The following is a 57,671-nucleotide window of genomic DNA, read 5'->3' as shown; positions in this document are numbered from 1 at the left end:
GCTGCCGAGCGATGACAGCATGCCATCGTAAAATACGTTCCCTGAACTGTATGTAAATTTAGCAAATACAAACAGCAGTATCGTTAAAAATAAACCGTTCGGAATGCCGAATATCATTCCGGTATTCATGCCGCCGAAAAGCCCCATGAGTACAGAGGCCCCGACTGTCAGCAGTGTAAATATAATGATATATTTTTTTCGTTTACCTGACCTGTCCATCAGTACTCCGAATAAGGGCGAAAATAAGATCAGAAACAAAGCACTGGCAGCATTGGCATAGGCAATTACTGTTGAAGATATTTGCTCAAGCCGCGCATCTGTTCCAATTATTTCGGTTATGTACTGAGGAAAAAACAAGGTAACTATATTGGCGGAAAAAATCGTATTTGCAAAATCAAATAAGGCCCATGCAAAGATAGACAGCGATAAAAATAGAACGGCCGGTCTGCGGCTTTGTTGATGCATAAATTAACTTCCCTTCACTTTTTGTAAAAAAGACATGTAGAAACCTTCTACATGTCCAGAGTACTATACAATATTTAAGATTAAGTTAAGTTTAAATGTTCTTCAATTAAATACAGAACGTCTTCTGCACTGTCACATGACAATACACTTTCACTCAGCTGTTCCATATCAGTTTTTTTAATTTCGGAGATATATTCACGTATTCCAAGAATTTTTTTCGGGCTGACTGACAGTTCATCAATGCCGAATCCTGTCAGGAGCGCGATAGACTTATGATCGCATGCCATTTCACCGCAGATGCCCACCCATTTATTATTATTCCGGCCGCTGTCGATAACCTTTTTAATCAGACCGAGTACACTTGGATGATAAGTCTGATATAAATCACTCACCTGTTCATTCAAACGGTCCGCAGCCATCGTATACTGAATTAAATCATTTGATCCGATGCTGAAGAAATCAACGTGCTTAGCTAGCTGATCGCTGATCATTGCAGCAGAAGGAGTTTCGACCATAATACCCGCTGCAATTTCACTCAGTTCTTTGCCGATTTCAGCTTCATATTTTTCTTTTTCTTCTATCAGCAGTGCTTTTGCTCTATTAAACTCGTCGATTGTAGTGACCATCGGAAACATTACTTTTAAGTTTCCGTGTTCGCTCGCACGTATAAGCGCACGCAGCTGTGTTTTAAAAATTTCTTCATTTTTTAACAGAAAACGGATGGACCGCTCGCCTAAGAATGGATTACTTTCTTTAGGCAAGTTTAAATAAGATAACTCCTTGTCTCCGCCAATATCAAGTGTCCGGATAATTACCGGCTTATCATCCATATCCGAAAGTACAGCCTTATATGCTTCGAACTGTTCTTCTTCGGACGGCAAATTCATCCTGTTCATATAAAGAAATTCCGTACGGTAAAGTCCAATGCCCTCTGCATCGTTGCTGCTGACATCGTTAAGATCTTCCGGTCCTTTAATATTGGCATAGAGGCCGATATTAATGCCATCGAGCGTTTTTGTTTCTTTACCGATTAAATCTTTTAATTTTTCTTCCCGTTCTTCCTGTGCTTTCTGCTTTTCACTATAAGCCGCCATTTCAACCTCTGTCGGCGAAAGCACAATATCTCCTTCGAAACCGTCGATAATTATATCCTCTCCGTGCGTCACTTTAGAGAGAATATCCGGCACACCCGATATGGCCGGGATATTTAAGCTGCGGGCAATAATAGCCGAATGGCTGGTCATTCCCCCTGCTGCTGTAATGATACCTTTAATATACTTACTGTCTAATTGTGCTGAAGCAGATGGTGTCAATTCATCTGCAACGACTACTACAGGTTCGTCCACGTGCGTTAAATCCGTCAGCTGCACACCTTGAACATTTGCTACTAAACGCATACAAATGTCTTTAACATCCAGTGCCCGTGCTTTCATATACTCCGAATCGAGTGATTCGAATTTCGTAATATACACTTCACCGGCCAGCCGAATCGCTTTTTCAGCATTGTTAAAGTTATTGATGCTGTTAATAATATGCTCATTAAAACCCGGGTCATCCAGCATCATAATATGCGCATCGAAAATTGCTGCGCTGTCCTCATCGAGGTGTTCGCCGACATTTTCCCGAAGTTTCCGCAGCTGGATATGAGCTTCCTGAATACTTTCCTTGTATGCTGATATTTCTTCTTCAATTTGATCAGCATCGATTTCTCTGTCCGAGGCTTCGATATCTGTTCTTTTTGAAATAAATATGCTTCCAAAGCCGATTCCTTCACTCAATTTTAAACCTGTAATAATTTCTGGCATTATTCAGTCAGTCCTTCGCTAGATAAAGTTTCGGAAATTGCTTCAATTGCTTCTTCCTCGTCTTTGCCGTCCGCGTAAATGGTTACTTCTGCACCTTTGCCTACTCCTAATGACATTACACCCATAATTGATTTTAAGTTAACTTTTTTACTGTTATATTCGAGTTCGATATCCGATTCGAATTTTGTTGCTGTCTGCACCAGGATTGTTGCCGGGCGTGCATGAATACCCGTTTCGTCTATAATTAGAAATGACTTTGTTTCCATTATGTTTTCTCCTTTAAGTGTGGATTTCTCAATGATTACACTTATTTTACACCACTTTTAGGATTCATGCACAGAACTGTCTATATTTTTAGATTTTAAATACTCTACGCATTTATCAATGTGGTCATAGCCAAGCTTTTTCATCAGAAAATAACTGATTAATGCTGTTGAACCCTGAGTCACCAGAGGTACTACTCCGAAACGTCCCTCTGCTTTTTTGTTTTTCTTGCCTAGCTTATTCACTGCGTAACCGATAGTTTTCCGTGCGACAAATTCCCCGCCGGCACTGGACATCATTACAGCAGCTCTCGTTTTCATATCATCGGTGTATTTCGATACTTCATCATGTGTGATATCGAATATATCTTCAATGTCACCGGTAATCTCATTCATTAATTTCATATCTGTACCAATGTCGAGAAGCGGTATAGGCAAAGCTGCCGCTAAGGCAGATCTTCCTGCTTTTGATTTCACCAGCTCACGGGCTTCTTTTTCCAGTTCATCAATTTGTGTATTTGTTAATGGTCCGGTCATAGTTAAATACTCCTTTATTAAAAAGTTATATTATATGCTATACCCGTTTTTAAATTTTTAGAACTTAAAATGATGCTCTGACTGATAAAAACTTATGGATAATGCTTGCAGCCATAGCACTTGTCTGATCGTTAATATCGAGCGGCGGCGATACTTCCGACACATCAAAACTTTTAAGGTTTGGAAGAGTTGCGAACCTGCTTATCAATTTATGAATTTCTAAAGGAGTATAACCGTTCGGGCTCGGCGCACTCACACCCGGGGATGCCGACTGCTGGATTGAATCCATACATAAAGTCATCAGCACAGCGTCGTAATTCTCCAGCTGTTCTGCTACCTTATCAATGGCATCGGTTTCTCTGACTTCATCAATCGTATAATACCGGACGCCGAATTTATCAGCTGTATCATACAATTTTTTTGTATTTCCCTGCGGCTGCAGGCCGAGACAATAGTAATCCGCTTCCTGATCCGCAGATAAAATCTGATGGAACATGGTTCCAGATGATGGTATTTCGTCACGTAGATCTAAGTGAGCATCAAAGTTTAAAATGGCGATCTTGCCGCTGAATGCCTGTCTCCCACCTAAATAATGTCCATAAAACGTTTCATGACCTCCCCCGATAATAATCGGAAAACTGTCATTTTTGTAAATCTCATACACAGCATCTCCGAGACTCTGCTGTGACTGCTCCAAATTTTCTGTACCTATAATTGTCCCGAAATCGTATAAATCATTCATGAATGCATAGGAACTCATTTTTTCACGGACTTTAAACGGTCCTTCTGCTGCACCGACCGTGCCTTTATTGCGTTTTACACCTTCATCTGAACTGAAGCCTGTAATGACCGGCACGCCGGATTCTCCATTATAGTCTTTAATAACCTGATGAATTCTCTCGTGAACAGCTTCGTCATCGGTACGGCCGTTATAGTTATACTTTTCTATCCGGTTCATTTTTATCTTCCCCTTTAAATTCCTTAAATATGCTGATGAATAAAAGTGGTGTCAGCAGAAATACTAGTAATACATTGAACGGTAAAATAAACAGTGAAAGCTCGACATCTTTAAAGAGTGTGATATACAGACTGACTGTCACATTCAGCCAAAGTATGAAAATGACGATCATCTGTCTGTGATAGTATCGTTTTTTTACCAGATTCATAATGGTGAACACTAAATATAAAACTGCGAGCATCAGAGTAATAAACAAATTAACCCATTCGTAAATCGTCTGCATCTGATTCAATTTGAAGTAACCTTCGACGAATACACCGTTGCGGTTATTAAATTCTAAAAAGACGAAAATCAGTACGATAATCCCAAATAGTATTTCTAAATAGTTGACTTTAAACCAGGAAGGCAGATCCGTTTCAAAGAATTCTTTCAGCTTATCCAGAATCTTGTTGCGGAAATCATACAGTTTCTGTGAAAAGCCTAAATATTTGTCGGGAGCAAAGTTTTTTTTGCTGCTTTTCTTTTTATTTAAACGCGACAGTTTTTCGGGCTGCCCATCCGCCGGCTTTTTCAGGAGGTTGTTCGCCTTCAGCAGGAAAACTCCAACCCATAGAGCCATGAACGATGATATCCAGACAAGTGCAAAAAACAAGTTAATCGACAGCACATCTGTTGGAGATATTGTTGACTCTATATTTGAATAGACTGCATTCTGTGTAAAGAAATATGCAATACCATAGAACAGCAGAATAATCATATAATGTTCTTTGCGGTGGTCGGGATTTAAATATTCATTAAATACACTGAACAGTAAATGAATAATAAAAGCGACTAGAAACAGCAAGGCAAACAGACCGTAAACCTGCGTCATTAATATAGTCGTCACGACAAACAGTACCAGCGATAAACCGATAAAGAAAAAGGTCAGCGGCACGTCGTATTTAGTCGTTGTGTTAATCCACGAGCCAACCTTAAACATAAACAGGCCAAACAGAATAATCAGTATACCTGCAATAATCGGAAATCCTCCAATCATCATGGACAGTATATTCGATACCTCGACGAAGAAAGCATTAATTAAATCAAAAACAGTTTCGATTTTATCTTCTTCGACAGGTACTTCTTCATTTTTAATCTGACCGGTGTTAAACAAAATAAAAAGACCTAATACTATAAAAAATACACCGAGTATAAAACTTATAATTACTTCACTGCGATTTCTGAACTTACTTATCATCTTGTCACCTCAATCGTATTTATTATATAAAATCCAGGTATAAAAATCATTCTCCAGCATATTGATGTTTAAATTTAATTTTTCCGGTTATATATCTTATAACAGATAATAATTATAATATTGATATCAGCTAAAAACTTTCGAACAATATACTTAGATTTTCACGCACATAATCACGTATGATAAGGAATAATTATATCATTTAATTGTTCTATACTCATGTAAAAGAGGTCGGCTTTCAGCCGACCTCTTTTTTATTTTGATATTAACGCACGATGACCGATATCAGTCCTGTAAAAGATTTCTTTCTTATCGAATTGTATTTCTTCAACGCTGCTGTAGGCTGCTTTCAGAGCTTCTTCAATCGTCTTGCCGGTTCCTGTTACGAGCATAATCCGGCCGCCTGAAGAAATGTAGTCACCTTCTTCGGTCTGCGCCAGCCCGCTGATAAAACTCCGATCCATTATTTCATCTGTAAATGCAATTCCAATACCCCGCTTATACTCATAAGGATAACCTTCTGTCGCGAGCATCACACCGACAGTGTAACCGTCTTTCCATTCAATGCTGAGCGGTTCTTTCCTCTGCACTTTTTCGAGGATGCATGCAAAATCGCTTTCTATCATAGAAAGCAGCACCTGCGCTTCCGGATCACCGAATCTCGCATTGTATTCAAGTACTTTAACACCGTCATCAGTAATCATAGCGCCGAGGTACAGTACTCCAAAATAGCTGAGCCCCTCTTTAACCATCGCCTCTGCTGTCGGTCTTATAATTTTTTCAATGGCTTCCAGCCTGACTGCTTCACTGATATGGGTGACAGGTGCATAAGCCCCCATGCCGCCGGTATTAGGTCCTTCGCCTCTGCCAAAGGCGCTCTTATGATCCTGGGCAATCACTTCAAATGTGTGCGTATAATCTTCATTAACCATGACCATTAATGAAAATTCTTCACCTTGTAAATATTCTTCAATCAGCAGCGGTTCCATCACATCATCTTCATCAGACAGCACTGCGAGTTGCTCCAGCGCTTTTAAACCCTCTTCTGTGTTTTCTACAATGACGACTCCTTTGCCTTCCGACAAACCGTCTTTTTTTATAACATACGGCGGTACTGCCGATTCTATATATTTTTTTGCTTCGTCGTAACTTTCAAACACTTTGAAATCGGCTGTAGGAATATTATATTTTTTAAGCAAATTTTTTGTAAAAGATTTACTTGTTTCCATACGGGCTTCTTTTTTACGCGGCCCGAAAACAGTCAGTCCGTATTCATCAATTAAAAAATCTGCCAGCCCAAGTGATAGTGGCCCGGCATCCCCTATGACGACCCAATCCACTTGTTTTTCAATACAAATTCCCGCAATCGCATCAAAGTCATCTTCATTGACGCGGTACATTACTTCACATATTTCCCGCATACCTGCATTTCCCGGTATTGCGTAAATATTATTAACGCTTTTTGAATTTGCCAACATCTTGACAATGGCATGCTCTCTGCCGCCTTTGCCAATCACTGCAACGTTCATAATTATTCCCCTTTCATAATGTCACACTTATGTAATATGAACTTAACATTAGTATAACTTAAATAGGTAAACACTACTAATTTCTTGGGACGGATATCATATTATATCTATAGCTTTTTCTTATGATTTTCGAGATAATGAAATAGACAAAATTTTAGGGAGGAATTTTTAATGACTGCAGAATTGTTAAACGGGCGGGAAATCGCTAAAGATTACCGTGCAGGATTACAAAGCGAAGTTGAAAAGTTAAAATCACAGGGGATTGTACCAAATCTTACAGTAGTAATTGTAGGCAATGATGGCGCTTCTTTAAGTTACGTACGTTCTAAAAACAAAGCGGCTGAAAAAATAGGGATGGAGTCTTCTATCGTCCATCTCGATGAAGATACTTCAGAAGAAGATGTACTGGCGGAAGTTGAAAGACTGAATAACGATGATAAAGTAAATGGTATTCTTGTACAAGTTCCGCTGCCTTCGCAGGTAGACGAAAATAAAGTGCTGGAAACAATTGCTCCGCATAAAGATGTAGATGGTTTCAGTCCGATTAACATCGGCCGCCTTTATACCGGCCAGCGCACTTTCGTACCTTGTACACCGCTCGGTATTATGGAGCTGTTAAAGCACACAGGTTCGCTTGAAGGTAAAACTGTAGCTGTTGTCGGACGTTCTCATATTGTAGGACAGCCGGTCGCTAAATTATTAACTAATGAAAATGCAACAGTAACACTGATGCACTCGCGCACTAAAGATATGGTTTCGAGTCTTAAGAATTACGATATTGTCGTAAGTGCTGTAGGTAAACCGGGTCTGATTAAAGGCTCTGACTTAAAAGAAGGCGCAATCGTAATTGACGTGGGTAATACTGTAGTCGATGAGAAGTTAGTCGGAGATGTTGATTTTGACAGTGCCAAAGAAGTAGCAAGCTACATTACACCAGTACCTGGCGGGGTCGGTCCGTTAACAATCACAATGGTATTGAACAACACGCTGCTGGCTGCTAAATGGCATAACGAAAAATAATATCTATAATAAAATCCGTATATTCTACTCCTAGGAGTAGAATATACGGATTTTCTAATTTGCCAAGCTTTCTTCCCTGCAGCTTTCACGAATTTATCCTCTTAAAATAATGTAAACGAGGTAAACTAAATATAAAGCAGCAAGCACTCCGCCTCCAAGACGTGACAGCCTGCCTTTCCATAAAGCCAGAATCAGCAGAATAACGGATATGGCAATGAGTATCCATACGTCTGCAAATAGCGAATCACTGACACTTAATGGACTGATTACCGCGGATATCCCGAGTACAAATAATATATTAAAAATATTACTGCCTATGAGATTGCCAAGGGCCATCCCAGCCTCGCCTTTTCTGGCAGCAGAAATAGATGTTGTCAGCTCCGGCAGCGATGTACCTATTGCCACTATGGTCAGTCCGACAAGTGCCTGGCTCATACCGAGAGAAAGTGCAATCGTTGAGGCACTGTCAACGACCAGATTACCGCCGAATATAATGCCTGCGAGCCCAATTACAAAAAGGGCGATATTTTTAAACCAGCTTGAATCATTTCCCGATTTTTTTGCTTCATCATCTAAAGTTGCTTCTTTAGTCCGGCGGGCTTTTACAAATATATAATATAAAAATAAAACAATACCCGCTAAGAGCAGCACACCGTCTAATCGTCCGATTTCACTGGATTCAGCAGACAGTAAAAAACGGTCTGACATAAAAATAATCAGCAGCACTGCTGCTGCCAGTGAAAATGGAATTTCACGAGTTTGTGTTTCCCGTTCGATAATCATTGGAGAAATCAGCGCTGTCACACCGAGCATCAGAGAGATATTGATGATGTTGCTTCCCAGAACATTCCCGATGACCATATCACCGTTGTCTTCCAGAGCCGCAATAATACTGACGACTGCTTCCGGAGCACTCGTGCCGAGAGAAACAATTGTGAGACCCACAATGAGCGGAGACACATGTAATTTCCCCGCTATTGCCGATGCGCCGTCAACAAAATATCCTGCTCCTTTAATAAGTAATACGAAACCTGCTATTAATAATATGTAGGTCAAATATCTTCTCTCCCTATCCGAACTATTCTTGGTCGTTCTGTCTGCAATATGCTAAAATTAAAAAAAGTACTGTAAATTCAGAGGTGTAATAAATGAATGCAAATACGCTAGTAAAATTTATGATTGGTGCACTCCCGATTGCTCCGGTTATCAGTGATTTTATAGATACAAATGTCGAAGAAACTGAAAACAATACAGATCAGGCTTACGAAAACTATGATGGCCCCACAATGGAAGATGAAATCATCGCCCACTCCGGCAGTATACCTGCAATAAAAGGTGTCGGTAATATTAATGTTCAAACCGGCGATACTTTTGACCCTCTGGCCGGTGTATACGCAGTTGACAGCGAGGATGGAAATCTTACCAGCAGTATAAACGTGACAAACAATTCCGTAAATACTGAAAGTCCCGGTACATACAGTGTAACTTACCGCGTAGAAAATTCACGCGGCGGCTATTATGAGCATGTCCGCCAGGTTACCGTTTCCGCTTCCGAGAGTGACTCTGTACCACAGGTTCCTCCGACTGAAGAACAGCTTGGTAAATCCTCTTCAGACAAGAGCTCAAATACTTCTTCAGGGACCGGAAATTCTGTATCTTTCAGCGGTACTGAAGACTTAACTATAAACACCGGCGAATCATTTAATCCAAAAGACGGTGTTCGGGTTCTCGACGTCGATGGCACAGATATCAGCAACCAGCTGTATATTTCAGGAGAAGTTGATAATGAAACTCCCGGTGAGTATACTATAGCTTATGCTGTATTCGACAGTTTCGGCGACCCTTCTGCATCTGCACGTACAATCACAGTAGAACAATAATTAAATAACAGGCTGCAGCGGAATTCCGCTGCAGCCTTTACTTTTAACCTAATTGTCTTTTAATTTCAGCGTTAAACTGATCTAAATCATCAGGTGTCCGGCTCGTAGCAAGATTGCCGCAAACCGCAAGCGGGCTGTCTTCCCAGTTCGCTCCCGCATTAATCAAATCATTTTTAACATTTTTAACACTTGTAATTTTTCTGTCTTTTAATAAATCAGTATCTACCAGAAGCTGAGGCCCATGGCAAATTGCAAATACCGGTTTGTCTTCTTCCAGGAAATGTTTGGCGAACTTGCCAAATCGGTCTTCCTTGTCACCGCGTAAACCATCAGGTGAAAATCCTCCTGGGATTAACAGTGCATCATAATCAGATGGCGTTACCTCTCCGATAGATTTATCCGCTTCAAATTTCCCGCCTTTTTTACCTTCCACAGTTGAACCGTCCGGAGAAATGAGCACCGTTTCATGCCCTGCTTCCTCAATAGCTTCTTTAGGGCTAGTGTATTCAATATCTTCGACAAAATCCGTCATGATAACAGCTACTTTTTTGGTCATAAATTAATTCCTCCTGTAAAGTAAATATGATTCTAATGATTAATTTTCCCGCTTCACTGCATTTTAAACATAAAAAAACACTGATAATCAGTGTTTTTAATTATTTAACTGTAATCAGCTTTTCATTTTTAAGGACGAGTTCCGCATTAACTTCTTTAGCTTCGTTTAAGTAGCGGTTGCTGTTTGCGATGTGAATATCCATCAAGGCCTGATGAGACTTTTCGTCACTGCCGAGCATTGATTTAAATTCGATGACAGCGAGTGACCGGTTGGATATTGCAAGGAGCAGATCGTCTTTTATCTCCTGAACACGGTGGCGTACATTTTCCGGTAAATTATCAGGGATTGGAATAATCCGGACTTCTTCCTGAAGAGCTATATAGCTTTCATTTAAATTCGTAATTTCATCAGCTGCATATTCCACTTCCAGCTCATCAAACTGATACGCATTATAAAGCGGAAGGAAGTTATCATCCCATATATTAAATATGTCGTCATGAGTTTCGTTAATTTGCCGGAGAAGTAATTCAAACTCTGCGCTGTCTGACTGTTTAGAATCATTTATATTGTTTTTCAGTAAATTTTCAGTATCGTATCTGCTGTTATCAGCTGTACTGTTCGATGAATTATTTGCAGTATCTCCTGATGCCGTTATAACCAAGTTACTTGCAGTGAAATGTGTTTTAGCAACTGTCGATAAATCTTCCGCTTTAGAAAATTTATCGTTTTGATTACATCCGAATAGAAATAATACAAATATTGATAATAATATTTGTCTCAAGTTAGGACCTCACATACAATGACTTTTCATTTCGTTCATTAAGTATTGTAACACAGTTGTAATCTCGTTGAAATATAATATTTCATTTCCTGAAGTCAGCTAATACCAGACAAAGTAAATAATAAAACACGCGATAAACATCGTTATCAGAGCAAGCGGTGCACCGACCTTTATATAATCACTAAATTTGTAACCGCCGGGTCCGTAAACAATTAAGTTCGTCTGATAGCCGATCGGCGTCATAAAACTTGCTGATGCGGCAATTGCTACAGTAATTATCAAACCCATATACTCAATATTCATCGCATCTGCAACTTCAAGTGCTATCGGAAACATCAGTACTGCTGCTGCGCTGTTTGTAATGACTTCAGTAAAACAATTCGTGACGAGATACACAATGAAAAGCACACCGAGGATTCCGAACGGCGTTGCAAGTGCTGTCAGTCCGCCTGCTATATATTGTGCTAATCCCGATTCCGTCATTGCAGCACCGACGGCAAAGGCGCTCGCAATCAGCAGGATAACATCAAATTGTACAAATTTCTTCACTTCATTCGGTGAAATAAATCTAAAACCAATCAGGAGCACAACAAGAATCATCATAGCTTCAAGCATTGTGAACCAGCCCAAGGTCACTACAAGAATCATAGAAACCAGAGCGATTAAGCTGACCCAGCCTTTTCTCATATCCTGATTGAGATTTTCAGGCGGAGCAACATCATTGACCACGTAGAAATCTCCGGAATATTTGTGCATATTAATAAAATTATTATCCGCAAGGAGGAGCAGTGTATCCCCTGTTTTTAAAACGATATCTCCCACCCTGCTTTTAATACGCTGATTATTTCGGTGAATCGCAATAACACCGGCGTCGTAGCGCGTTTTAAAATTCGCCTCTTTAAGCGTTTTATTTAACAGCGATGAGTTATGCGAGACAACTGTTTCAATCAGATGACTGTCTTTATTAACGACATCATCAAGCGTAAGTTCTGTACCTGTTTTAATAGTGACACCTTTAAATTTTTGGATTTTCCCTATAGTATTCAGAGAACCGGAAAAAATGATATGGTCGCCGGCAAGCACTTTAGTCTCGCCTGTGACAGGATAGACTCTGCTGTTATTTCTTATAATTTCAATCACATAGATTCCATCCAGAACATCCCGGCCGAGCTTGGTAACAGTCTCTCCTTCGTGTTCAAATTTATCTTCTATTATGGCTTCTGCAAGAAATTCTTTTGTTTCCTGGCTAATCTGCTCCTTAGCTCCAAGATGTTCCGGCAGCAGTTTATAGCCTAATGTCAGCAAGTAAATTAAGCCCGCTGCGGTAATCGGCACACCTACTGCAGCTAAAGTAAAGAATGAGAAACCCTCGAGCCCCGCACCAACCAGCAGTCCGTGTACAACCAGAGTCGTCGACGTCCCTATCATGGTAATCGTTCCGCCTAAAATCGTCATATAAGATAAAGGAATCAGGAATTTAGATGGACTGTAGCCGTTATCGAACGCCCAATCTCTAATTATCGGTGTTAAGGCAACGACTATCGGAGTATTATTAAGAAAACCCGAAGAGAGACCGACCGGCAGCATTACTTTAATCATACTCTTCTTCACATTGGCAGCTTTGCCAAGCAGCCGGTAAACGACAAGTTCTATTATGCCGTGTTTTTGAATTGCACCGGCCACGATAAACAAGAGCAGTACAGTCAGCATCCCTTCGTTTGAAAAGCCGCTTAAAGCCTGCTCGCTGCTAATCACGCCGGTAATCAGAAAAATAACCAGAACTAAAAATATTAAGAAATCCGCACGGATTACTTCAAATGATAAGCCTATTAACATTAATACAATGACAAGTCCGACAAATATCATTTCTCCGGTCATTTGATCTCCCCCGCTTCATGATGTGTTGAAACTTAAAAATATCTTACCATAAAAGAGAGGCCGGACATAAATACTTTAGCGTATGCCGTCCCTGTTTGATCTCGGCTTGGACTTTGAGAATCCGAGCCACTTCATAATTGTTTTAATGACCGGGACGTGCAGCAGCATGAACTCCAGTACTTTTAGATCCCGTCTCATTCTGTGAGGTTCTTTAATTAAGCGGTAAAGCCATTCCAGCTGCAGCTTAATCCATATAGCCGGAGCCCGTTTGAGCTGTCCGCTCAGCACATCGAAACTGCCGCCGACACCGATAAATATACCTTTATCGAATTTCTCCAAATAATGGTGTATCCAGCCTTCCTGCCGCTTCGCGCCAAGCGCAACAAATATAATATCAGGTTTCGTTCCAGCAATGTAATCAGCAATATCGTCATTATATCTATTAAAATAGCCATTCTTCCTGCCCGCTATAATCAGGCCGGGATAATCTTTTTTAACAATTTCAGCCACTTTAATATTCACTTCTTCACTGGCACCTAAAAAGAATACGCGTTTTTTATTAATATCTGCATATTTCAGCAGATCGTACATCAGGTCAACACCAGTTACCCGTTCTTTTAGCGGATTGCCGATTAATTTCGATGCATTGACTACACCGATTCCGTCAGCAAGCACGTAGTCAGCACTTTTAACTATCGTTTTAAAGTCCGGATCATCCCGGGTTGCAATAACAACTTCCGGGTTTGCAGTGACGATAAAACATTTTTTCTGTTGTTCAATAGACGGATAGACGATATGTTTTAAAAATGAGTATCTGGATATATTGATAAAATCGATATCCATCAATTTAACAGTATTAAATTTTACTGTCACAGTGACCCTTCCTTTCTTATGTCATCTTAATAATTTCTTTACTTTGGAATGTTACACTACAAGTATTAAAGTTTAATTAAAATTGGAGTGAATTTTATGGTTATTGTGTTTGCCCACCGCGGTGCTGAGTCCATCGCCCCGGAAAACACGGAAGCCGCATTTAGAACAGCGGTTGAACACGGTGCACGTGCAATTGAACTGGATGTTCAGCTGACGAAAGACGAAGTGCCGGTCGTCGTGCATGACTATAAGCTGAAGCGCTATAATAAGGATGCGAAACTCGCTGTTAACCAGTATACTTTTGACGAGCTTCAGACTATAGATGTCGGTAAATATTTTAATGCTGAATTCGCCGGTGCCAAAATTCCGTCTTTACAAAAAATCCTTCAGTCTATGCCTGAAGATCTTCTCCTTAATATTGAAATTAAAAATTCTCCTGTCCCCCATGCCGGGATAGAAAAACAGGTCGCAGACCTTGCGAATCAATATTATAATCTCGAAAATATTATCGTTTCATCATTTGACCATACAGCTCTTCTGCGGATTGCCGAATGCAATCCGGATATTAGGCTTGGTTTTCTGATGCATTACCCGATGATTAATACCGGAAAGTATGTAAACATGACCGGTCTTAATGCTGTCAGTGTGCATCCTAATAAAAAAATTACCGATGCCGCTTTTATTGAAGAATGCCACAAGTACAATTTAAAAGTGTACCCGTATACTGTAAAAAGCCAAAAAGAAGCTGACAGACTGATAGAAATCGGCGCCGATGGATTTTTTACATCGCTGGAAACGTTATATGAAATAAATTAAGAGGTGCAGAGCACCTCTTAAACATCTTCATTATCATTAAGTTCTTCAGTATCCCTCACAACATTGTTGCTGTGTATCCATACCGGTTTATTTTCTCCTTCAATAACGCCTCTATACCAGATATTGTTGCCAACCAGAACGGTTTCGTCTGCATTAAAGGACAGGTCGCCATGATTTTCCAGTGATTCATGAATATACTGACGTTTTCCGCCCCACGGTTTACTTGATGCATAACCGCGCCCTTTTAAATAAAATGTTTTTTTGTCATTGTCCACCAATGTATGCACATGCGAAGATGTTTCAATTCCTCTGATCCAGCCTACAACACCTTCTTCACCACTTGGTTTTGTACTCAGCAGGTAATAGTTCTCAAACTGGTATGTCGCTTCTCTTTTAACGTAATATACTTTGTTCTTCAAATGCTGTGCATCTGTTTTACCTTCTTCTTCATTCGGAGAGCTGTATATATATGTCGTATATGCTTTTAAATGCGCCAGCCTGCTGACCGGACGGACTGAATAAGTGTGAGATGTTTCGAGTTCTTCATCATCATCCAGGACCATCAAATCCCCAAGCTTTTTATATTTGTTTTCAGCCGGGTCTTTCGACATTATCTTCGCCCTGTATGAGTCTCTTTCATCCTTCTGCATATTCTGCCATTTCAAAAGAAATGCTTCGTACAGCGGCAGTACATCTTTCACTTCGCCAAACGCTTTAACACGGCCGAATTCAAGCCACAGAATTTTATCACAGAAGGTTTTCATCTGCCCGATGGAGTGGCTGACGAAAATCATCGTCTTCCCCTGGTCTTTAAATTCGAGCATTTTCTTCAGGCTTTTGTCTGCAAAAGCTCTGTCGCCGACCGACAATGCTTCATCAATAATTAAAATATCTGGGTCGACTTTAACGCTGATAGCAAAGCCGAGCCTTGACTTCATCCCGCTCGAGTAGGACTTCACCGGCTGATCGATAAAGTTTTCAAGTTCTGCAAATTCAATGATTTCGGGCTCTAGTTCTTTGATTTCATCTTTAGAAAAACCGAGCATTAAACATTTCAGTTCAATATTATCGCGGCCTGTTAAATCATCATTCAGGCCTGCTGCAACTGCGATAAGCGCAGGCTGTCCGTTAACCTGGACTTCGCCGCTCGTTTCAGGAACGATGCCTGCAATAATATTAGACAGCGTTGATTTACCTGAGCCGTTAATACCGATAAATCCGACTACATCGCCTTTATCCGCTTCAAAGTTTACACCGTTCAGCGCAAAAAAATCATCTCCGTGCCCTTTCGGACTGATCAGATCAAGCATGCGCTCTTTTTGATTTTCGTACAGTTTATATTTTTTCACGACATTTTTAGTAATAATAGCTTTTGTCATTTTCAAACCCCATTATAAGTAATCGATAAAATTACGTCTGAATTTAATGTGCAGCACCGAGCCGATAAACAGCATCACGAGCATGAGGCCCCAGAAATATAAAGAATATTTCCATTCGGTAACGAGGAACCATTCTGTACCGAAAAATGCAGCGCGGTATCCTTCAATTAAATATACCAGCGGATTTAATTGCATAATTACTACGAGCTTCGGGAAGTCCGAGAGCATCGACAGCGGCCACAGCACACCCGATAAATACAGCAGCATGCGGAGCAATGAATTAAGTACCAGATGCACATCGCGGATCAGTGTTGACAGCGTCGATGTAATCAGCGCAAATGAATATACCAGCACGTAGGTTGCAAAAATAAAATAAGGAATTTGTATAAAGTACACGCTGACGTAATAACCCGCAAACTGAAACACAATAAAAGCAATGGTAAGCATGATTAAATGCGTATAAAACTTGGAAAATATCGGAATATTAGGTATTACACTTAAAGGGAAATTCATTTTTGACAGCATCTTAAGACGTGTATATATCGATTTGGATGCTTCTATACTGGCCTGATAAAAGAAAGTCCAAACGACAAAACCTATAAACAGCCAGAAGAAGAAAGGCACTTCCATGCCATCCATTTCAATCGGTGCGCGTGAGCGCAATGTACCGAATACAAACCAGTAGATAAGAATACTGATGACCGGCGTCAGAACTTCCCAGACTATCCCGAGATAGTTATTCTGGTTCTTACTTTTTATATCGTATATCGACAGACGCCTTACCAAATAAAAATGAGCAATCTGTTCTTGTAATACCTTCCACATGGATCTCATAAGTTACTCACAACCTCAAATTTTCATCAATGATGAATTATACAAGTTTACTTCCTAAATAACAAATAACTTCATCGGCTACACGCTGTGACGCTTTGCCATCTTCAAGTGCACCGAATCTGCTGCGGAATTCTTCAGTATTGTATATTTCGTTAAAGTTTTCAGTTTCCGTCTTTTTAATTGCTTGCAGAAGTTCATCTGTCGCAGTGACAAGCGGACCGGGCGCTTTTCTTTCAAAGTCAAAATAAAATCCCCGGAGCTTGTCGCGGTAATTATCAATATCATAAACATAAAAAATCATCGGACGTCCCAAGTTCGCATAATCGAAAAATACCGATGAGTAGTCTGTAATCAGCATGTCCGAAACAACATACAAATCTCTGATTTCCTCGTAGTTTGAATAATCATAAATAAAGCCTTCATATCCACTTATATCGAGGTTCTCGCTTACTAGATAATGCAGTCTTAATATAATAATGTATTCATCAGACAAATTTTCATACATTTGTTTCATATCGAATTCGAGATTGAATTTATATCTGCCTTTCGCGTGGTATGAATCATCGCGCCAAGTCGGAGCATACAAAATTATTTTTTTATCTTCCGGCAGATTCAAATCTTTTTTCAGATTATTAATGGCTTCCTCATCGCTGTTCGTAAAAAGAAAATCATTTCTCGGGTAACCTGTTTCCAGCATTTCCCCGTCAAATTGAAATGCTCTTTTAAATATTTCACTCGAATACTCATTCGGCGAGATTAGAAAATCCCATTTTGCCGATTCCCGGGTAAAGTTTTTTTTATAATTCTCAGTATCAGTACCGGGCATATGTACTTCATCCATATCTACAGCGAGCTTTTTCAAAGGTGTACCGTGCCAGGTCTGTAAATACGTCGTGCCTTTCGGCTTTGGAATCCAGAGAGGCATTCTGCTGTTTGAAATCCACAATGCTGCCTTATTCATATAGATCATCCAGCTGAACGAGAATCTTTTAATATAAGGCACATCATGGCGTTCAAACACTTCAGTATACCGCTTGTCCACACTCCATAAAAATCTGTATTCCGGATAATGAATCGTCATGTATTCATATAGGGCGCGCGGATTATCACTGAACTGTTTTCCGAGAAAACTTTCGAAAATAATCAGCGAATGATCTTTGTTAAAAGATTTTCCGCATAACCAGAATAATATTTTATATAATTTTAAAGCTAATATTTTAATGATTTTCATATCCACCACACCTGCGAAGTTTTTATAATTATTTTATGCTATAATTCATAATACTACAAAACAGTATAATAATGCTTTAACGGAGGCAAATTAACATGAAAAAAGTAATCACTTACGGTACATTCGATCTGCTGCACACAGGGCATATAAATATATTGAGACGCGCCAAGGCGCTCGGAGATTATTTAATCGTTGCAGTATCAACCGATGAGTTCAATATGCTCAAACATAAAGAGGCTTATCATTCATTCGAAGAAAGAAAACAAATACTGGAAGCTATCAGATATGTCGATGAAGTTATCGGCGAAGATACATGGGGCCAGAAGACCGGCGACGTACAAAAATATAACATCGATACTTTTGTTATGGGCAGCGACTGGGAAGGTGAATTTGATTTTCTGAAAGAATATTGCGAAGTTGTCTATCTGCCGAGAACAAGCGGCATATCAACTACAAAAATTAAAGATGAGCTGAAAAACAATAATGGCTAAAGAAGCAGTCATCCAGTTTTTTCTGCTTCTGTCGGGGACTGTTTTTAAGTTATTTAATCTCCTGCCCCTCCAAGATAAAACGGTAATGCTTGCATCCTTCGGCGACAATATCGAATATGTCATCGGGGAAGTTAAAAATCAGACCTCATCGGAAATTTTTATCTTAAAGGAACCCCGCTGCAAAAAACAATTTGAGGCCGTCAGCCAAAAAAACATTACAGATTTTACTCCCCGCAGTACCTTTTCTTTTATAAGGGGAATATATCATCTGGCAACAGCCCGGTATGTTTTTGTCGATAACTATCACATCGTGCTCGCTGCCTGTAATTTCCGTCCGTCAGTAAGATGCACTCAAGTCTGGCATGCTAACGGAGCTGTAAAGTATTTCGGATTCAGAGACAAAACAATTAAAAACCGGCCGGACAGCGCGCACAAACGTTTTAAAAAAGTATACAGCCGCTTTCACCATATAACGGTAAGTTCTGATGAAATGGCGTATATTTTCAAAGAAGCGTTCGGTGCTGATGACAGCCGGATACTCAAAACCGGTGTGCCGAGAACCGATTTCTTTTACAATATGGATAAAATTGAGGCCGAAGCCGAAGTAGTACGCAGTACCATGCCTGTACTTAAAGACAAAAAAGCGCTGCTCTATGCTCCTACATTTCGTGACAATCAGTTTGATACAGACAAAATTCATCTGAATATCGATCTGATGAGAAAAAAGCTCGGCGGAGAATATCATCTTTTGTTAAAACTTCATCCGGCAGTAAAGCTTTCAGGTTTTAATAATAGCGAATTCGTAACGGATGTTTCCGGAAAATACGAGATAAACTCACTGCTCGCAGCTGCGGATGTGCTCATTACAGATTATTCCTCGATACCTTTTGAATTTTCAATTTTAAACAAGCCGATGATATTTTTTCCATACGACTTAAAGAAATATGAAGAATCCCGCGGTATCTGGTTCAACTATGAAACCTATATGCCGGGACCGGTGGCTTATCAAACTGCAGATATTATTACAGCCCTCGAGGAAAACGATTTTGACTTAGAGAAAATCGCAAGTTTTAACAAGCAGTGGAACAAATACTCCAGCGGCCGGGCGAGCGAAAAATTGATAGAATATATATACAGTATTTAAAAGCAGCCGTCCGGACTTCCGGACGGCTGCTTTTAATAATCTATTCTTCCTTTTATTTTTTCTTTTACGCTGTTATATATCCGTTCTGAATTATGATGATCCTGATATTTAAATATACCTGAAATATCAGGCTGTTCCGATTTAAAGTTGAGCTTAATCTGACTTTCAATCAAATCGATTAAATCATCTTCAGTCCGTGCAATATCTCCGATGAATGTTTGGAATAATGGCCGGAGTTTTCCCTGTCTGAAAAACTTTCTGACATCAAAATGATAGTAGATGACCGGCTTATTCATCAGCGTAAAGTCAAAGCTGACACTGGAATAATCCGTAATTAACAGTGAGTGGTCAATCAGGAGCTCCTGTACTGTTCTCGTACCGAGCTGGATAAATTTAATATTGCTGCTCGGATTCAATATTTCATCGTTAAAATACATCTGTGCTCTGTAATGCGGGTAAAAGTTCAGCTGCACATCATTATCTTCCAGTATTTTAATCAGACGTTCGTTATGAATCAGTCCGTTATAATTATGGAAGTACTGGCTCGTCAGAAACGCTTCATCTGTATTTATCCAGTCCCGCCATGTCGGCATAAGCAGGATGTCTTTAGTTTTATTACCCCGGGGAAGCGAGTCGAAGCGTGCGAGTCCGGTGACCGCAACGTCTTCCTCGTCATAGCAGAGCTTTCTCATGACAACATCATATTTTTCAGGATCACTGCTGACGATAAATAAGTCGAAAGGCAGATCATAATACTTTTTATGATACTCTACTCTTTTACGGCCGAGTACACCATGCTGCAGAAATACTCTTACTGTATCCTCATAGTTGAAAAAGCCTCTCGCAGGTTTGTAAGGCAGCAGATTTTCAAGGTCGTGCGTGCCAAGCAGAACACCTGCTTTAAGTGCAACTTCAAAATGTTTATCTGAACCGAAAGGCAGTACATGCGGATCCGATTTTATCTTTTCATAATCGAGAGCACTGCTTTCAATTGCATAATAAGCATTGACATCGGTATTTTCTTTTAAATACTTATAGAAAGCGTAGCCGTTGTCCTGGGCAGTATCGTAACGTTCTCCGACCAGCCATGTATTATAATCTTTCTCCACAGCGTTATCAGGAATTGTTATTTCAGTCGGGATAGTAAATGTTTCTATTTTCAGGTTATCAAACGGAGTCGTCGTGATTAAATGATAATGGACATTTCTCTCACCGCTTTTTTCCGAATGGCTGCCGTAATAATTGTCTTTTTTATAATCGGAAAATTTATATTTTATTTTTTCTTTCCGTACCGTTTCCCCTTCTTCGCTAATCATTGCAATAAACACGTCTATTATAGTTTTATCTTTGCTCTTAATTGATTTTAAATCCAGCTTGGTTAAATCAATGACAAAATCTTCGTCAATCAGCAACTGGACAGCTTCTTTACTGTAGCGGTCTTCAAAAATCATATAAGTACTGCAGCCAGAAAAATTTTCGCGCCCTTTTATAAAGCCTTCGAGATTAAAACCTTCAATTCGGGTCACCTGTCTCCGAATGCGGGGCCGCGTCACCTTAAAACCAAGCGCTGTATCCTTTCTTCTATAGAACCACATCTTAATATTTTCGTGCTGGTAGTTAATAACGAGACGTTCGCCGAAACCTAATTCTTCCAGGTAACCCACATTTGGCTGAAGTGTAAGCGGTTCGTCACCAACAGTAATCAGTTTAAATTTCTTGCGCGAAAAACTGTCGACCAGTGTACTCAAAGGAATTTCCGTTTCAAACTCACCCGGCCGGGAGCTGTTCACCTTGAACAACGTTTCCTCCTCTGAAACAGTATCTGATACAACAAAATGTTTAATTTCGAAATTTTCACTGTAGGCCATTCTCATCGTTACATTGTCTTCGATGACTTCTGCCTTGACAGCGGTCATCTCAATTTCATGATTTTCTATATATGCATATAATTCATGACTTTCGCTTAAAAACTTCAGATTATGCTCCTGAGTGATTAAATTCATTTCATTGATGCTCAGTTTCACCGGTGTCATTTCAAAACCTTTAACAACATAAACTGCCGCTCTGCCCATCGTAACATTCTTGAAATCATTAGTCTTTAGTATTGTACCAGCCCTTGTACTATCAAGCGCAATGATTTTATTAGGATATAACAATGCCAAGCCGTATCCGTTTAAATTAAAATTATCATAGAAAGAAATTTCTAAACATTCATATGAAGTTTGGATTTCATCAGCATACATATATGATTCATTGAATGTATATTCTGAAAATAAACGTTCCAGTTGCAGTACTCCGTTTGCTGAAATATTATAATAATTTCCATCTTTTACGAAAGAAGTTTTTTCCTGTATATTTTCTTGTTGCTCGATAATCATATGCTTTTCTTCAACTGTGATATTAATTGAAGAATTACTTTCTAGTTGTGATAATATGTCAGGTGTTAACTTGATAGATAGAATATTTTTTTCCAAAGCAAAATCAAGGACTTCAGTATGTTCACTGCTTATTAAGATTACGTTTATTTTTTCTTTTAAGTTGATATGATAAAACCTTTTCAAAATTAAATTTATAGAGAAGTAAGTTTCATATTCTGTCACATCACGTAAATATACTTTACGAGTTAAAATTCTCATACTACGAGGGATCATTTTAATTAGTTTATTCCTTATTTCATTCATTTTTAATACCCCTAAGAATTATAAATATGTTTCCTTTATAATATACTAATTTTAAATCAAAATCGATTGTTATAAAATTAAAAAGAGCTTAAGCAATTCTAACATTACTTAAACTCTTCTTTAATTAGAAAATTTTCCAATTTCTCTATATTATTTTCCCATAAAAAATGGGAGTCAAGTAAGTTCCTCGAATTATTACGCATATTACTCTCTAACATTTTATCCTCTTTAATTCTTTTAATTGCATCTGCAAGATCATCAGCTGTTGCTTTTTCTTTAGCATAGCCAACATGGTATTCATTAATCAATTCACTTGTATAGCCGCCTAAGTTTGTTACAACCGGCACACCTGATGCGATGCCATCAATCACTTTACCGGGTAATACATTAAGAAATACCTCACTGTCTTTTAAAATAGAGAGCTGGATATTTGAATTCCGTATTTCAACCAGACATTCTTCCCTGGTTTTTTCTTCTTCAAAAGTTACATACTTAAAGTCTTTGTATTCAATATACGAATGGAATAAGTGAGCATTCATACCATAACCAATAATTTTAAAATTAATTTTATTCTCTTCAAGTTTATGAGCCATTTCTTGCAGTTTTTCATAACTTTGTGCAAAACCGATATTCCCGGTATAGATAACTTGGAATTCATCAGGAACATCTTCAAACCTAGTTTCTTTTTCAGTAAATGCATTCGGTAAAAATAAAACAGGTTTATTCTTGACCATTCGTTTTATGTATTCTCTAAACCCTTCATTGTTAATAACTATTTTATCGGATTGTTTATACATCATCTTTTCCATGAATTTTAAGATAGGGAAAAATAACTCGATATTCATCTTCTCAACATCACGGACACTGTCTGGCCATAAATCTCGCACTTCTAAAATACGCTGGACATCTTTCTTTCTCTTCTGAAAAAAAGCAGCCCATGGGAGAAATATATTTGGTGACGTAACATACACAACATCATACAGATGCTGATATTTTTTTACATACACGCGAACCTTGTAAGCAAGTTCAAAATAATATAATAAACGAAATACCATCGATTTACTCTGCTTATCCGCTCTCATTTTGAATCTCATTATATCTTTTGAATGATCTATTTGTTTATTGCTCCAGTATTTGTCCTCATCATACATTTTTGCATTAGGATACGACGGAGGTGTGGTTAGTACCTCGACATCGTGACTTTTAGATAATTGAATATACAAATTCTTTAATCTATTTGCCCCGGAACCTATTTCCGGATAAAAATTTTGTGTGATCAGTAATATTTTCATAAGTCACCTTAACTTACCTTCTTATATAGTACAATTTAAAATACTTATTAATTATATCAAAGTTGACATGGCAATGAAAATTAAAATTCTGTATATAATTCTTTCAATACTTTTTTTTCATTTTCCCAATTATACTTATATTTTGCTGACTCAGTATTCTTTCTTAAACTTAGTCTCAGCTGGTCATCATTAAGCAGCTTGTTTAACACACTTGTCAATTCTTCAGTATTACCTTCTTCGACCGTTAAGCCGACGTTTTCATTCTCAATAACCTGTTTTATTTCCGGCAGTTTCGAGCCTATTACCGGTACATGTGCCATAATATATTCGAACAGCTTATTAGAAGACGCAGAATAATGATTGAAATTGGTGTTTTCTAAAAATTGAATGCCTATGTCTGCGGCTTTAGTATACTTCCTTAAATCCCTATAAGGAACACGCTCTATAAAAATAACTTTATTTTCGAGTCCAAGTTCCTCATGGTAAGCAAGTAAGTTTTGTCTTTCTTTACCATCACCAATCATAAACAGAACTGCATTTTCTACATTTGAAAAAGCCTCCAGCAATTTAAACAGCCCTCTGCCTTCCTGCATACCGCCCTGATACAGTACAATTTTTGTATTCCTAGAAATATTATATGTTTCTCTCAAAGGAAAAGCGGTAACTTCCTCAATATTATACAGTTCAGAGTAGTTATGGATAGGCGTCGGACGTTTGCTGTATAAATCATTATGGTAATCTGCTCGTGTGTCATTCTCTACAATCACTTTATCAACAAATTTAAGCAGTAGCTTTTCTATTCTGTATATTTTTTCAAAGTTGTAATGCGTCCGGCTTGTCTGTACTTCATGAGAGTCATAAATTAATTTCTTTCTCTTAATGCGGAGTTTTGCGCTCACGATTCCCTGAATTAAAGTATTCAAGTCATGTGCATGATACACATCTGTATTATATTTCCTACCTAGCATTATCATTTTAAACATTAGCAGCATATTTGGTATATGCTTGGTAATAACAGACGATTTAATCTTGTCTGTTATCTTTTCAGGAAATTCTAATTTCAGAGGTCTGTTGACAACTACACCCTTTCTGATTTTCTCACTGGAAGGAAGATGCATTTCAGACAGTTCTTTCTTAGCAATTATTGTTACTGTATAATTTAAATCAGCTAACGCAGATGCTTCTCTCAGCACCCTTGCATCATTCACAAAATTATTCCACACGAACATCGTTACCTTTTTCATTTGCAACCCTCTGTATTTTAATATATTGTTTTAAATTATGTCTTATTAACATTATAATAGAAGTTAATGCATTTTAAAATCTAAACTAGAAATGGGTCTATGACATTGATGAAGAAAATAATATGGACAATTGTGATTGTCCTGGTGCTGATTTTAATTGGTGCCGGTATTTATATTTACAGTCTTTATAATACTTTTGATGAAGGGGTCAGCAGCTCCTACGAACCTACTGACAAAGAAAGATCGGACTTAAGAAAAGAAGACGCTACAGTGGAAGACAGCTTTACAGTTTTAATTCTCGGTACTGATGAGAACGAGTCACGTGCCGAAAAAGAACATTTAGGCGGCGATGATTTCCGCACCGACAGCATGATACTTGCAACCTTTGATAAGAACAATGATGATGTTAAATTAGTTAATATCCCAAGAGATACACTAGCCTACCTTAAAACTGAAGAATACTTTGATAAGATTAATCACGCTCATATGTACGGTGGTCCTTCAGCTTCCATGGATGCTGTCGAGAGACTACTAAATGTTCCTGTAGATTATTATGTTCGTATTAATATGGCAGGCTTAGTGGATATTGTAGATTCTGTAGGCGGAGTCGAATTCGATGTGCCTTTTGATATGAATGAGCCGAATCAGGATGACAACGGCCGAATCAAACTCTCTGAAGGTGTTCAGGAGCTGAGCGGTGCAGAAGCGCTTGCTGTCGTCAGAAGCAGACGGGTCGATTCAGATTTAGGACGCGGGAACAGACAGATGGAACTCGTGGAAGCTGTACTCAACAAAGTTAAATCATCCGGCGGTTTAAGTAAAATTGATGATTTAATTAAAGTTGTCGCGGATAACACCAGACATAACTTTACATCTAAAGATATCCGTCAGCTTGCTTCATATTACGCTTTTAACGATATCTCTTTTGATTCCACCCAGCTGCGCGGTACAGATTACTGGCACCAAGGAAACGGAGCTTATTTCTACAGAGCAGATGATGAGCATTTATTTGTTCTCTCAAATACGATACGCTCTATACTGGAAATAGAACCTTCTGAACCGTTCGATTTACTGCAGCTGAGATTAGGAGATTACCTTGTACCTTATGAATATATGGATGATTATATGCTCACTGAACACCAGCCTGAAGTAATGCCCTACTTCGCTGAAGAAGGTTATGAAAGCTCGTACGGTGACGGCTTTGAAACTGAAGAGTTTGATTACGAAGAATCTGATGTCGAAGGTGAAAACGATTTAGAAGATACGACAGAAGGTGACTTCAATCAGGGCAACCAGGCACCTCAGGGTGAAAGCACTGAAGAGCCGGCACAGGGGGAGAATTATAACAATGACGGTTCTGGTACCAACAATCAGAATGATGGCTACTATGATGATGGTACAGAAACAGAAGATGAATACTACGAGGGCAGCAATAGCAATTCACTGAATAATGGTTATTATTATTAATTAAGTGGAGGTGGCTGTTTTGAGAAAATCATATGACAAAGTGACAAATATCCATGAAATGATGGATAATCTGGAAGAACTGATTAAGAATAATAATCAGCCAAAAATTGAAAATGATTACTTTTATATGAATCACGAACATAAAGAATTATATTTATCCCTGAGAAGTTATTTTTCGGAATCACAGAACAACCCTTCTGTTGATGCTGCCTGTTATATCACTGCGATTCCTGAAATATATGAAGTTGTAAATATTTTTGATTATATTTTTCCGCTGGACTGGATTCAAAATGACGGCAGGTTATCAGATGAATTTAAAAAGCTAAAGCCGCATATCCAGTACATTGCACTGGCAGCGGCAGAAGCGAGCAATATTAAATTTAACACCCGTCCCGCCCTATCACTCGGTATGGATTACTGGAATATTGAACAGCTTAAAGTATTTTGGCAGTATACGATTATACGAAGAAAAAATGCGATGTAGGTGATGAAATGGAACTTAAAATAACTGATGATCCAAAGTATTACAACCAATGTCTGGAAATTAGAAAAGAAGTTTTTGTTGAAGAACAAAACGTGCCGCTGGAATTAGAAGTCGATGATTATGAAAAAGAATCTGTGAATATTCTCCTGACTCTTGATGACCGCCCACTCGGTACAGTCAGATACCGTGATATGGGTGACGGTCTAATCAAAGTAGAACGCATGGCTGTAAGAAAAATAGCAAGAGGTCTGCACCTCGGTCATACACTCATGAACTTCGTTCACATTCATGCAGAAGAAAACGGCTATACACGAGCCAAGCTAGGTGCGCAGGTACATGCGCTTAACTTTTATGAAAAGCTCGGTTACCATGTTTCATCTGATGAATTTGATGATGCAGGTATTCCTCATAAATATATGGAGAAAGAATTATAAAAAAATTGAGTCCTGATATCAGGACTCAATTTTTTTACTGTTATTAATTAATTCAAAGAGAGTTTTTTCTATTTCTTCAATATGTCCCAATTCACTGCCGAATACGTTATTATTATTATCTTTAACAATTTCACTTAGCACACTGCCTTCTTCATACAGTGACCATATATCTGTACCAGAAGATATATAATCACTGTACTTTGATGCTAAATAAGGATTCTTTTTCATATACTCTTTTGTATTCGCATCACTTAAAATTAAACAGTCAAATTCTTTTGAAGCATTAAGAAATTCAAAATATTTTAGGTATGTGCTAACTTGGACGATTTCAGAAACACCCTGAGTAATAACCTGACTTCTTACTTTCGAAGTATCGTTTGTAAATATATAAAGTTTGGCATTAATTTTATTCTCTTTTATTTTTTTGGCAATATTTATAATATCTGACGCGCTTCTTGTCTCATAAAAATTCCCAAAATAACCAATGTTATATTCTTTCTGATCCAGTGATACGTATTGTTTATCGATATCATAATAATATTTATCCAGTGAAGGATGCTGAGAAATAATTGATTTTTTATAAACCATATTTTTAAATTCATTATTAAAACGTGCCAGCATGACTTCCTGCTGATTAATATTAGTGAAGATAATCTTATCTGCAAAAATAAACGGAAGTACTTCACACATGTTAAATAAATTAGCATTAATGTATTCTTCGAAATTTTTAGGCACTTTTTTCTTCAGTTTTTTTACTTCTTTAACCGTAAAATAACCTGCTCTACGTTCCTGATTTTTAATATCATACAAGATAGGATCCGAAAACTCTGCAATCCACATTAGATTGCTATTATCCTGTTTAAATTCAAATGCTGCCATATGTGATCCCGGCCAAAGCGCACGACTGTAAATTTTATCGTACTTATAAAGTTCCACACGTTTTTTTACCTTATCCACAAATGACTGAATATAGTTAGCATTTGAAAAAGATGAAGCAGTATTAATCATGTATTTAGTATCAATATATGGGTTAGCAATGACTTCAAGAGATGGATCTATCCCTCTGACATCCGTCATATCGTTAAAAACAACATCCACTGGCTGCTTCCCTTGATTAATACGTTTTGCCATCACTACGCCACTTGTATCGACAAAAGGAGGGAAACAATAGCTGATATATAACGTTTTTGCCAAATCTTTATTGACCTGCTGATAGGGATAAAACTCATCCTGTTTGAATTTAATTAAGTCTGTCACTCTGCCGTAATCATCCATATTTAAATCCAAATATTTGTTTATAAACAATGCCTGTGAACGCATTCTGTCTATAATTAAATTCCTTACATCAAGATCATCTTCATATTTCAGTAAATCCTGCAAGGCGTCAATAACGTTAATTCTGTCCATCACATTAAATTGAAATGATATTTTAGCACGAGACAGGGTTCCCTGGCCTTTATATCTGTAGTAAATAGCTGCTTGCTGATTTATTTTGATAATCGGTTTATATTCTGTTATAAGCGCTGCATAGAGTACCACGTCTTCTCCATTATTAAGTTCTTCATTAAACTGTGTGTTCAGTAAAAAACTAGTAGGTACTACTTTGGCACCGTTTAAGGATAGATTCTTTCCTACATCAAAATAGCTGTTCGGATATTGAGTAAGTCTGAGCAGTTCTTTATTAATCACATTATTTCCATGATCATCCCTGGTTTCTACAATTTCATGCAGCTGGTTTAATAATATAGTATAGGGCTCTGCTTCTGACAGTGAATTTGATAAATAATCAGCAGATAATGTATCATCTACATCCAGAAAAGTTATATAAGAATATTGTGCATTGTTAATCCCCATATTGCGGGCAATCCCAACACCCTGATTCGAATATAAAGTCCTATGATTAAAAGTTATTTGCATCTTCTCAAGCAAAGACTTGCTCTTGTTATATTCACCATTAAAAACAAATATCACTTCAAAATATTTATTGTCGAGAGTCTGCTTTTTTAAAGAATCAATAAGGCTTTCGATAAATTTTTCTCCCCGATGAACAGGTATAATTACACTTATTCCATACTCTAAATTACTGACAGGAAAAAAGTTGGTCTCCTCTTGAACTTTTTCATCCGAAAGTATTGAGTTTTTAATTGTATTTATTTCTTTTAATCGCTCTCTAATTTTTAAATTAGACATACTCATACACTACTTTCTGACAAACTTTTTCATCTTCAAACCTACTTTAATAGGAAGAAAACTTTGATATTTTTTTATCTGCCTGTTTAATCTGTCGTTCTCATTTTTCAAAACTGATATTTGCCTGTCTATATTTTTAAGTTCATTTAAGGCTCTTTCTTCTTTCTCCAAAGATTCCAAAGCTATTTCTTTTAATTCTTCATAAGTTAATTTATTCATTTTATAAGCACCTTATAGATATTGTATTGCCTGCAAATATCCCATCATAACTACAATAACTGAAAAAATCATTAAAAGCATACTATTCCATATTCCAAATTTCGTTTCATTTTTATCCGGCAGATATATTGTAGTTCTCTGTCCTTCAATCATAGCTTTTTTATAACGTTTTTGAATGTGTTTCTCTTTTATATTATAACCTCTTACAAAACGGGCATACAGCCCTACTACAGGGATACAGTCTCCATATTCCCGCAGCTCGCCAAAGTGGATCCAAGCCGCTTTATTGCACATCTGCTGTATTTGGGGAATAGAATGACTGACAAAGAATATAGTTTTACCTTGTTCTCTGAATTCCTTCATCTTCGCGATACATTTACTCGCAAATGTATCGTCCCCGACAGATAAGGCTTCGTCCACTATCAGTACATCAGGATCTGTGTGAACAGCGATAGCAAAACCAAGCCTCGACATCATACCGCTTGAATAAGATTTAATCGGCTGATTAAGAAATTCTTCAAGTTCACTGAAAGCCACAATATCATCATAACGTTCCTCAATTTCTTTTTCGCTTAATCCGTGCATCAGACATTTCATATGAATGTTTTCTTCACCGGTCAACTCCATATTCAAACCTGCTGAAATAGCAATCAGTGATGGCTTGCCATCTACATATATTTCTCCTGAAGATGGTACAGTTACTCCGCCGAGCAGATTCGACAGAGTGGACTTGCCCGAACCGTTTAATCCTACAATACCAACAGAATCCCCTGGTTCCACTTCAAAAGAAACATTTTTTAGAGCATGGTAGTATTCCTGTTCTTTATTCATAAAAGGAAATAATATTTTCCATAACTTTTTTTTATTACTGGTTGTATTAAAAACTTTTGAAACATTATCAACTTTAACTTTATAAGTCATTTTCCCACTTCCAAGTCAGTGTTAATTTAAACATTTAATATTAGCCGCATTGTATACCGGTTTATCAATATGCTCTGAAATTTCCTTCATGGTTTCACCATATTTATAATAATCACGCTGCTGGACAGTATATATATTATCTTCTTCAGTTAAATCCAATACACTGTCTTTTTCTGTAAACGCCCAGATTTTACTTGTACTTCCCCTGTAGTCGCTCAATTTAGAAGGTACGTATGGATTATATGGTTTAATGCCAACAGTCTCAGCGTCAAATATAAGTAATATATCCATTAAATTAGTTAAGTTCAAAAACTCAAAATAAGGAGCGTACTGATTCATTTCAATATACTCTTTAAAATCGCTCTGTTTATAAAATCTCAGCGTTTTTTTATTAAGGTTAGTGAACACATGTATTTTAAAGTTATTTATATTTGCCTCATACAGCTGTTTGGCTACTAATTCAATCTGTCTGAATCCCCGTGTATCATAAAAGTTCCCAAAGTAAGCAATATTTATTTTTTCTTGGTTAATTTTGTAGAATGTTTTTACGATATTGTACATATCTTCCGGTAAGGTCGGATGCTGGCTGATAACTGCTTTACCAGTTACTAAAGTCTTAATTTTATCATCGAATCTTTCCAGCATGTAGTTCATCTGATAGTGATTTGTAAATATGAGTTCATCTGCATACAAAAATGGGATTACTTCACATACGTTAAATGAATTGTCGTTAATCAAATGACTGTACTCTTCTCCTGTATACTCTTTAAGCATCTCAATATAATCATCATCTTCTATTGGTGCATACCTTATATTCGAAGAAACATCTGTATACAGAGGATCTGAAAACTCCGCTACCCATTTAATATCCGGGTTTTCTTTTTTAATTTCGAATGCTGCAAAATGAGAATGCGGAAACATTACACGTGAATAAATTTCATCGTATTTATCTTCATAAAGTTTATACTTATGAAAAACACCATGCATATACTCTTCAATACTCGCCCAGCTGCTGAAAGCTTGCGGGCCGGTCAGTACGATTTGAGAATCAAGCAGATGTGACATAATATTAAGCAGTTTATTATCTTTTTTTCTAATACGACTCATGTCATTCGAAATCACATCAACAATATCCCCTGTTTCAAATATTCGCTTTGCCATCACGTTGCCGCTTGTGTCATTGAATGGCGGGAAACAATATGCTAAAACCAGTTTACGTGCATCGCCTTTGTTCAAAGCAGAATAATAGATATTTTTAATACCAATAGATTTCATTTCTTCAATAAGTTTTTCTTTGCTGATATTCCCTTTATCGATATAATTTTTAAGATTCGCTGTAAATATTTTATTAAAATACTGCAGCACTTCTGATACTTTTTCGTCATAACGTTTCGAAATTTTATTATCGATATACTTAACACATTTTATTGCTTCATTACAACTTTTCGGTATACCTCGCTCCAGTTCACCATACACACATATTGTGTCTGTTTTCTCAATTTCTCCATTTAAATTAATAATTGCCATTAAATTTGACATCCAGATATTGAAACGAAATGAAAAATTATCTGTAAAACTGTGATGAAAAATTAAATGCGAAGGAATAATACAGTTCGTTTCTCTGATTAATTTTTCAATTATCGGAGAATCAAAATTATACTTGTCTATATGATTATCTGATAAAAAGTTTTTATAAATTTTTGCATCTAAAGAATCGTTTCCATCTATGTCGGTAAGATAAATTTTGTCTTCGCTAAAATCCAGTTCGTCATGATGGAATTTAACCGTTAAGTTCTCATCAATGATGATGACATGTGAATATTTTATATAAACTTTTGCGTCTTCAACAGTACCGTACACCACAGTAGTATTATCATCAGAAGTCTTCTTCAGCTCATCGTATGCATATAAGTTATCCGTTACAAGTACAAAATTCATATTATTCAAGCTCTTTTCAGCCGGACTGTGTTCTGCTTTTGCAGCATGTTTTGAAATATACTTTATAACAGTCAGGCCCGCCGGATGTAACTCTGATAATGAAGATATTACACTGTTTATATACTGAGAGTTTGCATCTGCTGTATTGATTCTATTAACTACCTTCATTAATATCCTCTTTTCTTATTCCAGTATGCAACTTGCAGTTTACCAAGTTTTGAGCTGCGCAGCTGTTCCAGCCTGTTTAGAGACTGTTTATACTTTTCCATTAAATCTAAATACCTTGTTTCAAGATCATCATCGTCAGCTCTTCCGCCTGTAAACTGCAGTTGCTGGTTTTCTCTTTGGAGATTGCTGATTACTTCATTATTTTTGTCGTGCTCTCTCAGTAGACTTTCAACGATTTCCAGCTCATAGGTCTTACTTTTTTGCTTAACATTGATATTCAGCAGTCTGTACTTTTCTATTAAATCAATATTCCGGTCACCTGTCGTCAGATGATAAAGATCATTTTTAAAATCTATATTCTGAATATTGTCAGCAGTTTTAAGAAGGGTTTCATTAATCTGCATATCATTGAGAATAAAAGTAGCTTCTTCGCCGTTCTCGGGAAAGTCATTGATTATTTCCCATACACTCGCAACATCGATTTTTGTTAAATCGATTTGTTTAGCCATATCATAACTGCCTAGACGGGCAAATGCGTTCTGGATTCCTTCGTTCTTTTGAATAACAAGCGTTACTGACCGACCATTATTGTTTTCATCCAGTTCCATAAAAAATTTATTCATCTTTAAACACCCGTTTAAAATTTACAGTTGTTTTTTCGAATACTCTCGAGTTATCTTTCTGACTTTCTTTTGCATATGCTGTAATTGAATATCTTCCGTCAGGAATATCAAATGAAAATGTATTCGATTTTTGATACCCGGTCTTAACAGTATCCATTTTTCCCTTGCGATCGATAAGATCAATTGCATATTCCATTTTTTCTCCAGTAGCATCAATAATTACATCGAGCGTATTTGTTTTCGTTATATAAACTTCATTTAATTTCAATTTTGGGGACGCGTTGTTTACCAATTCACTGGTTTCCCGCATTATAGCTTCGATATGATTTTCCAGATCATGATACGCTTTTTCCCAATCAACTCCAGCCATTAGTAATCACCTCAATTTCCTTACTTATAACAGTATCGAGACCGGCTTGCTGTTTTATACTTTCAGCTGCGTTCTCGCTCATTTTTTTAAATTTGCGTGCATGCTTATATATAAATTCTATATGTTCTACCATTTCATTTACATTATCTCTTGATGCAAGCATTCCTGTTTCTTTATGGGTTATAAATTCCGGAATCCCGCCAATATTGTTTGTAACCGGCACTAGGCCACTGCTCATAGCTTCACCAAGCGAAACACCCTGAGAATCATGACGGGAAGGACCGAGATAAATGCCATGGTTTTTATGAATTTCAGGAATGTCATTTTGTTTAACAAATCCTTTGTGTAAATTCACATTGTCAAATTGTGTCAGAGGATTGGTAAGAACATTAAATAATTTCCCGTCACCGTATATATTAAATTCAAGCTTGTGGAAATATTTTTTCCTGCTTAATTGTTTGATGACATCAACAGTTATATCATTTGCATAGTTTTTAGCCGTGAATGGTCGTATAGTACAAATTTTTAATCTGTCATCGGCAGATTTTTTATGATATTGAAACAGTTCATCATCGATAATATTATGAATGATGTGATAATTATCCGGAACCACACCGACATAAGGATCTACGTACAATTCTTTGAATCTGCGCGAAACGTAAATAAATTTAATATTTACGTCCTTGCGTGTCATAATATCTTGCAGAAATTCTTTTTGCGGCTGAAAAACTGTGTCCTTTCTTTCCAGGGCATTATCGAGCTGACTGATACTTTCCAAAAAATTATAGTACCTTCTGTGCCACGCCTCAGCTTCAAAGCCGTGGAGCCAAACAACTATGTTGGGCCGCTCCTGTTCCTCCAGCTGATTGATACCGTAAAACATTTTTTGGTTGATAAAGTGAAACAGCACTGTAGAGTAATCATTTTCCTTAAGAAATGATGCAATCTGATACTCATCCATGTATTTAATGTGTACACCATCGTAATATTTATCTTTCAATACTTTTGTTGTAATAACAACAATATCAACGTCAAGACCTTTTTGCTGATAAGCTTTTACTCTTCTGTGCAAAAAACTGTTCGCATAAAGGTTTTCCAGTGTTGGATATGCATTACATATCATTAAATACTTATGCATTGTTTTACCACCCTTATAGATAATCAATTAATTTGTAGCGGAATTTAATATGCAGATAACTGCCGATAAGCAGAAAGACAATAGTAATTGCCCAGAAATATATGTGCTGCTCCATTGTTCCATAAAACAAACCATCACCGTATATCAGTGCATTACGGAAGTTCTGTACCAGATAAGCGAAAGGATTCAAATCGGATATCATCTGAAGTAATCCGCCGCGTTCTCCAGGCTGCCAAAATATTGGAGTCAGGAAAAAGCCCATGCGTATAACATTCTGCAGGACATTTCTAAAATCCCGTACGAGTATGATAAGTGTACTCATTATTAAATTTATCGCAAAAATTAATGCAAACGCAGCAATAATAAAATAAATAAGCATTAAAAAATACAACGGATTTACAAATCCGTTAAATAATGAAATAAGCATTATAATCATTGTCATAAATGACAGGTTTATTAAACTATTGGTAAATGAAATTGACAGCAGTACACTGGATGGAAACCTCATTTTTGTCACCAGACCCAACTGTGCATAAATAGCGTTCGATCCGATATTAATAGCCTGCGAAATAAACAGCCATGGGAATAGTCCTGAAATAAGATAAACAATAAATGGAATCTCAGAATCTGGTGCTGTTGCACCTCTCAAACCCAAACCAAAAATTAAATAATAAATTGCCGCCTGCATTAGAGGCTGCAGAATGTTCCAGAATAGGCCCAGATAATGATTGGAGTATTCACTTTTAACATTGTAGATTGACAGCTTCCATATTAAATGAAAGTTTTGAAATTGCTCTTTAAATAGAGTTATAACGTGATTCATGATATTCCCTCTTATATGTTCACTTTTTAAATATAAATTTGTATCTCATTTATTATAATAGTAATTCATACTGGTGTCATTTAAAAACCAATAATAAAAGAAAAGAGCAGACTCGTGTCTGCTCTTTGATTAACATATTACTTTAAGCCTAAAAATAATATTCTAGTAGGTTTTGTCAAACTGAATAAGTAACCGATAATGACTGGTATGATTACACCAAAAACTGTAAATTCAAACGGAGTTACGCTGTACTCAAGTACCGTTCTGAAAAATATATTTACCGGCAAATGGAGATACATTATTACTATTGAATACTTTCCTATAACCTTTAACATTTCTTTAATTGGAAACTTAGCAATAAAATTGCTGATATATATTACTGGCATAAAAAACAGTAAAGGAATAATCATATCCAAAATAAAATGGTTGTAAGAACTCATTTTTAAATTCAGATAAAAATCCATATAACCATTTATATTTACCAGTATAGCCAGCGAAGCAAACACTGCTGAAACTGCAGCCACAATGAATGAATCGTGATACTTTCTAATTATCTCCCTGCTGTAATGGCCCAGTGAATAATAAAATACTGCAATCATTACTACATTGGCATTCCAGGGCCAGTCAAATGAAATAATTATCTCACTGTGCCCGGCAACAAATAATGCTGCAACCACTAGAATCTGAATCCATTTATAAAAATTGCTGATTATACCAAGCAAAAGCTGTGTGAGCAGAAGCACAGTTATAAACCAGAAGACACCATATGGTCCCTGTAGTCTGCTTCCTCCGTACAAAAGATTGTACAGGTGATCCGGCAGCATTTCTAAATGCTGTATATTAAATACTGCAAAAATAGCAATACCATATATAAAATAAGGCAGTATCATCCTAAAAGTTTTATTCCAAGCCCATCCTGCGAAGTTTTTAAATAGTACAGGTTTAAATAAAATACCTGATAAAAAGAAAAACAGCGGCATTCTGAACCAGCCTAAATATATATCTAAAAATGCGTGACCGGCGTGACCAAGAACTACCAGTATAATACTGATTGCTTTGGCAATGTCCAGCCACTCAATTCTTTTTTTCTCCACGATATCACCATCTGATACTTTATAAGTTTAATGCCTCTGCAACATCTCTTTGCAGCAGCGGTTTAAAAGTTTTACTGAATGTTTCTGTCATGTGATCATGATCAAAGTAACCAATAACATTTCCTACAACCGGATCACAGTACTCCTCACCGCAGAAGTAGTCACTGTAATCAGCATAGAAAACGTTATCCGGTTTATTTTCCAAGCGTTCCCATGCTGAGGGAGTGTTATAAACATCAGCTTTTACAATTTTACACTCTGTGCTGTCATCACCATGCTGAGCTATACACTCAGGTACTGAACCTTTAAAATAAGGTGTATCTCTCAGTGCCAGAACATCTATATTTACTTCATCCAGCTTGTTAAATTGTTCAATAAATCCTGCCGGTACATCATACAGACTTGAATAAGCAATGTCTGCCAGAGTAATAACTAAATCGACATCTTCATTTACAATTTCATCGATAACATTCCGGTTCCACTCAATACATTGCTCAGTGTAGTTTTCCGTATCAGTTGTAAACCGGCAGCCTGCCTTGGTTATATTAATCAGACGCATGTTCTCTTCTTCTGCAATATCCTGCATAGGAGAAATCCAATGTGTAGACTTAGAACCGCCTACTACAGCCATCGTGTAATCATAACTTTTTGTTTTCCCGTAATCGCAAACCTCAATAGCCGATGACTGGGGGCTAACCTGACACTCGTAAGCTTCTGTTTTATCTTCCAATATAGTCGCCAGCGATGGAATAGGTTCTTTTATCTCAAAATTTTCAAAGTCGTATGACTCGGCATTTACCATTACACCAGGATAATCTTCATTATTTATACTGAGTGGAGAAGCTTGGCTGTTCGTATAGTAATACCAGCTGCCGAGACAGATAATGAGGATTGAAGCTAAACCGATTATTGGTCTGAATCCTCTAATACTGAAATTATTTTTATTTATATAATTAATAATTGGTTTCTCAACTGTATTAGTAGTGATATAACTTAGTAATATCGAAATTACTATAATGATAATACCATGCAGCAGTGACACTGAAGATGTATCGAATATTTCATAGTAAAATATAAGTATCGGCCAGTGCCATAAATAGATTCCATAACTTAAACCGCCTAAAAACTTCAGCGGACGAGTGCTCAGAAGTTTTTCAACTCCGAACTTGCTGGGATTTTGACCGGCAAGCAGTATCAGCACAGCAGCACTTATAGGAATCAGCGCTATAAGTCCAGGGAATGTCTCCTGAACATCCAGTAATATTCCTGTAAGCAGTAGAACTGCGAGACCAATCCACCCCAGTATAAAACTTACATACCTGTGAATGTTCAAATTAAAAATATAAATCATTAGTAATCCACCGACAGCAAATTCAAATACCCTTGCTCCCGTGTCAAAATATGCCCACGGCTGATTCATAGATGTTATATAAATGGAATAAATTAATGATATTGTAAATAAAATTAATAACACAGCTGTGAATACTTTCTTCAAACTGATGTTTAATTTTTTACTAATTAAAATTGCCAATGATACAATCACAAACCAGATAACATAAAATTGTCCCTGGATGGACATAGCCCAAAAATGCTGCACCGGGCTCTGAGGGTTATTCTGATCGAGATAATCTGTTCCGGTTATTGCCAGCTGCCAGTTTTCAAAATACAAAAGTGATGCAGCTATCTCTTTAATTGTCGCCGTAAACCTTATATCCGGCAAAATAAAAAAACTGCCTATCGTAATGAATATCATTACTGTTAAAGCGCTCGGAAGTAATCTTCTAAGTAAACCCAGTATGAATTTACCAAACTTTATGTAACCATTGCGTGCATATCCTGACAGTAACGATGTAGTGATTAAAAATCCTGAGACTACAAAAAATACATCTACTCCGCCGGAAACCCGCATCATCCAAATATGATAGACAGCTACGAGAAGCGCTGCTATTGCTCTCAGTCCCTCTATCTCTGGACGGTATTGCCTTTTTATTTCCATATGCTAATTTACCTCTTTCCAATATCATAAAAATTAAATCAGTACATAATTTTAGCATATTTAATATTGCTTGTCCCTAAGACTGTACTATCCGCGCAAGCTGCTCTATCTCTACAAACCCGATGGAGTTTTTCTCATTCAGCTGTACATATGACGGCAGTTTCCCTTCAGCTTCCAGAGGTTTTTTGCTTATCTGGAATTTACCGATAATGACCATTACTCTGTGGACAAGTGTTGACAGTTCATCTACGATATCCTGGTTAAGTTTTGATACTTCCAGATGAATGATCGGATTTTTACGTTCTTTAGACGGAAACATTATTGTCCGGATCCATTTCAGTTCACTAGTTGTCAGTTCTTTTTTGGTTTTTAATTCCAGTATCAGGAAAGGAAATCTGTCCTCATCTTTAAAAGCATTGTCATACTGCAGTTTAAAGTGATACAGTTCAAAGCCGTGTTCTTCATACCTGATTAAATACTGATGTTTTTCCTGCTGCACAAAAAACACAGTGCCGTATTCTATATTAGAGCCCTGCTCAAGTTCCTTGAATTTATCGACGACATTTACAAGCTGCGAGTAATCGAGCAGCACCTGTCCTGCCTTATGTCCATCTTCAGACTTTTTCTGTGTGACTGTAATCTCCACTTTATCTGATGACAGCACCGCTTTCTCTTTGCCGTGAAACAAGGTGGATGTTTTTAACCGGTGAAATTCCCCGTATGTATACCCATTGGTTTTTATAGCAGGTAAATATGAATTGAATATCAGATCTTCCTGCACCAGCTTTCCAAGCAGCAGATCGACCGTTGATTCAGCTGGCACATCTATTTTAGTAATTGAAATACCGCTATCATAATCTCTCACTTTAACTTTTAATTTCAAGTTGCTCTCTCCTTATCCAACTGAACCAATGATTTTAGTATATCCACTCGCAAGGCGACCAGTTCAGCGTCTTCATACATTGATTGTACTTTAACATCACGCAGTTGAGAACTGTTTGCCGGAATTTTTTCCGTGATAAATTTCATAAAAGTAATTGCATAATCTTCTTTGACATTCGTCGCCTGATATGGAACGTAAAAATCTGTCACATTATTATTGTAAAATCCTTCGAGCTGAAACTGGCTTTTATGAGAGTTTTCGAGCCAGGATTCATCATACTGGGACCAGAATCTGTCTGCATGCTTATCAATAATAGTATCTTCTTTGGCACAGGAAATATCCGTACTGTCACAGGCCTCGTCAAAGTCATCTATCGGCAGGGAATAGATATGCCCGAATTCATGAATCAGGTTGCGGTACTGAGTCGCTTTATGGAGATTGTCCCGCACATCTATGGCAAACACAGTTCCGTCTCTCGTTATTGATACATAGGCGGCTGTATTACCCTCACCATCTGAGAATAAACGGTATTCATTAATGTCCTCTAAATAACGATGGGGAAATACAGCTTGAAAAGTATTCCATATTGACATAAATGTTTCTTCATCACCTAAAGGGAGCGAATTTTCAACTTCTTTATCGGCGATTTTAAAATCTTTTATTTGGTAATCAATATAGGTTGTCCGTGTCCGGTTTTCAAAAAATATATGCGGTTCATCCTGCAGATCGACATACTCTTTCAGTTCTGAAAGATAACGGTCACCGAGCGCTGTACATGTTTCGACAGTATCACAGTCATCATGCTCTACTTCAAGTGACCAGTCGACTTCCGCTTCAAACGACACTCTGTCACTGCTGATAAACTCCAGCAGCTTGAACCCTCCTGTAAAAAGCAGCACCAATACAGCCGCTATCAGCAGCAGCTGGATTACTGTTCTGCCCGACTGCTGTGCTGCTGTTTCAGGTATATCCCGGTTTTTTGCAGGGGTACTGCTGATGATTCCCCGGCTAACGAGTGTTTCTTTTATTTCATTAATATGGTCATGGTAGTTCGGGATGCCGGTCTCTTCCAGCATAACGAGATTTTTATCATCTACAGACCAGGGAAGATATTCTCCGCATGTAAATACCAGTGTCTGAAGACCGTTCCTTCGTGCATAGTTCAGTATATATCTAAAATCACGTTCTCCGATATCGGTCGTCAGAATCACCGTATCGATGGCCTTTAAATATTTTGCTTTCTGATTAAACGTATCGTAAACATTTGAATTCACTGTAAATACTTCATCACCAATTATACCGTACGGTGCCGATACAGACTGCGCACTTCTGTGGCTGACCCCGGCATTTCTGAGTGAATCTTTTAAGGTTGCTGTCAGCTCTGTTTCCTCCGAACTGAAATTCGTGTGAAGATACACATCCTCGTATGTATGCCGTGCTGCGAGAGCGGATATTAAATGGCCTCCGGTAAGATGAGATTCTTTATTTTCATAAATACCGCCGGCTATAAGAATTGCCATTTTATCCCTCCCTGTCTTTAAAATACTTCCTCACTGCATTCTGATGTTTAACCGTTCTGTCCAGTATAAATAAAGTTTTCTCATACTGCTTCTTTGAAAAACTGTAATCATAATCGGTTTCCACTTCTCGGCCGTCTATAAATGTAATGACCAGTTTATTGTTCACCTTTTTAAAATCTATCAATTGGCGCAAATTCACAAAAAATGGATTCTTGTATTTGCAGCTGTGCAGCGGAAAAAGTACAAACTGATATTTCTCATCGATAATAATCGGCTGAAGCCTGTGTATATTATGTATCAGTTTAACATTTTGCCGCTTCACCTTAATACTGCTTGAATAAAAGTAAACCAGCGTATCATCAATCCATTTTTCAGCAGTCTTCCCACAGTATATTATACCATCAGTATGAACAGCACGGCATAAGTACTCAGGATGCACTACCGGCTCTATATAAAGCACCTGCGGAGTCAGCTCAGGAACAGTCAGCATATTCTCACCCCATCATCAATTTGATTAAACATATTTATTATAACCTTAAGTTAACTTATTTAATATAAATATAACTATTGTTAACAAAAAACATATCATAAGTTGTGTTAAGTACACTTTTTTTGTTATTACTATGTTTTATCCCCCGTTTAATTTTTCTTATATTAAGTATATCCGGAAAATCTTATGAATCGATTCATTTAAGGACAACTTAAATGGCAGCAGACAAAAAAATTATTTCTTATGAACCTATGATTCACAGTATCATACAGCAGCTGAATATTTTATATGATAAAGACGAATATATGCAGGTTGGCCGCATCGCTGTTTTTGAAGCTGTTAATAAATTTGACAGCAGCAAAACATCATGCAGCGAATCACAATTTGTTTATACACTCATCAGGCAGCGCCTGATTGATGAAATAAGGAAAGTTTCGCGCTATCAGGAACGGCAGTCACCGGCAGAAGAAAATATTATCGAAATACAGGCAGCAGATGATTCTTATAAGCTCGAAAATACAGCTCAAAAAGTATTAAATGAACGGGAATGCCAATGGTTTACGCTTACTTTATCAGGCTATTCTTTAAAGGAAACTGCTGAACTTCTTAAGGTCAGTGTCTCCACTGCCAAAAACATCAGGAAAAGTGCGCGGGATAAACTGCAAAAAGTTTTCTGCTATGAGTTCTAACGCTTGTAATTTCCTGTATTTATAGTATAATGTCAGTCATTATCGCTATTGTAGTGGGGGAATTTACATGGATGCAAAGAAGAAGGAAAAAGAAGAATTAGATGTTAAAGTAGGCAACATTGTTGAATTCGACGATCTGATTGGTAAAGTGGAAAAAATTAATGAAAACTCCGTTATCGTTGATATTACTATTAATGATCACTTTGACGAACATGAAATGTTTGAAAAAACTGTAGTTAATCATAAAAGGTACAAAATTATTGATGACTCCACAGATTAATATTTAAAACAGGCAAATGGTTTTGGCCATTTGCTTTTTTATACCTTTTATTGACAACAGCAGTGCAATAAATATATATTTACATTAACATTGAAAAATCTTCCAAAGTGGGTTATTAACTATGAAAAAAATTCTATGGACCATCTTTATTATTTTAGGTGTCGTGCTCCTCGCTGCAGTCATCTATATTCTTTATCTTTTTAATGCTTTTAACAGCGGGATATCAGATTCCTATGAAGAAATCGACCGGGATCGTTCAGAACTTCGGGTCGATGATGTCGATGCATCAAATGATAACTTCACAGTTCTTATTCTCGGTATCGATGCTGATACTGAAAGAACTCAGGATGGTCAGATTAACGCAGACCACTTCCGTTCGGATACTATGATTTTAGCAACATTCGACCGTGAAAATGACGACGTCAAAATGGTCAGCATTCCGCGTGATACGCTTGCCTATATCGATTCGATGAATTATTTCGATAAGATTAACCACGCCCACGCATTTAACGGACCTTCCGGGGCAATGGATGCAGTTGAATCATTACTGAACGTACCGGTCGACCATTTCGTCCGCGTTGATATGAACGCAGTTGTAGAAATAGTCGATGCAATCGGCGGTGTTGAATTCGATGTACCTTATGAAATGAACGGGCTCCAGCCGGGTCTTCAGCACCTGAGCGGTGAAGAAGCACTTGCAGTAATCCGCAACAGAAGCATCGATTCTGATTTAGGACGCGGTGTACGTCAGATGGACCTGATCGAAGCTGTATTTGAACAGGCTCAGTCATTCAGTACATTATCCCAAGTTGATGACTTGATTAAAATCTTCACAAGCAATACAAGTCATAACTTTGAGACAAGTAATATCCGCTCTCTCGCATCATATTACTTATTTAACGATGTAGCATTTGAAAATTCACAGCTGCAGGGTACAGGATTTACAAGCGAATCCAATGGTGTTTACTATGCATGGCCGGACGAGGAACACCTTTTCGCACTGTCCAACACGATTCGCGATATTCTTGGACTCGACCCTTCAACAGCCAATGATTTAATCAGCATCAGACTTGGAGAACAAATCCAGCCGGTAACAGAAGTCAGCACGGATTTACTTGAGAACTATACACTCGACAATCCGCCTGCTTACACTGAAGACGGCGCACAAAACCAATACGGTGACGGATTCGGAGTAGAATAATTTTAAAGCCATCTGCAGCTGCAGATGGCTTTTTATATTGCTGGCTGAATTTGAAGGGATGGATGGTGGGGATGGGGAAGCACACTTGGAGCTTGGGATAGATATGAGACCTGCTCATGCCTATGCAAGTTTCGGTGCATATACATGACACCCGCTTATGCCTATGCAAATTTCGGTGCGTATACATGACACCCGCTCATGCCAACCCCCCAAACAAAAAAGGAGCCACAGACAACTGTCTGATATGCTCCTCTTTTATCCAGAAAATTATAAATACCTGTAAACAAGGTCCAAATATTCAATATCCTCTGCAACTTTGGAAAATTCTTTGTCTCTTATTGCCATACTGTGTCCCAGATATTCAAAAGTGTTAACTCTTGTTTTAAATCTGATGTCAAGCTCCATTATTCGTCCATTATGGACATGGTGATACAGCGGCACCTTTTCGCCGTGCACGCGTGTTGTATTGAAAACGGGTGTCTGTTTATCATAATTTCCTTCATAGAATGAACCGGTAATTACGATGCCGACGCCTTCCAGACTGTTTTTCAAATTTTCTATACAGACCGAATCGTCGGTGAAATCCGATACAAAAACGATAACATAATCCGGCTCCTCTTGACTGTGCAGATAACGCAGCCATTTTTTAAAGGATGCTTCTAAATTCACCGATGAAATCTGTTCAGTTTTATCTTCTGACGGACCGCCGTATCCGCCGATGACTGCGAGCTTCATTCTGTTCATATTAAATATTCTGTACGGCTGGCCGTAAAATGGCTCAGCCGTAAATTTTTGAACGATATTTGTGCAGATCCATGGGAAATACGATGTTCTCATTGCCTTTCCTGTAGCCCCTATATTTTTTATATCACTCATATTGAGTGTCGCAAATTTGTAATGCAGATGATTCATGCTCATAATATACGGGTTTTGCGGTCCCTTAGTATTTACAGCATTGCCAATGGCACCCCCGAGGTCGCAAAATATCGGCCGTTCATATTCTTTCATGCTCATACTGTTGACCGCACTGGAAATTTTACCGAAGGTCACGCCTTCTTTTTTACCCAGACACCCGTTCATATGCTGTGTAATATACAGCTTGACATTAAAAAATTCAGATACCATTTCTTTCACTCCCTGCTGATTCTAGCCTACCATCAGGCGTTCTTCAGAGTATTTATAAGTCAGTTCCCGCTGTCTGCCGGCGATTGACAAGAGAAACGATACAAATCCAATTCTGCCGATAAACATAAAAATCATTATTACTGCTTTACTTAATCCTGATAACTGCTCGGTTATACCTGTAGATGTTCCAGTTGTACCGAAGGCAGAAGTTACTTCAAAGATAATCTGGGTCAGCGTAAATTGATGGCCATCCGCAATTAAGACGGTAAGAATTCCTGCGAAAACAAGAGCAACTGCAAGTGTAAAGACTGCAAAAGCCCGTTCTATATCTTTCTTCGCTAACCTTCTCTGGAATATATTGATATGCTGCCGTCCTCTTGAAAACGATATGAGGAAGAGTATCAATATAGCAAAGGTTGTCGTCCGTATTCCTCCGCCCGCACTGGATGGCGATGCTCCTATAAACATGAGCACGCTCATAATAAGCTGCGTAGTCTCAGTAAGCTGTTCCACAGCAACAGTTGTTATTCCGCCGCTTCTTGTACTTGCTGATAAAAACATGCTTGTCATTACAGACGACAGAATATTTTTACCTTCAAAATATTTTGCAGCTTCAAGCAGATAAATTAAAATTGTCCCGGCAAGAAGCAGTAGTCCGTATGTGGACGTTGTCACTTTCGTAAATAAGGAAAAACGGAAGCCCGGCGAATGTTTACTGAAGAAATGCTTCAGCTCTATTAAAACCGGATAGCCGATTGCCCCGAGTATAATCTGGCACATTACTGGTATTTCAATGAATAAATTTCCTTCCAGATGCGTTAAAGAATTACTGTACAAATCAAGTCCGCCATTTGTTGTTGCTGAAACGGACAAAAAAGTGCCGTGTAATATGGCGTGGGCCAAATCGCCCGACTGCATATAGAAATACGATATATAAATAAGTGCACCTGCGACTTCAACTGCGATAAGCAGCGTTATAATATCAAGCACGAGTTTTACTGCACCGGACATTTTATATTGTGCATTGTCTGTAATAATCTGCCTGCGTTCTTTAACACCGATACGGCGCCCGAGCAAAATCCACAGCAAAGTTCCGACAGCCATAATCCCGATGCCTCCGAGATTCATTAAAAACATCAGCAGTATATACCCCGATACATTAAATGTTTCCACTATTGTCACGGTACTTAAACCGGTAACGGATATCGAAGATGCTGCAACAAATAAAGTATCGATAAATGAGATTCCGTCAGTCTGGTAAAAAAACGGAAGACTGAGCAGTAAAGTTGCTGCTGCCAAGGCCAAAAAATAATACAGCAGTATGGCTCTTTGCGGACTTAAGTTCGTAAAGAGCCGGCGTAATTTTTTCAAAAAGACTATCCCCAATCTGTAAATCACATAATAAAATAATATAGACACATTATACAATAAAATAACCATTTCTGATTAAAAAAAACGGAATCCCTGTATCAGGATTCCGTTAAAATTTATTTTACTATTCCAGTACTACCGTTGCCGACTGCTGTTCGCCGTCGCGGTAAAAGTCAATTGTCATTTCTTCACCTGATGATTTTACATAATAGAGATGCTGTCGCAATTCAACCATATTGTTAATCGGCTCTCCATCCAGATGAGTAATCACATCAAGTTCCTGAAGCCCTGCCTCTGCAGCAGGAGAATTTTCCTGCACGCCGCTTATAATTACGCCGCCTTTAACATCTTCAGGAAGCTGCAGCTGGTCATAAACAGAAGATGACGCCACATTTAAAAGATCCTGCAGTGTAATGCCAAGGAATGGTCTTGTAACTTCTCCGTTTTCTTCCAGCTGTGAAGCAACTTGTTCCACTTCATTTACCGGAATTGCAAAGCCAATCCCTTCGACTGAAGCAATGCCGACCTTCATCGAGTTAATACCGATTAAACGCCCATTAGCATCGATTAGCGCTCCACCTGAGTTGCCCGGGTTGATTGCTGCATCTGTCTGAATAACGCTCGCTTCCCAGTCGTTTGAGCCGTCTCCGTCCAAGTCAACGGGAACGGAACGGTCGAGGCCTGAAATAATACCCTGCGACACTGAACCTGAGAATATTTCACCGAGCGGCGAGCCGATTGCGATGGCCGGTTCACCAACCAGTAAATCGCTGCTGTCGCCAAATTCAATCGTAGTCTCCACAACGTCAGATGGAATACTGAGCACTGCGAGATCTGTCCATATATCCGAACCGATGAGTTCTGCATCTACCGAATCGCCGCTTTCCAGATTTATTTTAATTTCTTCAGCACCGTCGACCACATGATGGTTCGTTATAACGTACGCAGTGTCGCCTTCAGTTTTATAAATTACACCTGAACCGCTGCCCGCTTCTTCAGCTTCTTCAGAAGTAGAATTAATACCCGGTATAATTGACTGGATACGCTGCATGTTAATAACCGACACAACTGCCGGCTTCGCTTTTTGTACTGCAGCTGTCGTATCTGTAATTACCTTATCAGTGTTTTCTTCTTCAAGCTGCTGCTTCACTTCCGATAAGTCCTGATTCGAATCTACTTCAGAAGCGGTTTCTTCACCGGCTGATTCTTCTGTTTCTCCGTTATCATCTGTACCGGTAAATAAAAGGTAGGCCCCGAGGACGAGAAGCGCGCCGATAATTCCTGCAAGAAGCGGCAGTAAAAATGATTTAAAACCGCCTCCGCCAGAATTTCGAGGCGGCTCTTCTGTACTCCGGAAGTTTGAAATGCTTTCCTGTTCTTCAGGTGGAGAATTTATCTCGCTGCCTGTATTAGGATCCGTACCGAATTCTCTTTCTTCTTCACGTGATCTAGTAAATTCAAATTGATTTTCAGCGTCTTCTGCTGATCGATTCTTATCCGTGAAGTTTCGTGCTGTCCGTCTGTATTTTTCTCTGTCAATCGGACGTTTTCTTTCATCACTCATAATAATCACTCCCTGTTATTACTTTACAAGTAATTATAAGGCCTTTTGAATTTTCTTGCCAATTATAACCGTCAGGATTTCGCTGCTGTTTTGCCTTTGTCTTTTTTACTGCCGCCAAACCAGCCGAGAAGTACGATGATAATCATCACGGCCCAGAAGATAATTTTCCAAATCGTTGAGTGCGGGAATTCTGCCGGAATAATACCAATCGCTTCATGAGCCAATGTCAGCACTGTCAGTTTAACCCCGACCCAGCCGACGATAACAAACGCCGCTACTTCCAGTGACGGGCGTTTTGCCAGCAGCTCAACAAAGTAATTTGCAAAGAATCTCATAATGATTACCCCGACAAGTCCGCCGACAAGCATTACAGTATACTGTCCTGCGTTAACTCCAAAAAAGTCTCCGCCGACTGCAGGCAAGGCAAGTGCAATTGCTGCAGCAGCTAAAATAGAGTCTACCGCAAAGGCTATGTCCGCGAGCTCCACTTTAAAAACAGTCATCCAGAATCCGGATTGTTTTTTGTCCTTCTGTTCCTCGATTAAATCATCAGCAGTTTTATCCTTATGCTTTTTGATAGCGATTAAGTGTGATATTGATACGTAGAATAAATACAAGGCGCCTAATGCCTGAACCCACCACCACTGAACGAGCCAGACGAGTAATAATATCGCAATAACCCGGAAGACAAATGCACCGAGCAGTCCGTAAAATAATGCTTTCTTTCTTCGTACAGGATCTAAATGACGCACCATGACTGCCAGTACAACAGCGTTGTCCGCTGCAAGTAAACCTTCCAGCCCAATTAACACAATGAGGACCCATGCATATTCCAATAATACAGCTGTATCCATCTTTATTCCCTCCTTTTCATATTAAACACAAAAAGAGACCAAAACAGCCAGTCCGCGCATATTTTTGCACAGCACTGTCTGTTAAGGTCTCACGATACAATAATATATATTGCTCGGTGCACCGGGATTTCTCCGTAATGACGATGCACCGATAGTTTCCTATACGTTACTCCCCTTAAAATACAGGTTCGTTATATGTGTTTTTTAATTCTTATTAAATATATGATAGTCAATGTAAAAAGTAAAGTGAAATTTACTTTACAGCAGACTGTATAATTTGATTTCCGGATATTTTTCCGAGAACCAGCGCATCGCAAATTCATTCTCAAACAGGAAAACCTGCTGATCAAAACGGTCATATACTAAATTCGCCCGGGGCGAGTTCATCGAATCTTTAATATCTTCTTCATTTTCTACCCAGCGCGCGATTTTTCTGCCGACGGGTTCCATAAAGATATCCGTATTGTATTCATTTTTCATACGGTGTTCGAACACTTCAAACTGAAGCTGGCCGACCGCGCCTAAAATTGGCTGGTTCGTATGCATCGATTTGTAATACTGAATTGCACCTTCCTGCACGAGCTGTTCGATACCTTTGTAGAAATGCTTCTGTTTCATTACATTTTTAGCAGAAACTTTCATAAACATTTCTGGTGTAAATTGCGGCAGGTCGATGAAATCACGCTTTTTTCCACTGTAAAGAGTATCGCCGATCTGATAGTTTCCTGTATCGTATAAGCCGATAATATCGCCGGCATATGCTTCGTTAACAGTTTCTTTGTCGTCAGCCATAAACATCGTCGCCCGTGTAATCTTCGATTTCTTTTTAGTGCGGGCAAGTACCGCATCCATACCACGGGTAAATTTCCCCGAAACGATTCTCATAAATGCCAGACGGTCGCGGTGCTTAGGATCCATATTGGCCTGGATTTTGAAGATAAACCCGGAAAATTCTTCATCTGTCGGGCTGACTTCTGTACCGTCTGTCGTCTCGCGTCCGGTCGGCTCTGGAGCAAAGTCAACGTAAGTGTCGAGAAATTCTTCAATACCAAAAGTTGATAAAGCTGAACCGAAGAATACCGGTGTCAGGTCACCCTTAGAAATTTTTTCTTTATCAAACTCGTCTCCCGCTTCTTCCACGAGCATAAATTCATCTATCGCATCTCTATAGGCAGCATCTTCTGTTATTTTATGCGGTTCAGTCAGCTGATAATCATCGTCGAGCGTTAATGTTTCTTCTTCTCTGAACGGATTAATCGTGCGCTCTCGGCGGTTAATTATTCCGAAAAAGCTCTGCCCCATGCCGATTGGCCATGTCATCGGGTAGGTTTCAATCTCAAGCGTCGATTCAATTTCTTCAAGCAGTTCAAACGGTTCTTTACCGACCCGGTCCAATTTATTAATAAAGGTAAAAATCGGAATACCGCGCATTTTACAAACTTTGAACAGTTTCAGCGTCTGAGGCTCGATTCCCTTGGCAGCATCGATTACCATGACCGCGGAATCCACCGCCATTAAGGTGCGGTAAGTGTCTTCTGAAAAATCTTCGTGTCCGGGCGTATCCAGAATATTTATCTTGTAGCCGTCAAAATCAAATTGCATTACTGAACTTGTTACACTGATTCCGCGTTCCTGCTCTACTTTCATCCAGTCACTCGTTGCAAATTTCCCGGTTTTCTTGCCTTTAACAGTTCCCGCTTCGCGGATTGCACCGCCGAATAACAGCAGTTTTTCTGTCAAAGTTGTTTTTCCGGCATCCGGATGGGAAATAATCGCAAACGTTTTGCGTTTCTGTATTTCATCTTTTATATCCATTATTTTCTCCTAGCTCAGTTCTTATTACTGATAGTATTGCTTCACTGGCCTCTTCACTTTCATCTTCATCGAGCACTGTGAAAAGATGTATAATCAGTTCTTCAGACATCTCTTCTTCTGTGAGGTCCGAGCTCATCTGCATACTGAAGCTGAGTTCCGGTATGCTGATAATATATGTTTCTTTATACTCTCCGATATAAGTTTCACAGGCCGTCCCGTTAAAATTTACTGTCGCTGACAACATATTCTTCACTCCGGTATTTTCGGTAAGCGGCATCCAGCGCAATTAAATCATCTCTGTGTGGTACTTTTACATAGTTTTCCATAATTTGATACGGTTCGCGCCCTTTACAGGCAAGAATAATTGTATCTCCGGGTTCAGCCTTGTTCACGGCGTGAATAATTCCTTCTTCCCGGTCTGTATACGATACATAATTATCGTGGGCTGCACCTTCTTCGAGCAGTTTTACAAGCATCTTCGGATCGTCGTTCGCAGGATTGTCAGGCGTAAAGACTGCGTAATCAGCCAGCGTCGCTATTTCGCCCATTTCCGCCCCTTTTGAAGAATCACGCTCTCCCGTCATGCCAATTAAGCAGATCAATCTGCCTTTAACGAATGGTTTTACAGTGTTAATTACTTTTCTGAGAGCATCAGGCGTGTGGGCAAAGTCTATTATAATATTAATCGGCAAGGTCGGATCGAGAACTTCCAATCTGCCGTCTATAACTTTCATCTCCGGAACTGCAGATAAAATATGTTCAATATCGTAACCCTGCAGCCATTCGCTGATAACTGCACACATTAAGTTCTGAATATTGTATTCCCCGACAAAAGGAGAGTTTACTTCAAAGCTGCCCTCCGGCGTATTCAAGGTAAAATTAAAACCTTCAAGACTGCCTTTTATATCAGATGGATAAAAATCCGCCGTGCTTTCCATACCGTAAGATATTGTTTCAAACGGTGTCATATCTTTGTACACAAGAGACCATTCATCATCATTATTCAACACGACGTATTTATGTTTTTTAACATCCTGGCCAAGCTGGGAAAACAGCAGACCTTTAATATGCCCGTATTCCTCCATACTGTTATGAAAATCAAGATGATCCTGCGTTAAGTTGGTAAAAATGGCAATATCAAAGTCGATACCGAAAGTCCGCCCGAGTTTCAGCCCGTGAGATGATACTTCCATTGTAAATACTTCAGTATCGTTTTCATGAGCTTCTTTAATACGTTTGTGCAGGCGTGTCGTTTCCGGCGTAGTATTGGCTGATACCATATGGATATCGTTAATCATAAAACCATTCGTTCCGAGATACGCACTTTTTTTGCCGAGTGCCATGCTCAGATTGTGAATCATCGTTGAAACTGTCGTTTTGCCGTTCGTTCCAGTCACGCCGATCATGGTCTGGGATTCATGAGGAAAATCATAAATATATTCGGCAAAAAGAGCCGCAGTTTTCGATGGATCTTTTACTACCATAAGACCGACATCAGAAGGCAAGTCTACATAGCGGTCAGCTATAATAAAGCGGCATCCGCGTTTAATGACGTCTTCTACAAAGTTTAGGCCGTCGGTCTGTTGTCCTTTTATTGCTGCGAACACAGCTTCCTCGTGCGTTTCCCGGGAATCCGCTGTAATATCCCTGACAGTTTCCGGGAAATTTCCGTACGTGGTTTTTATCTTCAAAAGAGATAGAAGCATCGTTGATTTCATCTCAGTTACCACCTTTCAACTTAAGTAATTATACATGAAAATACCCTTCTAAAGATAGAGATATGTTACTTTTCATTAAAAATGAGCGGACATGGCAATTTTGCCGTGTCCGCTCATTTAAAAATTATTTTATTTACGTTCTTTTTTTTCTGCTTTCTCCTGCGCTTTTTTCTCTTTTTCCGCTTTAGCTCTTTCTTTCCGTTCTCTCCGTTTAATCAGAATAATACTCAGTTCGTATAAAAGAATCATGGGAATAAGAGTAATCATGTGCGTAAACACATCCGGCGGTGCAATAAGCGCTGTAATGACCAGTAAAATAAAATATGCATATTTACGCATCGTCGTCATCACTTCAACAGTCAGCAGTTCAATATGATGCAGAAATAATGCGACGACCGGGAGCTGGAAGACCAGCCCAAACGGAATCGTTGTTATTAACAGAAACGACATGTATTCATCCGCAGTGACCAGTACATTAAAATTCTGTTCCCCCATTTCAATCAGGAAGAAGTAGCTGAGCGGGTGCACAACAAAATATCCAAATGCCAGACCTGTTATAAAAAGCAGCAGCATAACCGGCAGTGATCCTTTCAGGAACTGTGTTTCTTTATCCACAAGTCCCGGTCTCATAAACTGCCACAGGAACCAGCATATAAACGGGATGGAAAACCCGATACTGATTGCGCCAGATGTTCTTAAATAGAAACGGATAACTTCAAACGGTCCGAGAACAACGATGTCCGCCCCTTTTGAAACCGCCGGAAACCACCATCCGACTGTGGAGAAAATAATCAGGAACCATACCGTTATTACAACCGCAGACTTAATCAGGACGGACCTTAAATCCTCAAGATGATCAGTCAGGGGAGCATACGGATCTTCCCTGGTTACTTTCTTCCGCTTAGTTACCGTTTCCGGTTCATTATTTACATGTTTGTTATCAGGATTCCGATTTCCATTTTGCTTCGGCTCCATTTTACATCACCTTATTCTTCTTCTAGGCGTCCGCCATCTTCAGCATATTTAATAACACCTTCTGCACAGCGGTAGGCAAGCGCTCCGACAGTCGCCGTCGGGTTATAACCGCCGTTGTGCTGGAAGTTTCCTGCACCGACGACGAACAAGTTATCGCGGTCCCAGTGCTGCAGGTAATTATTGACTACACTTGTTTCAGGATCAGAGCCCATCGTCGTACCGCCAGTATTATGTGTTGACTGGTAAGGAGCGATATTATAATCAGTCAGCTCCGCCGCCAGGTCAACCTGGCTTGCGCCCATTTCTTCTAAAATTTCACCTGAACGTTCAGCAAGGTATTTCTGTCTCGCTCTGTCCTGATCAGTAAAATTATATGTGAGGCAGACAAGGGGCACACCATAAACATCTGTATATTCTTCATCCATACTTAAGTAATTTTCTTTGTGCGGACTTGTTGCCCCCTGACCTGATACAGAGAGTACACGGGTGTAGTTTGTAATTGATTCTTCTTTAAACTCTTCCCCCCATGAAGGTGTACCGCTCGGTACAGGGTTCGACAGAATCGGTCTTGCACCAGTTTGAGTAATAGATATATTACCGCCGTGCAGGAAGTCAAGATCTTCGTGATCAAAGTTATCGCCGTTGTAGTCATCGAGTGCCATGCCAAGTGCTCCGGCCCCCATGAAGGTATTGAACTGATCATCAAAGAATCCTGTTGCACCGCCGAAAATCTGGTAGCAGTAATTGCGGCCTAAAGTGCCTTTGCCTGTTTTCGGATCGTACTGTTCTCCGATATCTGAAACAGCCAGCAGCTTGTAGTTATTAAAGACGTAGCTTGTCAGCGCCACGACATCAGCAGGCTGAATGAATTCTTCACCTGTTATCGTATCAACAAATTTAACACCTGATACTTTAGAATCATCATCTTCATCAGTAATTACTTCCACAACATTAGCCTCTGTGCGCAGAGTAAAGTTATCACTTTTCTGAGCCGTTTTAATTACAGTAACTTCAGGCGTTGCTTTAGCGTCGTACTCACAGGCGAAACGTTCACAAAATGCACAGTACTGACATGCATTGATTTGTTCGCCGTCAGGATTTTCATATTGCTGGCTCAGGTTTGCGGATGGCATCATATGAGGATGAAGCTCCATATTCGTCGCAGCTTCTTCAAACATGCGGAGCATGCGTGATTTTAACATAGGCGGTGTCGGGTACGATTCTGAACGCTTTCCGCCAAGCGGATTCTCTTCACCGGAAATTCCGGCTGTTTTTTCAAACGTATTGAAATAAGGCTCCAGTTCATCGTAAGTAATACCCCAGTCTTCAAACTGATAGCCGTCATCCTCCTGCAGTTTCTTTTTACCGTAACGTTCTTCCGTCATCGATTTAATCTCGAAATCATACGGCAGGAATCTCCAAGTCTGGCCATTCCAGTGTGTACCGGCTCCACCTAAGTTTTCACCTAAAAGGAAGGAGCCCTGCTGACGCATCGGCAGTGCTTTTTCATCTTTATTATTTCTGAAGGTCAATGTTTCTTTAGAAGTATCCTGCATTAACTCGTAACGCACTGCGTACTTCAACTCATCATGCACGTGCTGATAGTCTTCGGTACCGCGTTTTCTGCCGCGCTCAAGACCCATAACGGTTAAGCCCGCTTTAGTTGCTTCCGCAGCAATAATACCGCCGGTCCAGCCTACTCCTACTGTTACTACATCTACTTTATCTAATGTTGTTGCCATAATTTTCCCCCTAAAATAAACTCAAAATTTATTGCCTGATTCCTGGCGATTGAATAATCAAATTCAGACTCCAAAAAATTTCACTGGAGTCTGGAAATGATAGACAACTAGATTAGTGAGCCATACCAAATACCGGTTCAGGCTCTAATTCATGGAACTCGTCATCTTCGATGTATTGAATGTATGACATCTGGTGACCTGGGAATTTTTTCATTTTCCATCCGGCCATATCACGGTTGCCGCGGTAAACCGGGTCTGCATATGCACCTTCGATTGTCGCTGAACGCAGCATTGTAAAGAAGTAGCTTGATGTTGCAGTGTACGCTGGCACACCGAAGTCAACTTCTCCAGCTTCAAAATCAGTCAGAATATCATCCATCTGTCCGTCTTCTAAATCTGCAAAGTTGGTATCGTGGCGATCGTTCGCTTCTTCGTTCAATTTTTTAATGCCGAGCATGAAATAATCCCGGCGATTTAAATTAGACTGATAACCTTGTGTCGGCAGCGGTTCGGCAAACGGTCCCTGCATATATTCTTTAGAGTTAAAGCCGTATTGGCCTGTAAGCTGACCATCAAGATAAAACGCACAGCCGAGTTCAATCGCTCCCGGACCTGATTCAGTTTCCGGGAAAATACGTTCCATTGCTGCTGATACTGTATTGAAATCCGTGTCGTTCGCAAAGAATACACGGGAATTGTCTGTTATTCCGCCGGTCTGGCTATCTGTTTCAGTTCCTTCTGAAGCTGTGTCTTCAGTTGTTGAAGTTTCTTCAGATGAGGATCCATCCAGATTGAAGCCGACAAGCCCGCCGAGTAAAGAACCTCCAATGATTCCGCCTGTTGCTACACCTGTAGTCTTTAAGAAGTCGCGTCTTGAAAACTGTTTTTCTTCTGGTGTTTTCGCCATTTTTAATTCCCCCTAATTAAATCTTATTTATCATACATTATAAACATATTATTTATAATAGAAATGATTAACTTACTTTTTACATCTTTTTTTAATCCACTCTGCTCAGTGGATACTCTATTATACTCCGATTTAACAATCTTTATTTTTATTAATATATTAATAAAAATAATGCAGCAGACCATTCCAAGAGTGGTACAATATGATTAAAGCTCTGGCTGCTCTCATATTTCCTTATCCGGCATGTGAAATGCGTTTGCGGCTTCATCTGCAGTCTGAGTATTTACACTGCAGAATTTTTAACAGGTGTGCCGTCAGACTTATTGACCACCCTTGTAAAGTATAATATGATTAATTATATATTAAATTTGACAATTTTAACATAGGTGGTGGAAATTTTATGTCATTCTTTAACTTGCTTACCTGGAATAACAGTCATATGGATTTGCGTTACGTCGAAGATGATCTGCATGGTCAGGTAAATATTACCAATGTGTATAATGATGACCGTTACGTAAATATGGAGAAAGTTAATCAGAAATATGATGCAGAACTTCAGAATGCACAGCGCAGCATCAATTCCAACAGAATTATTATGCTGGTTCTTTTTACTCTTGCAGTATTCCTTCCTGCTGTGCTTTTAAGTGTAGTTCAAAGTAATCTCCTCTTAATCGGCGGTATTATCGTTTATGCTATTATTGCTTACTTCTTAATGGAAGCAGTGAACCAGGTTCAGATTAACAGAGTCCTTTATGATATAACCAACGACAAAGAAATCCATGCGCAGCCTTAATCAGGTGCGCATGGATTTTTTATTCTTTTCCTTTTGATGTATTCAGCCTGCTGACTTTTCCATATAGCTTTGTTTCTTTAAATACCGTCCCCGGAATCTTTTTCCCGCACGCGATAAATACTGTTTTCCCCTGCTGCCTGCATCTAAGCCACCAGTATCCGTCATTATCATAGAGCTTATTAAAACTAAATTTCGAGTTTTTACCTGTAAAACCAATTTTCGAACCGGCCAGAGATGGAAAATCCCGGATATTAATTATGTGATTTGCAGTAAAATCCCCGCTCCACATCCAAGCTGCATTATACTTGCGTTTATCGACATTTAGAGCAAGCGGATTAATACCCGTACAAACAAAATTCCGTTCTCCGCTTATATAGCCGTATTTTTGAAATTGAATATGGAGATGGCTGCCCATCTGGACATTCTGATAATTTGTATTGCTCTGATAGCCGATAATATCCCCCTGCTTTACGTGCTGGCCGGGGCTAATAGAAAGCGGCCGTGCAAGATGACCGTAGATTACCTGCATACCAAGATTCTTATTCGCAAGCACGACAGTACCGCCAAAGTTTCCAAAACCTGCTGTTCCGGGAGCAGCAATGCCGTCAAAAACTGCCGGAACCGGTGCTCTGTCGTATTTCACGAGATCATATGCTCTGTGGTAGCCTCCGCAGTAATTATCATAATTATAACCGTTCACCGTATAATTTCTCAGCCCCCAGATGCCGCTTTTATACCTCGTCGGATCAGATGTAACCTTAAAACCATGATTAATTAAATACTCAATTGGATTCATTTTTCTCCCCCTTTTACCTTCTGACCTTTATATCGGCTGAAGACAGTAAAAAAGGCAATTTATTCTGCCGGCAGAAACAAACCCGGGCAGCCAATGAACTGCTCCCTGTCAAGTAGACAGGTAAAAAAACAAAATAGTATTTTGGTCGCACACGACGATTGTCGTGTGCGTTTTTTTATGCGGGTATCT

General features: G+C 38.7%; 54 protein-coding genes (1 of these 54 running past the window's edge). 12 read left to right on the top strand and 42 right to left on the bottom strand.

Annotation, left to right across the window (positions count from 1 at the left end):
- The 7 genes from DFR63_RS11490 to purD form a co-directional block, all read right to left on the bottom strand.
- A protein-coding gene (locus tag DFR63_RS11490) for an MFS transporter (RefSeq protein WP_115886089.1) crosses the window boundary here: on the bottom strand, nucleotides 1-465 show its start. It extends 834 nt beyond the left edge of the window; only the first 465 of its 1,299 coding nucleotides appear in the window; it begins with the start codon at nucleotides 463-465; the stop codon falls past the left edge of the window.
- 80 nt (nucleotides 466-545) lie between these two features.
- A complete protein-coding gene (gene ptsP, locus DFR63_RS11485) occupies nucleotides 546-2,270 on the bottom strand; it encodes a phosphoenolpyruvate--protein phosphotransferase (RefSeq protein ID WP_115886088.1) in 1,725 nt (574 codons plus the stop codon).
- Nucleotides 2,270-2,536, bottom strand: a complete 267-nt coding sequence (locus tag DFR63_RS11480; RefSeq protein ID WP_115886087.1) for a phosphocarrier protein HPr — start codon at nucleotides 2,534-2,536, stop codon at nucleotides 2,270-2,272. The genes ptsP and DFR63_RS11480 overlap by 1 nt, the downstream gene beginning before the upstream one ends.
- A 57-nt stretch (nucleotides 2,537-2,593) precedes the next feature.
- Nucleotides 2,594-3,070 (bottom strand): hypothetical protein, encoded by a 477-nt coding sequence (locus tag DFR63_RS11475; protein ID WP_115886086.1) that lies wholly within the window; start codon nucleotides 3,068-3,070, stop codon nucleotides 2,594-2,596.
- A 64-nt stretch (nucleotides 3,071-3,134) separates the two neighbouring features.
- Complete coding sequence (locus DFR63_RS11470; RefSeq protein ID WP_115886085.1) at nucleotides 3,135-4,028, bottom strand: formimidoylglutamase; 894 nt, start codon at nucleotides 4,026-4,028, stop codon at nucleotides 3,135-3,137.
- Nucleotides 4,006-5,265 (bottom strand): lipoteichoic acid stability factor AuxA, encoded by a 1,260-nt coding sequence (auxA, locus tag DFR63_RS11465; protein WP_245954186.1) that lies wholly within the window; start codon nucleotides 5,263-5,265, stop codon nucleotides 4,006-4,008. Before auxA ends, DFR63_RS11470 begins: the two co-directional genes overlap by 23 nt.
- A 254-nt stretch (nucleotides 5,266-5,519) precedes the next feature.
- A complete protein-coding gene (gene purD / locus DFR63_RS11460) occupies nucleotides 5,520-6,794 on the bottom strand; it encodes a phosphoribosylamine--glycine ligase (RefSeq protein ID WP_115886084.1) in 1,275 nt (424 codons plus the stop codon).
- Between the two features lie 171 nt (nucleotides 6,795-6,965).
- On the opposite strand from purD, the gene folD reads away from it, so the two are divergent.
- Nucleotides 6,966-7,814 carry a bifunctional methylenetetrahydrofolate dehydrogenase/methenyltetrahydrofolate cyclohydrolase FolD gene (gene folD, locus DFR63_RS11455; RefSeq protein ID WP_115886083.1) on the top strand — a complete coding sequence of 283 codons (849 nt, stop codon included), beginning with the start codon at nucleotides 6,966-6,968 and terminating at the stop codon, nucleotides 7,812-7,814.
- Nucleotides 7,815-7,907: 93 nt separating this feature from the next.
- Here the strand turns inward: folD and DFR63_RS11450 are convergent, their stop codons facing one another.
- A complete protein-coding gene (locus DFR63_RS11450; RefSeq protein WP_115886082.1) occupies nucleotides 7,908-8,870 on the bottom strand; it encodes a calcium/sodium antiporter in 963 nt (320 codons plus the stop codon).
- A 92-nt stretch (nucleotides 8,871-8,962) separates the two neighbouring features.
- On the opposite strand from DFR63_RS11450, the gene DFR63_RS11445 reads away from it, so the two are divergent.
- Nucleotides 8,963-9,694 (top strand): immunoglobulin-like domain-containing protein, encoded by a 732-nt coding sequence (locus DFR63_RS11445; protein ID WP_115886081.1) that lies wholly within the window; start codon nucleotides 8,963-8,965, stop codon nucleotides 9,692-9,694.
- A 43-nt stretch (nucleotides 9,695-9,737) separates the two neighbouring features.
- On the opposite strand, the gene DFR63_RS11440 is transcribed toward DFR63_RS11445, so the two are convergent.
- From DFR63_RS11440 to DFR63_RS11425, 4 genes are all read right to left on the bottom strand, one after another.
- Nucleotides 9,738-10,250, bottom strand: coding sequence for a type 1 glutamine amidotransferase domain-containing protein (locus DFR63_RS11440; protein WP_115886080.1), 513 nt, complete (start codon nucleotides 10,248-10,250; stop codon nucleotides 9,738-9,740).
- A gap of 100 nt (nucleotides 10,251-10,350) precedes the next feature.
- Nucleotides 10,351-11,031 (bottom strand): hypothetical protein, encoded by a 681-nt coding sequence (locus DFR63_RS11435; RefSeq protein WP_115886079.1) that lies wholly within the window; start codon nucleotides 11,029-11,031, stop codon nucleotides 10,351-10,353.
- Between the two features lie 99 nt (nucleotides 11,032-11,130).
- Nucleotides 11,131-12,909 (bottom strand): SLC13 family permease, encoded by a 1,779-nt coding sequence (locus tag DFR63_RS11430; protein ID WP_115886078.1) that lies wholly within the window; start codon nucleotides 12,907-12,909, stop codon nucleotides 11,131-11,133.
- Nucleotides 12,910-12,984: 75 nt separating this feature from the next.
- Nucleotides 12,985-13,782 carry a WecB/TagA/CpsF family glycosyltransferase gene (locus DFR63_RS11425; protein WP_245954185.1) on the bottom strand — a complete coding sequence of 266 codons (798 nt, stop codon included), beginning with the start codon at nucleotides 13,780-13,782 and terminating at the stop codon, nucleotides 12,985-12,987.
- 96 nt (nucleotides 13,783-13,878) lie between these two features.
- Here DFR63_RS11425 and DFR63_RS11420 point away from each other — a divergent pair, with 96 nt between their 5' ends.
- Entirely contained in the window at nucleotides 13,879-14,598 is a 720-nt protein-coding gene (locus DFR63_RS11420) for a glycerophosphodiester phosphodiesterase (RefSeq protein WP_115886077.1), read from the top strand.
- 17 nt (nucleotides 14,599-14,615) lie between these two features.
- Here the strand turns inward: DFR63_RS11420 and tagH are convergent, their stop codons facing one another.
- Genes tagH through DFR63_RS11405 form a run of 3 tightly spaced genes read right to left on the bottom strand, consistent with a single transcriptional unit; the run spans nucleotide 14,616 to nucleotide 18,042 of the window.
- Entirely contained in the window at nucleotides 14,616-15,977 is a 1,362-nt protein-coding gene (tagH, locus tag DFR63_RS12035; protein WP_115886076.1) for a teichoic acids export ABC transporter ATP-binding subunit TagH, read from the bottom strand.
- A gap of 12 nt (nucleotides 15,978-15,989) precedes the next feature.
- Nucleotides 15,990-16,811 carry an ABC transporter permease gene (locus DFR63_RS11410; RefSeq protein ID WP_115886075.1) on the bottom strand — a complete coding sequence of 274 codons (822 nt, stop codon included), beginning with the start codon at nucleotides 16,809-16,811 and terminating at the stop codon, nucleotides 15,990-15,992.
- 37 nt (nucleotides 16,812-16,848) lie between these two features.
- A complete protein-coding gene (locus DFR63_RS11405; RefSeq protein ID WP_115886074.1) occupies nucleotides 16,849-18,042 on the bottom strand; it encodes a CDP-glycerol glycerophosphotransferase family protein in 1,194 nt (397 codons plus the stop codon).
- 95 nt (nucleotides 18,043-18,137) lie between these two features.
- On the opposite strand from DFR63_RS11405, the gene tagD reads away from it, so the two are divergent.
- Together tagD and DFR63_RS11395 are read left to right on the top strand one after the other, a co-directional pair.
- Nucleotides 18,138-18,533 (top strand): glycerol-3-phosphate cytidylyltransferase, encoded by a 396-nt coding sequence (tagD, locus tag DFR63_RS11400; protein ID WP_115886073.1) that lies wholly within the window; start codon nucleotides 18,138-18,140, stop codon nucleotides 18,531-18,533.
- Nucleotides 18,526-19,677, top strand: a complete 1,152-nt coding sequence (locus tag DFR63_RS11395; protein WP_115886072.1) for a CDP-glycerol glycerophosphotransferase family protein — start codon at nucleotides 18,526-18,528, stop codon at nucleotides 19,675-19,677. Before tagD ends, DFR63_RS11395 begins: the two co-directional genes overlap by 8 nt.
- A 32-nt stretch (nucleotides 19,678-19,709) precedes the next feature.
- Here the strand turns inward: DFR63_RS11395 and DFR63_RS11390 are convergent, their stop codons facing one another.
- The 3 genes from DFR63_RS11390 to DFR63_RS11380 form a co-directional block, all read right to left on the bottom strand.
- Nucleotides 19,710-22,358: a CDP-glycerol glycerophosphotransferase family protein gene (locus DFR63_RS11390; RefSeq protein WP_115886071.1), complete on the bottom strand. Its 2,649-nt coding sequence runs from the start codon at nucleotides 22,356-22,358 to the stop codon at nucleotides 19,710-19,712.
- 104 nt (nucleotides 22,359-22,462) lie between these two features.
- Nucleotides 22,463-23,650, bottom strand: coding sequence for a glycosyltransferase family 4 protein (locus DFR63_RS11385; RefSeq protein ID WP_115886070.1), 1,188 nt, complete (start codon nucleotides 23,648-23,650; stop codon nucleotides 22,463-22,465).
- An 80-nt stretch (nucleotides 23,651-23,730) separates the two neighbouring features.
- Nucleotides 23,731-24,894 carry a glycosyltransferase gene (locus DFR63_RS11380; protein ID WP_115886069.1) on the bottom strand — a complete coding sequence of 388 codons (1,164 nt, stop codon included), beginning with the start codon at nucleotides 24,892-24,894 and terminating at the stop codon, nucleotides 23,731-23,733.
- Nucleotides 24,895-25,002: 108 nt separating this feature from the next.
- Between DFR63_RS11380 and DFR63_RS11375 the strand changes: the two genes are divergently transcribed.
- Genes DFR63_RS11375 through DFR63_RS11365 form a run of 3 tightly spaced genes read left to right on the top strand, consistent with a single transcriptional unit; the run spans nucleotide 25,003 to nucleotide 27,279 of the window.
- Nucleotides 25,003-26,361 carry an LCP family protein gene (locus DFR63_RS11375; RefSeq protein ID WP_115886068.1) on the top strand — a complete coding sequence of 453 codons (1,359 nt, stop codon included), beginning with the start codon at nucleotides 25,003-25,005 and terminating at the stop codon, nucleotides 26,359-26,361.
- A 10-nt stretch (nucleotides 26,362-26,371) separates the two neighbouring features.
- Complete coding sequence (locus DFR63_RS11370; RefSeq protein ID WP_245954184.1) at nucleotides 26,372-26,845, top strand: DUF2538 family protein; 474 nt, start codon at nucleotides 26,372-26,374, stop codon at nucleotides 26,843-26,845.
- A gap of 8 nt (nucleotides 26,846-26,853) precedes the next feature.
- Nucleotides 26,854-27,279: a GNAT family N-acetyltransferase gene (locus DFR63_RS11365; protein WP_115886066.1), complete on the top strand. Its 426-nt coding sequence runs from the start codon at nucleotides 26,854-26,856 to the stop codon at nucleotides 27,277-27,279.
- Between the two features lie 18 nt (nucleotides 27,280-27,297).
- Here the strand turns inward: DFR63_RS11365 and DFR63_RS11360 are convergent, their stop codons facing one another.
- From DFR63_RS11360 to DFR63_RS11300, 13 genes are all read right to left on the bottom strand, one after another.
- Complete coding sequence (locus tag DFR63_RS11360; protein ID WP_162842352.1) at nucleotides 27,298-29,469, bottom strand: glycosyltransferase; 2,172 nt, start codon at nucleotides 29,467-29,469, stop codon at nucleotides 27,298-27,300.
- 9 nt (nucleotides 29,470-29,478) lie between these two features.
- Nucleotides 29,479-29,688, bottom strand: a complete 210-nt coding sequence (locus DFR63_RS11355; RefSeq protein WP_035807796.1) for a hypothetical protein — start codon at nucleotides 29,686-29,688, stop codon at nucleotides 29,479-29,481.
- Between the two features lie 12 nt (nucleotides 29,689-29,700).
- Nucleotides 29,701-30,609: an ABC transporter ATP-binding protein gene (locus DFR63_RS11350; protein WP_115886064.1), complete on the bottom strand. Its 909-nt coding sequence runs from the start codon at nucleotides 30,607-30,609 to the stop codon at nucleotides 29,701-29,703.
- Nucleotides 30,610-30,630: 21 nt separating this feature from the next.
- The gene (locus tag DFR63_RS11345; RefSeq protein ID WP_115886063.1) at nucleotides 30,631-32,715 is read right to left on the bottom strand and encodes a hypothetical protein; all 2,085 of its coding nucleotides are present in this window, start codon (nucleotides 32,713-32,715) and stop codon (nucleotides 30,631-30,633) included.
- On the bottom strand, nucleotides 32,715-33,338 hold the full coding sequence (locus tag DFR63_RS11340) for a hypothetical protein (protein ID WP_115886062.1): 624 nt from the start codon (nucleotides 33,336-33,338) through the stop codon (nucleotides 32,715-32,717). Before DFR63_RS11340 ends, DFR63_RS11345 begins: the two co-directional genes overlap by 1 nt.
- A complete protein-coding gene (locus DFR63_RS11335; RefSeq protein ID WP_115886061.1) occupies nucleotides 33,331-33,708 on the bottom strand; it encodes a hypothetical protein in 378 nt (125 codons plus the stop codon). Before DFR63_RS11335 ends, DFR63_RS11340 begins: the two co-directional genes overlap by 8 nt.
- Nucleotides 33,695-34,846, bottom strand: a complete 1,152-nt coding sequence (locus DFR63_RS11330) for a glycosyltransferase family 4 protein (protein ID WP_115886060.1) — start codon at nucleotides 34,844-34,846, stop codon at nucleotides 33,695-33,697. Before DFR63_RS11330 ends, DFR63_RS11335 begins: the two co-directional genes overlap by 14 nt.
- A gap of 13 nt (nucleotides 34,847-34,859) precedes the next feature.
- Nucleotides 34,860-35,669 carry an ABC transporter permease gene (locus DFR63_RS11325; RefSeq protein WP_115886059.1) on the bottom strand — a complete coding sequence of 270 codons (810 nt, stop codon included), beginning with the start codon at nucleotides 35,667-35,669 and terminating at the stop codon, nucleotides 34,860-34,862.
- A 137-nt stretch (nucleotides 35,670-35,806) separates the two neighbouring features.
- Nucleotides 35,807-36,763, bottom strand: a complete 957-nt coding sequence (locus tag DFR63_RS11320) for an acyltransferase family protein (RefSeq protein WP_162842351.1) — start codon at nucleotides 36,761-36,763, stop codon at nucleotides 35,807-35,809.
- 19 nt (nucleotides 36,764-36,782) lie between these two features.
- The gene (locus tag DFR63_RS11315; RefSeq protein ID WP_115886057.1) at nucleotides 36,783-38,759 is read right to left on the bottom strand and encodes an acyltransferase family protein; all 1,977 of its coding nucleotides are present in this window, start codon (nucleotides 38,757-38,759) and stop codon (nucleotides 36,783-36,785) included.
- Nucleotides 38,760-38,835: 76 nt separating this feature from the next.
- Nucleotides 38,836-39,642: a hypothetical protein gene (locus DFR63_RS11310; protein WP_115886056.1), complete on the bottom strand. Its 807-nt coding sequence runs from the start codon at nucleotides 39,640-39,642 to the stop codon at nucleotides 38,836-38,838.
- Nucleotides 39,639-41,162 (bottom strand): hypothetical protein, encoded by a 1,524-nt coding sequence (locus DFR63_RS11305; protein WP_115886055.1) that lies wholly within the window; start codon nucleotides 41,160-41,162, stop codon nucleotides 39,639-39,641. The genes DFR63_RS11310 and DFR63_RS11305 overlap by 4 nt, the downstream gene beginning before the upstream one ends.
- 1 nt (nucleotide 41,163) lies before the next feature.
- Nucleotides 41,164-41,652: a competence protein ComK gene (locus DFR63_RS11300; RefSeq protein ID WP_115886054.1), complete on the bottom strand. Its 489-nt coding sequence runs from the start codon at nucleotides 41,650-41,652 to the stop codon at nucleotides 41,164-41,166.
- A 215-nt stretch (nucleotides 41,653-41,867) separates the two neighbouring features.
- Here DFR63_RS11300 and DFR63_RS11295 point away from each other — a divergent pair, with 215 nt between their 5' ends.
- The 3 genes from DFR63_RS11295 to DFR63_RS11285 all read left to right on the top strand — a co-directional run bounded on the left by DFR63_RS11295 (nucleotide 41,868) and on the right by DFR63_RS11285 (nucleotide 43,822).
- Nucleotides 41,868-42,341, top strand: a complete 474-nt coding sequence (locus DFR63_RS11295; RefSeq protein WP_115886053.1) for a sigma-70 family RNA polymerase sigma factor — start codon at nucleotides 41,868-41,870, stop codon at nucleotides 42,339-42,341.
- Between the two features lie 67 nt (nucleotides 42,342-42,408).
- On the top strand, nucleotides 42,409-42,621 hold the full coding sequence (locus DFR63_RS11290; protein WP_115886052.1) for a DUF2187 family protein: 213 nt from the start codon (nucleotides 42,409-42,411) through the stop codon (nucleotides 42,619-42,621).
- A 121-nt stretch (nucleotides 42,622-42,742) separates the two neighbouring features.
- Nucleotides 42,743-43,822 carry an LCP family protein gene (locus tag DFR63_RS11285; RefSeq protein WP_115886051.1) on the top strand — a complete coding sequence of 360 codons (1,080 nt, stop codon included), beginning with the start codon at nucleotides 42,743-42,745 and terminating at the stop codon, nucleotides 43,820-43,822.
- A 267-nt stretch (nucleotides 43,823-44,089) separates the two neighbouring features.
- Here the strand turns inward: DFR63_RS11285 and DFR63_RS11280 are convergent, their stop codons facing one another.
- The 10 genes from DFR63_RS11280 to DFR63_RS11235 form a co-directional block, all read right to left on the bottom strand.
- A complete protein-coding gene (locus DFR63_RS11280) occupies nucleotides 44,090-44,947 on the bottom strand; it encodes a metallophosphoesterase family protein (protein WP_115886050.1) in 858 nt (285 codons plus the stop codon).
- Between the two features lie 21 nt (nucleotides 44,948-44,968).
- Nucleotides 44,969-46,318, bottom strand: coding sequence for a TrkH family potassium uptake protein (locus DFR63_RS11275; protein ID WP_245954183.1), 1,350 nt, complete (start codon nucleotides 46,316-46,318; stop codon nucleotides 44,969-44,971).
- 124 nt (nucleotides 46,319-46,442) lie between these two features.
- A complete protein-coding gene (locus DFR63_RS11270; RefSeq protein WP_115886048.1) occupies nucleotides 46,443-47,882 on the bottom strand; it encodes a S1C family serine protease in 1,440 nt (479 codons plus the stop codon).
- 71 nt (nucleotides 47,883-47,953) lie between these two features.
- On the bottom strand, nucleotides 47,954-48,736 hold the full coding sequence (locus tag DFR63_RS11265; protein WP_115886047.1) for a TerC family protein: 783 nt from the start codon (nucleotides 48,734-48,736) through the stop codon (nucleotides 47,954-47,956).
- 258 nt (nucleotides 48,737-48,994) lie between these two features.
- Nucleotides 48,995-50,551 carry a peptide chain release factor 3 gene (locus DFR63_RS11260; RefSeq protein WP_115886046.1) on the bottom strand — a complete coding sequence of 519 codons (1,557 nt, stop codon included), beginning with the start codon at nucleotides 50,549-50,551 and terminating at the stop codon, nucleotides 48,995-48,997.
- The gene (locus DFR63_RS11255; RefSeq protein WP_162842350.1) at nucleotides 50,535-50,795 is read right to left on the bottom strand and encodes a YueH family protein; all 261 of its coding nucleotides are present in this window, start codon (nucleotides 50,793-50,795) and stop codon (nucleotides 50,535-50,537) included. The genes DFR63_RS11260 and DFR63_RS11255 overlap by 17 nt, the downstream gene beginning before the upstream one ends.
- Nucleotides 50,770-52,269, bottom strand: a complete 1,500-nt coding sequence (locus DFR63_RS11250) for a UDP-N-acetylmuramoyl-L-alanyl-D-glutamate--2,6-diaminopimelate ligase (RefSeq protein ID WP_115886044.1) — start codon at nucleotides 52,267-52,269, stop codon at nucleotides 50,770-50,772. The genes DFR63_RS11255 and DFR63_RS11250 overlap by 26 nt, the downstream gene beginning before the upstream one ends.
- 129 nt (nucleotides 52,270-52,398) lie before the next feature.
- A complete protein-coding gene (gene tatC, locus DFR63_RS11245) occupies nucleotides 52,399-53,244 on the bottom strand; it encodes a twin-arginine translocase subunit TatC (protein ID WP_115886043.1) in 846 nt (281 codons plus the stop codon).
- 11 nt (nucleotides 53,245-53,255) lie between these two features.
- A complete protein-coding gene (locus DFR63_RS11240; protein WP_115886042.1) occupies nucleotides 53,256-54,986 on the bottom strand; it encodes a GMC family oxidoreductase in 1,731 nt (576 codons plus the stop codon).
- 112 nt (nucleotides 54,987-55,098) lie between these two features.
- The gene (locus DFR63_RS11235) at nucleotides 55,099-55,893 is read right to left on the bottom strand and encodes a gluconate 2-dehydrogenase subunit 3 family protein (RefSeq protein ID WP_115886041.1); all 795 of its coding nucleotides are present in this window, start codon (nucleotides 55,891-55,893) and stop codon (nucleotides 55,099-55,101) included.
- Between the two features lie 400 nt (nucleotides 55,894-56,293).
- On the opposite strand from DFR63_RS11235, the gene DFR63_RS11230 reads away from it, so the two are divergent.
- Nucleotides 56,294-56,686 carry a hypothetical protein gene (locus DFR63_RS11230; RefSeq protein ID WP_115886040.1) on the top strand — a complete coding sequence of 131 codons (393 nt, stop codon included), beginning with the start codon at nucleotides 56,294-56,296 and terminating at the stop codon, nucleotides 56,684-56,686.
- Between the two features lie 19 nt (nucleotides 56,687-56,705).
- On the opposite strand, the gene DFR63_RS11225 is transcribed toward DFR63_RS11230, so the two are convergent.
- Nucleotides 56,706-57,482, bottom strand: a complete 777-nt coding sequence (locus DFR63_RS11225) for a M23 family metallopeptidase (protein WP_115886039.1) — start codon at nucleotides 57,480-57,482, stop codon at nucleotides 56,706-56,708.
- Between the last annotated feature and the right edge of the window lie 189 nt (nucleotides 57,483-57,671).

Origin of the sequence: Jeotgalicoccus halotolerans (assembly GCF_003387165.1) — a bacterium.
GTDB classification, from domain to species: domain Bacteria; phylum Bacillota; class Bacilli; order Staphylococcales; family Salinicoccaceae; genus Jeotgalicoccus; species Jeotgalicoccus halotolerans.
The sequence above is the reverse complement of the archived record's forward strand: the minus strand, read 5'-3'. Positions and strand labels throughout refer to the sequence as shown.

What these genes read in the sequence shown, in the direction of transcription:
- ptsP (WP_115886088.1), bottom strand. Translation starts at nt 2,270, where the DNA reads ATGCCAGAAATTATTACAGGTTTAAAATTGAGTGAAGGAATCGGCTTT.
- DFR63_RS11480 (WP_115886087.1), bottom strand. Translation starts at nt 2,536, where the DNA reads ATGGAAACAAAGTCATTTCTAATTATAGACGAAACGGGTATTCATGCA.
- DFR63_RS11475 (WP_115886086.1), bottom strand. Translation starts at nt 3,070, where the DNA reads ATGACCGGACCATTAACAAATACACAAATTGATGAACTGGAAAAAGAA.
- DFR63_RS11470 (WP_115886085.1), bottom strand. Translation starts at nt 4,028, where the DNA reads ATGAACCGGATAGAAAAGTATAACTATAACGGCCGTACCGATGACGAA.
- auxA (WP_245954186.1), bottom strand. Translation starts at nt 5,265, where the DNA reads ATGATAAGTAAGTTCAGAAATCGCAGTGAAGTAATTATAAGTTTTATA.
- purD (WP_115886084.1), bottom strand. Translation starts at nt 6,794, where the DNA reads ATGAACGTTGCAGTGATTGGCAAAGGCGGCAGAGAGCATGCCATTGTC.
- folD (WP_115886083.1), top strand. Translation starts at nt 6,966, where the DNA reads ATGACTGCAGAATTGTTAAACGGGCGGGAAATCGCTAAAGATTACCGT.
- DFR63_RS11445 (WP_115886081.1), top strand. Translation starts at nt 8,963, where the DNA reads ATGAATGCAAATACGCTAGTAAAATTTATGATTGGTGCACTCCCGATT.
- DFR63_RS11440 (WP_115886080.1), bottom strand. Translation starts at nt 10,250, where the DNA reads ATGACCAAAAAAGTAGCTGTTATCATGACGGATTTTGTCGAAGATATT.
- DFR63_RS11430 (WP_115886078.1), bottom strand. Translation starts at nt 12,909, where the DNA reads ATGACCGGAGAAATGATATTTGTCGGACTTGTCATTGTATTAATGTTA.
- DFR63_RS11420 (WP_115886077.1), top strand. Translation starts at nt 13,879, where the DNA reads ATGGTTATTGTGTTTGCCCACCGCGGTGCTGAGTCCATCGCCCCGGAA.
- tagH (WP_115886076.1), bottom strand. Translation starts at nt 15,977, where the DNA reads ATGACAAAAGCTATTATTACTAAAAATGTCGTGAAAAAATATAAACTG.
- DFR63_RS11410 (WP_115886075.1), bottom strand. Translation starts at nt 16,811, where the DNA reads ATGAGATCCATGTGGAAGGTATTACAAGAACAGATTGCTCATTTTTAT.
- DFR63_RS11405 (WP_115886074.1), bottom strand. Translation starts at nt 18,042, where the DNA reads ATGAAAATCATTAAAATATTAGCTTTAAAATTATATAAAATATTATTC.
- tagD (WP_115886073.1), top strand. Translation starts at nt 18,138, where the DNA reads ATGAAAAAAGTAATCACTTACGGTACATTCGATCTGCTGCACACAGGG.
- DFR63_RS11395 (WP_115886072.1), top strand. Translation starts at nt 18,526, where the DNA reads ATGGCTAAAGAAGCAGTCATCCAGTTTTTTCTGCTTCTGTCGGGGACT.
- DFR63_RS11390 (WP_115886071.1), bottom strand. Translation starts at nt 22,358, where the DNA reads ATGAATGAAATAAGGAATAAACTAATTAAAATGATCCCTCGTAGTATG.
- DFR63_RS11385 (WP_115886070.1), bottom strand. Translation starts at nt 23,650, where the DNA reads ATGAAAATATTACTGATCACACAAAATTTTTATCCGGAAATAGGTTCC.
- DFR63_RS11380 (WP_115886069.1), bottom strand. Translation starts at nt 24,894, where the DNA reads ATGAAAAAGGTAACGATGTTCGTGTGGAATAATTTTGTGAATGATGCA.
- DFR63_RS11375 (WP_115886068.1), top strand. Translation starts at nt 25,003, where the DNA reads ATGAAGAAAATAATATGGACAATTGTGATTGTCCTGGTGCTGATTTTA.
- DFR63_RS11365 (WP_115886066.1), top strand. Translation starts at nt 26,854, where the DNA reads ATGGAACTTAAAATAACTGATGATCCAAAGTATTACAACCAATGTCTG.
- DFR63_RS11360 (WP_162842352.1), bottom strand. Translation starts at nt 29,469, where the DNA reads ATGTCTAATTTAAAAATTAGAGAGCGATTAAAAGAAATAAATACAATT.
- DFR63_RS11355 (WP_035807796.1), bottom strand. Translation starts at nt 29,688, where the DNA reads ATGAATAAATTAACTTATGAAGAATTAAAAGAAATAGCTTTGGAATCT.
- DFR63_RS11350 (WP_115886064.1), bottom strand. Translation starts at nt 30,609, where the DNA reads ATGACTTATAAAGTTAAAGTTGATAATGTTTCAAAAGTTTTTAATACA.
- DFR63_RS11345 (WP_115886063.1), bottom strand. Translation starts at nt 32,715, where the DNA reads ATGAAGGTAGTTAATAGAATCAATACAGCAGATGCAAACTCTCAGTAT.
- DFR63_RS11340 (WP_115886062.1), bottom strand. Translation starts at nt 33,338, where the DNA reads ATGAATAAATTTTTTATGGAACTGGATGAAAACAATAATGGTCGGTCA.
- DFR63_RS11335 (WP_115886061.1), bottom strand. Translation starts at nt 33,708, where the DNA reads ATGGCTGGAGTTGATTGGGAAAAAGCGTATCATGATCTGGAAAATCAT.
- DFR63_RS11330 (WP_115886060.1), bottom strand. Translation starts at nt 34,846, where the DNA reads ATGCATAAGTATTTAATGATATGTAATGCATATCCAACACTGGAAAAC.
- DFR63_RS11325 (WP_115886059.1), bottom strand. Translation starts at nt 35,669, where the DNA reads ATGAATCACGTTATAACTCTATTTAAAGAGCAATTTCAAAACTTTCAT.
- DFR63_RS11315 (WP_115886057.1), bottom strand. Translation starts at nt 38,759, where the DNA reads ATGGAAATAAAAAGGCAATACCGTCCAGAGATAGAGGGACTGAGAGCA.
- DFR63_RS11305 (WP_115886055.1), bottom strand. Translation starts at nt 41,162, where the DNA reads ATGGCAATTCTTATAGCCGGCGGTATTTATGAAAATAAAGAATCTCAT.
- DFR63_RS11300 (WP_115886054.1), bottom strand. Translation starts at nt 41,652, where the DNA reads ATGCTGACTGTTCCTGAGCTGACTCCGCAGGTGCTTTATATAGAGCCG.
- DFR63_RS11295 (WP_115886053.1), top strand. Translation starts at nt 41,868, where the DNA reads ATGGCAGCAGACAAAAAAATTATTTCTTATGAACCTATGATTCACAGT.
- DFR63_RS11290 (WP_115886052.1), top strand. Translation starts at nt 42,409, where the DNA reads ATGGATGCAAAGAAGAAGGAAAAAGAAGAATTAGATGTTAAAGTAGGC.
- DFR63_RS11285 (WP_115886051.1), top strand. Translation starts at nt 42,743, where the DNA reads ATGAAAAAAATTCTATGGACCATCTTTATTATTTTAGGTGTCGTGCTC.
- DFR63_RS11280 (WP_115886050.1), bottom strand. Translation starts at nt 44,947, where the DNA reads ATGGTATCTGAATTTTTTAATGTCAAGCTGTATATTACACAGCATATG.
- DFR63_RS11270 (WP_115886048.1), bottom strand. Translation starts at nt 47,882, where the DNA reads ATGAGTGATGAAAGAAAACGTCCGATTGACAGAGAAAAATACAGACGG.
- DFR63_RS11265 (WP_115886047.1), bottom strand. Translation starts at nt 48,736, where the DNA reads ATGGATACAGCTGTATTATTGGAATATGCATGGGTCCTCATTGTGTTA.
- DFR63_RS11260 (WP_115886046.1), bottom strand. Translation starts at nt 50,551, where the DNA reads ATGGATATAAAAGATGAAATACAGAAACGCAAAACGTTTGCGATTATT.
- DFR63_RS11255 (WP_162842350.1), bottom strand. Translation starts at nt 50,795, where the DNA reads ATGTTGTCAGCGACAGTAAATTTTAACGGGACGGCCTGTGAAACTTAT.
- DFR63_RS11250 (WP_115886044.1), bottom strand. Translation starts at nt 52,269, where the DNA reads ATGAAATCAACGATGCTTCTATCTCTTTTGAAGATAAAAACCACGTAC.
- tatC (WP_115886043.1), bottom strand. Translation starts at nt 53,244, where the DNA reads ATGGAGCCGAAGCAAAATGGAAATCGGAATCCTGATAACAAACATGTA.
- DFR63_RS11240 (WP_115886042.1), bottom strand. Translation starts at nt 54,986, where the DNA reads ATGGCAACAACATTAGATAAAGTAGATGTAGTAACAGTAGGAGTAGGC.
- DFR63_RS11235 (WP_115886041.1), bottom strand. Translation starts at nt 55,893, where the DNA reads ATGGCGAAAACACCAGAAGAAAAACAGTTTTCAAGACGCGACTTCTTA.
- DFR63_RS11230 (WP_115886040.1), top strand. Translation starts at nt 56,294, where the DNA reads ATGTCATTCTTTAACTTGCTTACCTGGAATAACAGTCATATGGATTTG.
- DFR63_RS11225 (WP_115886039.1), bottom strand. Translation starts at nt 57,482, where the DNA reads ATGAATCCAATTGAGTATTTAATTAATCATGGTTTTAAGGTTACATCT.